This is a genomic window from Streptomyces sp. NPDC050549, from assembly GCF_040655035.1.
Taxonomy (GTDB): Bacteria; Actinomycetota; Actinomycetes; order Streptomycetales; family Streptomycetaceae; genus Streptomyces.
In genome coordinates this window covers 401,506-457,919 of record NZ_JBFAJD010000001.1, presented here as the reverse complement: position 1 = coordinate 457,919, position 56,414 = coordinate 401,506, and the positions used below count along the sequence as shown (strand labels likewise).

Annotated in this window: 54 protein-coding genes and 2 pseudogenes (2 of these 56 only partly in view); 18 read left to right on the top strand and 38 right to left on the bottom strand. The window is 70.0% G+C overall.

Annotation, left to right across the window (positions count from 1 at the left end; translation table 11 throughout):
- The 11 genes and pseudogenes from AB0I51_RS02065 to AB0I51_RS02015 form a co-directional block, all read right to left on the bottom strand.
- On the bottom strand, positions 1–192 hold the start of the coding sequence (locus tag AB0I51_RS02065; protein ID WP_362970422.1) for a YcxB family protein. 342 nt of this gene lie to the left of the window's left edge; only the first 192 of its 534 coding nucleotides appear in the window; the start codon lies at positions 190–192; its stop codon lies beyond the left edge, outside the window.
- A 24-nt stretch (positions 193–216) separates the two neighbouring features.
- Entirely contained in the window at positions 217–1,068 is an 852-nt protein-coding gene (locus AB0I51_RS02060) for an isoprenyl transferase (protein ID WP_362970421.1), read from the bottom strand.
- 42 nt (positions 1,069–1,110) lie between these two features.
- Complete coding sequence (recO, locus tag AB0I51_RS02055; protein ID WP_362970419.1) at positions 1,111–1,860, bottom strand: DNA repair protein RecO; 750 nt, start codon at positions 1,858–1,860, stop codon at positions 1,111–1,113.
- A gap of 57 nt (positions 1,861–1,917) precedes the next feature.
- Positions 1,918–2,133 (bottom strand): hypothetical protein, encoded by a 216-nt coding sequence (locus AB0I51_RS02050; protein WP_362970417.1) that lies wholly within the window; start codon positions 2,131–2,133, stop codon positions 1,918–1,920.
- Between the two features lie 368 nt (positions 2,134–2,501).
- Positions 2,502–2,849 (bottom strand): annotated as a pseudogene (locus AB0I51_RS02045) (VOC family protein); the annotation flags it as partial.
- 89 nt (positions 2,850–2,938) lie between these two features.
- Entirely contained in the window at positions 2,939–3,880 is a 942-nt protein-coding gene (locus AB0I51_RS02040; RefSeq protein WP_362970415.1) for a hypothetical protein, read from the bottom strand.
- Between the two features lie 130 nt (positions 3,881–4,010).
- The gene (locus AB0I51_RS02035) at positions 4,011–4,979 is read right to left on the bottom strand and encodes an SCO2521 family protein (protein WP_362970413.1); all 969 of its coding nucleotides are present in this window, start codon (positions 4,977–4,979) and stop codon (positions 4,011–4,013) included.
- Positions 4,976–5,965 carry an SCO2522 family protein gene (locus AB0I51_RS02030; protein WP_362970411.1) on the bottom strand — a complete coding sequence of 330 codons (990 nt, stop codon included), beginning with the start codon at positions 5,963–5,965 and terminating at the stop codon, positions 4,976–4,978. Before AB0I51_RS02030 ends, AB0I51_RS02035 begins: the two co-directional genes overlap by 4 nt.
- On the bottom strand, positions 5,962–6,879 hold the full coding sequence (locus AB0I51_RS02025; RefSeq protein WP_362970409.1) for an SCO2523 family variant P-loop protein: 918 nt from the start codon (positions 6,877–6,879) through the stop codon (positions 5,962–5,964). The genes AB0I51_RS02030 and AB0I51_RS02025 overlap by 4 nt, the downstream gene beginning before the upstream one ends.
- A 3-nt stretch (positions 6,880–6,882) precedes the next feature.
- A complete protein-coding gene (locus AB0I51_RS02020) occupies positions 6,883–8,724 on the bottom strand; it encodes an SCO2524 family protein (RefSeq protein ID WP_362970407.1) in 1,842 nt (613 codons plus the stop codon).
- A gap of 20 nt (positions 8,725–8,744) precedes the next feature.
- Complete coding sequence (locus AB0I51_RS02015; RefSeq protein WP_362970405.1) at positions 8,745–9,482, bottom strand: SCO2525 family SAM-dependent methyltransferase; 738 nt, start codon at positions 9,480–9,482, stop codon at positions 8,745–8,747.
- Positions 9,483–9,667: 185 nt separating this feature from the next.
- Here AB0I51_RS02015 and AB0I51_RS02010 point away from each other — a divergent pair, with 185 nt between their 5' ends.
- Positions 9,668–10,144 carry a GNAT family N-acetyltransferase gene (locus tag AB0I51_RS02010; RefSeq protein WP_362970403.1) on the top strand — a complete coding sequence of 159 codons (477 nt, stop codon included), beginning with the start codon at positions 9,668–9,670 and terminating at the stop codon, positions 10,142–10,144.
- Here AB0I51_RS02010 and AB0I51_RS02005 read toward each other — a convergent pair.
- Positions 10,090–11,256, bottom strand: coding sequence for an abortive phage infection protein (locus AB0I51_RS02005; RefSeq protein WP_362970401.1), 1,167 nt, complete (start codon positions 11,254–11,256; stop codon positions 10,090–10,092). The genes AB0I51_RS02010 and AB0I51_RS02005 overlap by 55 nt on opposite strands.
- A gap of 147 nt (positions 11,257–11,403) precedes the next feature.
- Here AB0I51_RS02005 and bla point away from each other — a divergent pair, with 147 nt between their 5' ends.
- Both bla and AB0I51_RS01995 read left to right on the top strand, forming a co-directional pair.
- On the top strand, positions 11,404–12,321 hold the full coding sequence (gene bla / locus AB0I51_RS02000) for a class A beta-lactamase (RefSeq protein ID WP_362970399.1): 918 nt from the start codon (positions 11,404–11,406) through the stop codon (positions 12,319–12,321).
- Entirely contained in the window at positions 12,302–12,622 is a 321-nt protein-coding gene (locus AB0I51_RS01995; RefSeq protein ID WP_362970397.1) for a methyltransferase domain-containing protein, read from the top strand. The genes bla and AB0I51_RS01995 overlap by 20 nt, the downstream gene beginning before the upstream one ends.
- Here the strand turns inward: AB0I51_RS01995 and AB0I51_RS01990 are convergent.
- The 3 genes from AB0I51_RS01990 to AB0I51_RS01980 all read right to left on the bottom strand — a co-directional run bounded on the left by AB0I51_RS01990 (position 12,541) and on the right by AB0I51_RS01980 (position 14,124).
- A complete protein-coding gene (locus AB0I51_RS01990; RefSeq protein ID WP_362970395.1) occupies positions 12,541–12,993 on the bottom strand; it encodes a protein-tyrosine phosphatase family protein in 453 nt (150 codons plus the stop codon). The genes AB0I51_RS01995 and AB0I51_RS01990 overlap by 82 nt on opposite strands.
- A 39-nt stretch (positions 12,994–13,032) precedes the next feature.
- Positions 13,033–13,155: a hypothetical protein gene (locus AB0I51_RS01985; RefSeq protein ID WP_362970393.1), complete on the bottom strand. Its 123-nt coding sequence runs from the start codon at positions 13,153–13,155 to the stop codon at positions 13,033–13,035.
- 255 nt (positions 13,156–13,410) lie between these two features.
- Positions 13,411–14,124, bottom strand: coding sequence for a FadR/GntR family transcriptional regulator (locus AB0I51_RS01980; protein WP_362970391.1), 714 nt, complete (start codon positions 14,122–14,124; stop codon positions 13,411–13,413).
- Between the two features lie 201 nt (positions 14,125–14,325).
- On the opposite strand from AB0I51_RS01980, the gene AB0I51_RS01975 reads away from it, so the two are divergent.
- Genes AB0I51_RS01975 through AB0I51_RS01955 form a run of 5 tightly spaced genes read left to right on the top strand, consistent with a single transcriptional unit; the run spans position 14,326 to position 20,886 of the window.
- Complete coding sequence (locus AB0I51_RS01975) at positions 14,326–15,960, top strand: ABC transporter substrate-binding protein (RefSeq protein ID WP_362970389.1); 1,635 nt, start codon at positions 14,326–14,328, stop codon at positions 15,958–15,960.
- 18 nt (positions 15,961–15,978) lie between these two features.
- Entirely contained in the window at positions 15,979–16,938 is a 960-nt protein-coding gene (locus tag AB0I51_RS01970; RefSeq protein ID WP_362970387.1) for an ABC transporter permease, read from the top strand.
- The gene (locus AB0I51_RS01965) at positions 16,938–18,935 is read left to right on the top strand and encodes a dipeptide/oligopeptide/nickel ABC transporter permease/ATP-binding protein (RefSeq protein WP_362970385.1); all 1,998 of its coding nucleotides are present in this window, start codon (positions 16,938–16,940) and stop codon (positions 18,933–18,935) included. Before AB0I51_RS01970 ends, AB0I51_RS01965 begins: the two co-directional genes overlap by 1 nt.
- Entirely contained in the window at positions 18,932–19,954 is a 1,023-nt protein-coding gene (locus tag AB0I51_RS01960; RefSeq protein ID WP_362970383.1) for an ABC transporter ATP-binding protein, read from the top strand. Before AB0I51_RS01965 ends, AB0I51_RS01960 begins: the two co-directional genes overlap by 4 nt.
- Positions 19,951–20,886 carry a dihydrodipicolinate synthase family protein gene (locus AB0I51_RS01955; protein ID WP_362970381.1) on the top strand — a complete coding sequence of 312 codons (936 nt, stop codon included), beginning with the start codon at positions 19,951–19,953 and terminating at the stop codon, positions 20,884–20,886. The genes AB0I51_RS01960 and AB0I51_RS01955 overlap by 4 nt, the downstream gene beginning before the upstream one ends.
- A gap of 39 nt (positions 20,887–20,925) precedes the next feature.
- Here the strand turns inward: AB0I51_RS01955 and AB0I51_RS01950 are convergent, their stop codons facing one another.
- From AB0I51_RS01950 to leuA, 6 genes are all read right to left on the bottom strand, one after another.
- Positions 20,926–22,122: a sialidase family protein gene (locus AB0I51_RS01950; protein WP_362970379.1), complete on the bottom strand. Its 1,197-nt coding sequence runs from the start codon at positions 22,120–22,122 to the stop codon at positions 20,926–20,928.
- A 54-nt stretch (positions 22,123–22,176) separates the two neighbouring features.
- Entirely contained in the window at positions 22,177–22,842 is a 666-nt protein-coding gene (locus AB0I51_RS01945; protein WP_362970377.1) for a response regulator transcription factor, read from the bottom strand.
- On the bottom strand, positions 22,839–23,987 hold the full coding sequence (locus AB0I51_RS01940) for a histidine kinase (protein WP_362970375.1): 1,149 nt from the start codon (positions 23,985–23,987) through the stop codon (positions 22,839–22,841). Before AB0I51_RS01940 ends, AB0I51_RS01945 begins: the two co-directional genes overlap by 4 nt.
- Positions 23,988–24,036: 49 nt before the next feature.
- Entirely contained in the window at positions 24,037–26,109 is a 2,073-nt protein-coding gene (locus AB0I51_RS01935; protein ID WP_362970373.1) for an MMPL family transporter, read from the bottom strand.
- A 161-nt stretch (positions 26,110–26,270) separates the two neighbouring features.
- On the bottom strand, positions 26,271–26,975 hold the full coding sequence (locus AB0I51_RS01930; RefSeq protein WP_362970371.1) for a TerB family tellurite resistance protein: 705 nt from the start codon (positions 26,973–26,975) through the stop codon (positions 26,271–26,273).
- 196 nt (positions 26,976–27,171) lie between these two features.
- Positions 27,172–28,902 (bottom strand): 2-isopropylmalate synthase, encoded by a 1,731-nt coding sequence (leuA, locus tag AB0I51_RS01925; RefSeq protein ID WP_362970369.1) that lies wholly within the window; start codon positions 28,900–28,902, stop codon positions 27,172–27,174.
- A 301-nt stretch (positions 28,903–29,203) separates the two neighbouring features.
- Here leuA and AB0I51_RS01920 point away from each other — a divergent pair, with 301 nt between their 5' ends.
- From AB0I51_RS01920 to AB0I51_RS01905, 4 genes are read left to right on the top strand one after another with little or no spacing between them, the layout of a single operon-like run.
- Positions 29,204–30,271 carry a M4 family metallopeptidase gene (locus AB0I51_RS01920; protein ID WP_362970367.1) on the top strand — a complete coding sequence of 356 codons (1,068 nt, stop codon included), beginning with the start codon at positions 29,204–29,206 and terminating at the stop codon, positions 30,269–30,271.
- Positions 30,272–30,306: 35 nt separating this feature from the next.
- Positions 30,307–30,573, top strand: coding sequence for a protealysin inhibitor emfourin (locus AB0I51_RS01915; protein ID WP_362970365.1), 267 nt, complete (start codon positions 30,307–30,309; stop codon positions 30,571–30,573).
- A 46-nt stretch (positions 30,574–30,619) separates the two neighbouring features.
- Entirely contained in the window at positions 30,620–31,960 is a 1,341-nt protein-coding gene (locus AB0I51_RS01910; protein WP_362970363.1) for a GH1 family beta-glucosidase, read from the top strand.
- Positions 31,957–33,228 carry an MFS transporter gene (locus AB0I51_RS01905; protein WP_362970361.1) on the top strand — a complete coding sequence of 424 codons (1,272 nt, stop codon included), beginning with the start codon at positions 31,957–31,959 and terminating at the stop codon, positions 33,226–33,228. Before AB0I51_RS01910 ends, AB0I51_RS01905 begins: the two co-directional genes overlap by 4 nt.
- Before the next feature lie 6 nt (positions 33,229–33,234).
- On the opposite strand, the gene AB0I51_RS01900 is transcribed toward AB0I51_RS01905, so the two are convergent.
- A complete protein-coding gene (locus AB0I51_RS01900) occupies positions 33,235–34,089 on the bottom strand; it encodes an NAD-dependent epimerase/dehydratase family protein (protein WP_362970359.1) in 855 nt (284 codons plus the stop codon).
- Between the two features lie 119 nt (positions 34,090–34,208).
- On the opposite strand from AB0I51_RS01900, the gene AB0I51_RS01895 reads away from it, so the two are divergent.
- Positions 34,209–35,063, top strand: a complete 855-nt coding sequence (locus AB0I51_RS01895; RefSeq protein WP_362970357.1) for a helix-turn-helix transcriptional regulator — start codon at positions 34,209–34,211, stop codon at positions 35,061–35,063.
- On the opposite strand, the gene era is transcribed toward AB0I51_RS01895, so the two are convergent.
- Positions 35,060–36,028 (bottom strand): GTPase Era, encoded by a 969-nt coding sequence (gene era, locus AB0I51_RS01890; RefSeq protein WP_200712884.1) that lies wholly within the window; start codon positions 36,026–36,028, stop codon positions 35,060–35,062. The genes AB0I51_RS01895 and era overlap by 4 nt on opposite strands.
- 165 nt (positions 36,029–36,193) lie before the next feature.
- Between era and AB0I51_RS01885 the strand changes: the two genes are divergently transcribed.
- Complete coding sequence (locus AB0I51_RS01885; protein WP_362970355.1) at positions 36,194–37,513, top strand: ammonium transporter; 1,320 nt, start codon at positions 36,194–36,196, stop codon at positions 37,511–37,513.
- Positions 37,510–37,848 carry a P-II family nitrogen regulator gene (locus tag AB0I51_RS01880; RefSeq protein ID WP_362970353.1) on the top strand — a complete coding sequence of 113 codons (339 nt, stop codon included), beginning with the start codon at positions 37,510–37,512 and terminating at the stop codon, positions 37,846–37,848. Before AB0I51_RS01885 ends, AB0I51_RS01880 begins: the two co-directional genes overlap by 4 nt.
- On the opposite strand, the gene AB0I51_RS01875 is transcribed toward AB0I51_RS01880, so the two are convergent.
- The 8 genes from AB0I51_RS01875 to AB0I51_RS01840 form a co-directional block, all read right to left on the bottom strand.
- Positions 37,742–38,755, bottom strand: coding sequence for a DUF916 domain-containing protein (locus tag AB0I51_RS01875; RefSeq protein WP_362970351.1), 1,014 nt, complete (start codon positions 38,753–38,755; stop codon positions 37,742–37,744). The two genes, AB0I51_RS01880 and AB0I51_RS01875, sit on opposite strands and share 107 nt — an antisense overlap.
- Before the next feature lie 79 nt (positions 38,756–38,834).
- Positions 38,835–40,151, bottom strand: a complete 1,317-nt coding sequence (locus tag AB0I51_RS01870) for a beta-xylosidase (protein ID WP_362970349.1) — start codon at positions 40,149–40,151, stop codon at positions 38,835–38,837.
- Between the two features lie 185 nt (positions 40,152–40,336).
- A complete protein-coding gene (locus tag AB0I51_RS01865) occupies positions 40,337–40,810 on the bottom strand; it encodes a hypothetical protein (protein WP_362970347.1) in 474 nt (157 codons plus the stop codon).
- 314 nt (positions 40,811–41,124) lie between these two features.
- Positions 41,125–41,478: a cytidine deaminase gene (locus tag AB0I51_RS01860; protein ID WP_362970345.1), complete on the bottom strand. Its 354-nt coding sequence runs from the start codon at positions 41,476–41,478 to the stop codon at positions 41,125–41,127.
- 36 nt (positions 41,479–41,514) lie between these two features.
- Complete coding sequence (locus tag AB0I51_RS01855; protein WP_362970343.1) at positions 41,515–41,874, bottom strand: MmcQ/YjbR family DNA-binding protein; 360 nt, start codon at positions 41,872–41,874, stop codon at positions 41,515–41,517.
- Positions 41,871–43,169 carry a hemolysin family protein gene (locus AB0I51_RS01850; protein WP_362970341.1) on the bottom strand — a complete coding sequence of 433 codons (1,299 nt, stop codon included), beginning with the start codon at positions 43,167–43,169 and terminating at the stop codon, positions 41,871–41,873. The genes AB0I51_RS01855 and AB0I51_RS01850 overlap by 4 nt, the downstream gene beginning before the upstream one ends.
- Before the next feature lie 21 nt (positions 43,170–43,190).
- The gene (gene ybeY / locus AB0I51_RS01845; protein WP_362970339.1) at positions 43,191–43,688 is read right to left on the bottom strand and encodes an rRNA maturation RNase YbeY; all 498 of its coding nucleotides are present in this window, start codon (positions 43,686–43,688) and stop codon (positions 43,191–43,193) included.
- 12 nt (positions 43,689–43,700) lie between these two features.
- Positions 43,701–45,827, bottom strand: a complete 2,127-nt coding sequence (locus AB0I51_RS01840; protein ID WP_362970337.1) for a PhoH family protein — start codon at positions 45,825–45,827, stop codon at positions 43,701–43,703.
- A gap of 284 nt (positions 45,828–46,111) precedes the next feature.
- On the opposite strand from AB0I51_RS01840, the gene AB0I51_RS01835 reads away from it, so the two are divergent.
- Positions 46,112–46,828, top strand: a complete 717-nt coding sequence (locus AB0I51_RS01835; protein WP_362970335.1) for an FAD binding domain-containing protein — start codon at positions 46,112–46,114, stop codon at positions 46,826–46,828.
- Positions 46,829–46,895: 67 nt separating this feature from the next.
- Here AB0I51_RS01835 and AB0I51_RS01830 read toward each other — a convergent pair whose 3' ends face one another.
- The 3 genes from AB0I51_RS01830 to AB0I51_RS01820 form a co-directional block, all read right to left on the bottom strand.
- Positions 46,896–48,050, bottom strand: a complete 1,155-nt coding sequence (locus tag AB0I51_RS01830; RefSeq protein ID WP_362970333.1) for a PfkB family carbohydrate kinase — start codon at positions 48,048–48,050, stop codon at positions 46,896–46,898.
- Positions 48,051–48,243: 193 nt separating this feature from the next.
- Positions 48,244–49,533, bottom strand: a complete 1,290-nt coding sequence (locus AB0I51_RS01825; protein WP_362970331.1) for a glucarate dehydratase family protein — start codon at positions 49,531–49,533, stop codon at positions 48,244–48,246.
- Positions 49,530–50,480, bottom strand: a complete 951-nt coding sequence (locus tag AB0I51_RS01820; RefSeq protein ID WP_362970329.1) for a 5-dehydro-4-deoxyglucarate dehydratase — start codon at positions 50,478–50,480, stop codon at positions 49,530–49,532. The genes AB0I51_RS01825 and AB0I51_RS01820 overlap by 4 nt, the downstream gene beginning before the upstream one ends.
- 105 nt (positions 50,481–50,585) lie before the next feature.
- On the opposite strand from AB0I51_RS01820, the gene AB0I51_RS01815 reads away from it, so the two are divergent.
- A complete protein-coding gene (locus tag AB0I51_RS01815; RefSeq protein WP_362970327.1) occupies positions 50,586–51,368 on the top strand; it encodes an IclR family transcriptional regulator in 783 nt (260 codons plus the stop codon).
- A gap of 208 nt (positions 51,369–51,576) precedes the next feature.
- Complete coding sequence (locus AB0I51_RS01810; protein ID WP_362970325.1) at positions 51,577–53,013, top strand: MFS transporter; 1,437 nt, start codon at positions 51,577–51,579, stop codon at positions 53,011–53,013.
- On the opposite strand, the pseudogene AB0I51_RS01805 reads toward AB0I51_RS01810, so the two are convergent.
- From AB0I51_RS01805 to AB0I51_RS01790, 4 genes and pseudogenes are all read right to left on the bottom strand, one after another.
- Positions 52,911–53,831: pseudogene (locus tag AB0I51_RS01805) on the bottom strand (adenosine deaminase); the annotation flags it as partial. The gene AB0I51_RS01810 and the pseudogene AB0I51_RS01805 overlap by 103 nt on opposite strands.
- A 20-nt stretch (positions 53,832–53,851) precedes the next feature.
- On the bottom strand, positions 53,852–54,757 hold the full coding sequence (locus tag AB0I51_RS01800; protein ID WP_362970323.1) for a ribonuclease Z: 906 nt from the start codon (positions 54,755–54,757) through the stop codon (positions 53,852–53,854).
- 6 nt (positions 54,758–54,763) lie between these two features.
- On the bottom strand, positions 54,764–55,117 hold the full coding sequence (locus AB0I51_RS01795; protein WP_362970321.1) for a histidine triad nucleotide-binding protein: 354 nt from the start codon (positions 55,115–55,117) through the stop codon (positions 54,764–54,766).
- 126 nt (positions 55,118–55,243) lie between these two features.
- Positions 55,244–56,414: the final stretch of a S41 family peptidase gene (locus tag AB0I51_RS01790; protein WP_362970319.1), read on the bottom strand. The gene runs 2,057 nt beyond the window's last position; only the last 1,171 of its 3,228 coding nucleotides appear in the window; its start codon lies beyond the right edge, outside the window; it ends in the stop codon at positions 55,244–55,246.

Sequence of the window (56,414 nt, the reverse complement as noted above, 5' to 3'; positions counted from 1 at the left end):
CCCGCCCTTGGCCAGCGAGGTCGCGATCGCCAGCACGGTGAAGAAGGCCGCGATCCCCAGCAGCCAGAGTTGTCTTCGTGTCGACGGGACAAGGCTCCTGCGCGCTCTCAGCGCCGCCGCGAAGTCCTCGACGACCGGCCGGTACTCCAGCTCGACCACTCGCCCCGCCACGTCGTCCCGCCCCATGTCCATGAGGCGGGATGGTAGCCGTAGCGACTAGCCCTCCTCGGGCCGCCCCCGCATCGCCGCCTCCATGGCGAGCAGCTTCTCGTTCGGTACCGCGCCGCCGAACCGCCGGTCCCGCTGGGCGAATTCGACGCAGGCGCGCCACAGGTCACGTCGGTCGAAGTCCGGCCACAGCACGTCCTGGAAGACCAGCTCGGCGTAAGCGCTCTGCCAGAGAAGGAAGTTGGAGGTGCGCTGCTCGCCGCTGGGGCGCAGGAACAGGTCCACGTCCGGCATGTCCGGGTAGTACAGGTACTTCGCGAGGGTCTTCTCGTTGACCTTGGCCGGGTCGAGCTTGCCGGCCTTCACGTCCTCCGCCAACGCCCGTGCCGCGTCGCCGATTTCGGCCTGGCCGCCGTAGTTCATGCAGAAGTACAGCGTGAGCGCGTCGTTGTTCTTGGTCTGCTCCTGGGCGATCTGGAGCTCCTTGGCGACCGACCGCCACAGTTTGGGCATCCGGCCCACCCACCGCACCCGGATGCCGAGTTCGTCGAGGGTGTCGCGGGTCTTGCGGATGAAGTCGCGGTTGAAGTTCATCAGGAAGCGCACCTCGTCGGGCGAGCGCTTCCAGTTCTCGGTGGAGAAGGCATACAGCGAGATCGCGCCGACACCCATCTCGACGCCGCCCTGCAGCACGTCCAACACCCGCTCGGCGCCGACCTTGTGGCCCTCGGTGCGCGGCAGCCCGCGCTCCTTCGCCCACCGCCCGTTCCCGTCCATGACGATCGCCACGTGCTTCGGGATCAGCTCACCCGGCAGCTTCGGCGCACGGGCCCCGGACGGGTGCGGCTCCGGCGCCTTGTACTCGCGCCGCTGGCGCCCCAGGATCCCGCGTACGGCCATGTGCTTCTCGTCTCCTCTGTACTTACCTGTACTCGTCCGTGCTTACGACTTCTCCACGTACCGCAGCGAGCGCAGTCCGCGTTCCAGATGCCAGTGCAGATAGGCGGACACCAGCCCGCTCCCCTCCCGCACATGGCGCGCCTCGCACGCGTCCGCCGTCTCCCAGTCTCCCGTGAGCAGCGCACCGAGCAGTTCGAGGGCCTGCGGTGAGGGTACGACGCTGCCGGCCACCCGGCAGTCGGCGCAGACGACCCCGCCGGACGCCACGGAGAAGAACCGGTTGGGTCCCGCCATCCCGCACTTCGCACAGTCCCCGAAGCTCGGGGCGTACCCGTTGACCGCGAGCGACCTCAGCAGAAACGCATCGAGAATCAGATGCGGCGCGTGCTCCCCGCCGGCCAGCGTCCGCAACCCGCCCACCAGCAGCAGATACTGCTGTACGGCGGGCTCGCCCTCGTGGTCGGTGAACCGCTCGGCGGTCTCCAGCATGGCCGTACCGGCGGTGTACCGCGCGTAATCGGCGACAATCCCGCCACCGTACGGAGCGATGGTCTCACTCTGTGTGCACAACGGCAGCCCGCGGCCGACGAGTTCACTCCCCCGCGCGAAGAACTGCACGTCCACATGCGAGAAGGGCTCCAGCCTGGCCCCGAACTTCGACTTGGTCCGCCGCACCCCGCGCGCCACCGCGCGTACCCGCCCGTGACCCCGCGTGAGCAGCGTGATGATCCGGTCCGCCTCACCCAGCTTCTGGGTGCGCAGCACGATGCCGTCGTCGCGGAACAGACTCATGGCGCCCATTGTCCCCTACGGCTCCGCGCCCCCACGACGCCTGGCGGCATCAGGGCGTCAAGGCACCTCGCCCCGGCTGCGGGCGTTCGCATACGCGGTCGCCGCCCTCAGCCGCTCGGCCGGGGTCGCGTCACGCACGGCGGCCGGTTCGACGTCCCACTCCCGCCCGCCGCCGTACGGCCGCAGCTGGACGTAGGGTCCCTCGTGTCCCATGACGATGCCCACTCTCCCGGTCCGGGTGTCCACCGCGACCGATCCGACAGTCGGCTTCATCGGCGGCTCCATCACTCTCCTCGCACCCGAATCCGCAATGCCATCAAGGTGTCCTTCGCCTCCGAGCAGTGTGCCCACACCTGGCTCCCCTCTCTTTTCGAGTTTCACGCTTCTCAACTCGAGGGAGCCCCCGCACCCCTACACTCGGCAGGAGTCTGTCGAGCACAAATGCCGTGCGGGACAAGGGGGTTGGCCATGGCCAACGGTTCACGGCAGACGGCTCGGAAGTTCGGCGGAGCCGAGCTCGGACGGCGACGGCACCTTTGTCGGCCAGTTCGAACAGGCCATTCGGAAAACATTCGGAGTGAGCAGAAACGAGTTGACCGGAGCGGGTCGATCAGAGCGAATTGACACGGGCTTCGAGCGAAGAACTCATTGCCTCCGGGGTCAGCGAGGACACGCCACTGCGCGTCCCCGATCTGGCGAAATGTCGGCGAAGCGCGCGCCCGATTTCAGCAGGCGTTCGAGTTCGGCGGCCCGATCGCGGTCCGTGGGGTTGACGTCGATGTGCCGCGGGACTTCCCCGGTTCCGGCTCGTCCCGGCGGCTGAAGAAGATCGTCGGATGCGGACCGCCGAATCCTTCGGGCGCCCCGATCTCCGTCTACTGCCCCTTCTCGCTCTCAAGCAGGACGAAGCCGAAAACCTCGCACCAGAACCGCGCCGGCGCCTGGGAGTCCCGGCAACCGAGCACGAGCGCACTGATACGACACGCCACAAGAGCCTCCTAGCCATGAAAAGAACCTGTGGCGTGTTGGAGGAGTTGGGCGTGGACGAACTGGTTTCAGGGTCGTCGGCGGGACAGGGTCACGCTGGTGGTCGCGGATCGGCCGGACGCACGGGTTCGGGGAGGTCCGGCAGGTCGCGCGAGGTGACCCCCCACAGTTGATCGAACTGTGCGATCTGCTCGGTTACCCGGGATCTCCGTGCGTTCAGCTCACTCCTGGACTCCTCTCTGGCCACGTCCGAGTTCATCTCGAAGTACAGCTCGCCGTCGAAGATCATGAAGTCCCGCCGCCCGCCGCGCCCCACACCGGGCGGCACCTGAGACAGAATCACGACGCGCGCCTCTATGCCCAGACCTCTTTGAAACTCGCAGATCTGCAGCAGTTTTTCGTTGACGTCATCGGGGCGGGGCACGATGAAGAGGCGCCGCACCCTCACCCCGCGTCGCTCGATCGCGCTCCGCTGCACCTGCAGATAGTCCTGCGCGTCCTTGGTGTCCCAATAGGCCACGTCCACGAATGTGCTGGTGGCGTCGATACTCACCGTCGTATGACCGGTGAGGCGGACGAGTTGTTCGTTCGGGTCGCCGCGCCAGCTCACTACCCTGGTGGCCAGGTCCTCCACGAACACGGCGAGGCGGTCCATCTCGCCCCGCGCGAAGGCTCTGGCGATCTCCGGACCCTGGTCCCCCAACCTGGTGGCACTCTCGACGAGCCGACGCACCTGCTCGGCACCCATGCCGGACCGCTCCAACTCGCTGAAGAGCTTGGTCACATCACCGACCAGTTGAAACTTCTCCTGGACCATGTCCTTCATCTCACGGTGATGCGCGGCCAACGCGTCACCGATGTCCCCGCTCTGCACACGCTGGCCGCCCTCGACCGACGCCAGCCGCCGCTCGAAGTCAATCATGTACTGGACGATGAGCGCGGCACCACCGATGACGATGGAGACCGCGAGCTGCCACATCTCGTCCTGCGACTGGTTGATCAGGTTGGTGATCACGTACGCGATGGTGGCCACGACAAAAGTGACCAGTGTCTTCAGCAGGACAGGAGGTATGCGCACGCCCCCCGACGCCGCCGGATCCGGTGTCCCGGACGCTCCATCCATGACTGTCCCCCCGACGGATCGTTCCCAGGACCTGTTCCGGTCAGCGCGATGCCAGAGCCTTGTGCAGCAACGGTATGGCCTGGAGGGCCAGTTGGTCACGGATGCGCTGAACCGACGTCTGCCACTGCCGGGTGAAGCCGGGTTCCCGTTCGAGTACGTCCCACAGATGTCCCAGTCCGCGATCCACGTGTGCGCGCGGCATCCACAGATGCAGCAGATGATCCACGGCCGGGCGCAGCGCCAGGACCGCCTCGGGCCCGTCCGCCGCAGCAAGCCGGCTGTTCTCCAGAATGTGCACCAGCGTCGTCAACAGCCAGTCGTGCAACGCCAGGTCTTCGCACAGCCCCGCCACCGCGACCGTCGAAACACTCTCCGGCACCCTCAACTCGACCGTCCTCAGCCCGTCCTCGGCCAGCGTGAAGCGGTCCAGCGACGGCCCCTCGCCCGCAGGGGTCCGTCGCGCGGCCCATCGCAGGTGGGTACGGCGTGACTTGAACGGCGCCTTCTGGTCGAGGATCGGATCCCGCACCAACTGCGCCAGCAGCCCCTCCGCGATCATCCCCAGGTCCAGCTCGCCGCGTCGGCCACCGCGCAACACGCCCTGCGCGACGGCCTGTTCAGGAAGTTTCCCGAACGGCTCGACCACTCCGGGCCGAACGAGATACTGGCCCCAGGGACGACGGTTGTCAGGGCCGTCGGCCGGGGCGCTGAAGTAGGCGGTGGACTGCAGTACGCGCCCCTCGGTGAGTGCCGCGTGGGCGGCCACCGTGCCGACGGCCCGGACCTTGGCACCGTTCGCGGCGGGCAGTCGGCAGTCCACTCCAGTCAGGACCTCGGGCGATCGGGCGTACAGATTGGGCCGCTCGGACACCCGTACGTGTTCGTCGGCCCGCAGCCTCAGCAGTTGCTCGGCGGCCCGGCGGTCCAGCGTCTGGAGGGACGGCAGCAGACAGGTGCGCACCTCGCCGCAGGCGAGCACCGGACGGGTACGGAGTCCAGGTGCCGTCATGTCAAGTCCCCTTTTTTGGTACAGGGGTTGGCGGGTTCCTCGTAGAAGACGTACGTGGCGCGCCGCGCGACCGCCTCCGGTACGGCGATGCCCTCGCCCGCGGACCGCTTGGCGACCTGGTCTAGCGCTTCTGAGTCGACGTCCACCTGGTCGAGGATCAGCCGTACGGCGTCCTCGACGGCGAGGAACCGGTTCGGCATCAGCGTGCAGGTGCGGTAGGCGCTGAACGAGACCCGGGTGTCGCTGAGTTTGAGCAGCGGCGGCAGTCGGTCCCAGTCGCGCGGGTAGTCGGGGTCGGACCAGATGCGCGGGACCAACACGGGCTCGCCCAAGTGCCGTAGCAGACCGAGGCGGGCCAACTGCCATACGGCGGCCAGGAACGGGCAGGACCACAGGCGTCCTCTGTCAGTCTCGGACCACAACTCGACGTCCATGAAGACCGAGTGGTTGCGCGCGGCGGTCTCCTGGGGCGGCTGCCAGGTGACGATCTCTGCGAGGGCGCTGCGGGTGGGGGTGGTGCGTTGCCCGTTGGCGAGCCAGCCGGTCTGGCCGACCGGGGGGCGGGAGCCGTAGCTGCCCGGCGGCGGGGATTCCACCAGGCGGTGCATGACGGATTCGGCCAGTTCGATCCGGTCGGCGACCGCGCAACCCGACTCGCGGGCCAGGTAGTCGATGACGAGCCCGGCTTTCCCGGCCTCTTCCAGGATCAGCGGGATCAGTTCGGCCGGGGTGGAGAAGCGGGTGAAGTAGTCGTCGATCAGGAAGCACGTACTGATACGGGGACGTTTGCCGCCGGTGCGACGGGCGGCGGACGCTCGGGCCGCGTCGACCCAGATCCGCACCTCTGCGAAATGTTCGCGCAGCCGCTCGGGGCCCGCTTGGAAGTCCTCCATGTAGAGGTGGCCCAGCTCCAGCGAGAGATGGGCCAGCGGCACGGACTGGGTGAGCGGGTACGCGGTTGTCTCCCGGAAGACGGCCTCCGTCATGCCTCCTCCCAGTACTTGTCGTCGGTGAGCCGCGCGGCCAAGTCGCTGAGCGCCTGCCAGGTCTCCATGGTGGCGATCTGGCTGTCCAGCACGTCCTCGTCGGTGATGAGCTGCTCACGCCACTGGAGGACCGGTTCGAGGGGCACCGAGCCGAGCACCTGGCTGTATCCGATGCCGTGGTGCGAGGCGAGCTGCTTCAGTTCGGCGTCGCACTGCTGCATCCACGCCGACTGGGTGGGCGTGGCCTGCGACCACAGCGCCGAGTCGGGGTCGGGTACGGCGGCCCGTACGAAGCGGATGGCGCCGCGCAGCGCGTCCTCGTCATGGCCGCGGGCGACACCGCCGGCCAGGATGCCGCGCTTGCCGTGGACGAGGCTCGCCGCGGCCTCCACGTGCTGGCGGGTCCAGCGGTGGAAGACCAGCCAGCGGGCCTGGACGCCGCTCATCGAGCGCTGCGAGGTGGCAGCCAGTGCCATGTCGACGGCGTAGCTGCGGCCGGCGCTGAGGTCGACGACGATCAGGTCGAACTCGCTGTTGAGGCGCAGCAGGAGGTCCACGCAGCGGCGCAGGTTGTCCCCGGAGGTGGCGAACTCGCCGCCGCTGAGGTCACCAGGCATCAGGATCAACCGCCCCGCTCCGGGCGGCCGGTTGCGCAGCACCCGGTGTTCGGTGTCCGCCCAGACGTCAATCCTGACCGGTTCCGCGATCTCGCCCATCAGGTAGGAGTGCAGTCCGCGGTCGTCGGCGGCCAGGCGGGCGTGCGGCACGTCGAAAACGGTCGCGGCGGTGGGCGAACCGAAGTCGAAGTCCAGGTAGCAGACGTCGTCCCCCATGAGCGCCCGTTGGTAGGTGAGGTTGACGCTGGTCACGGAACGGCCCGTACCTCCCTTGTCGGAGGCCGCGAAGATCAGCACGGTTCACGCTCCCTGGATCGTGGCGGCTTCGCGGGCCCGGGTGAGTTCGTCGAGCCGGACCAGCAGGTCGAGCGTCAACGCGTAGGCGGTGCCCGGCTGTTGGTCCACCAGGGCGCGGGCGCGGCGCAACGTGACCTCGATGCGCCTGAGTTGTGTTCCGCGCTGTCCGTCAGGGGTGGGTGCGGGTGTCATCAGTTCGATGCCGAAGAGGTGGGTGGCCTCGCTGATCAACGCCCTTGCCAGTCCGGTCAGTTCGGCGCTGCGGAGCGGCGGCTGCCAGTACATCTTGTGCGCTTTCACCACCGCTTCGGTGACCCGCTCGGTGATGGTCCAGGAAACCTGTCCACCGGTGAGGGCGGTCTCCGGGTAGACGGCATGCACGTTGTCCCACAGACCGACGCCCTCACCGTCCGAGATGCGGCGCCGCCACACATGGCCGAAGATGTCCTCGGCCAGCCTGAGCAGTCGGTCGTGCGCGGAGAGGTTGCGGGAGAGCGTGCACAACTGGACTGTGCGCTTGAGGAGTTGTGTCGAGAAGTCGTTCATCGTCCAGTCCATGGCCGGACCGATGGTGCCGCCGCCCTGCAGTGGCAGGGTGACGCCGGGGTTGTGCAACTGGACCATGGGGTCGTCGTGGGTCATACGACTGGTGATGCGGCCGCGTTCGGCGAGGCGCTCCATGACGCGTACCGTGCGGGTCAGGTCGTCGTCGGTGGCCCGGCGGCGCAGCAGGTCGTGCACGAGGATGGCCGCGACAGAGAGGGAGAAGTACTCGGACTCCAGCCGCTGTCCAGTCGTACGCCAGGGGATGTCCTCCAGCGGCCACCGGTCGCGGTCGAAGCGGGCGATGCCCGACCAGTACTGCTGGGTGATCTCCCAGCGCAGTCGCAACGCCTCGGCCAGCCTCTGCTGTTCGGCGTTGAGCAGCCCGAGGGTCAAGGTGCGGTCCGAGAACAGGTCCTCGATGCCGTCGAGCGCGACCACGGTGAAATAAAGGTACGGGACCGGGTTGGCGACGCCGGCGGGTTGCGGCCCGATGGCTTCGTTGGTATCCACCTCGGGGGCGTCCCGTACCAGGCTCCAGGCCCAGCCGCACTCGAAGAGTTGGTTCTCGTCATAGAGGGCCTCCTGAACGTCGACGCCGAGGACGAAGCTGTCGACGATGGTGGCGCGCAGCGGCCGGAACCGCCGCTGGAACCTCGCCAGCGTCTGACGCTGCGACAACTGCCCCTGGCCGAGGAGTTCACAGAGGGTCCGGCCCTGGGCGGAGTCGGGGTCGTAGACGGTGACCGTGAAGGAACGCAGCAGGCCCACCATGGCGGCGGTGAGCCGGTTACTGGTCGCGGTCCTCAGTTCTCTGATCGTCTCCTGCACCTCGCCACGACGGGTCTTGGACTCGTAGACCTTGAGGAAGCCGAGCAGGGCCAGACAGAGGGTGATGGACAGGGAGAACGAGTCCAGGACGTCAAGTCGGCGCTGCTCCTCGGTGAGGTCCCTCTCTTTGTCCCGGGGCCGGAAGGAGTGACCGCCCGCGAACGTGGGCCTCTTGCCGTCGGTATGCGTGCGCATGAACTCGGCGGCCGCCGTGACGAGGACGGCCGGAATCTCCAGCCGTCCACCCGCCCGCTTCAACACCTGCTGGACGTCGCTCTGCGTGGTGTCGGGGTCGTCCAGCCGGAACAAGGACAGCTCGGTCGCCGGATACAGCAGACAGAGCAGGCGCTCCGCGTCGGCGATACTGCTTTCTCCGCCCGGTGTGCCCCACACCCACTCCCCGTTGTCAAAGGAGTGCCGGGCGACCGCCTGCCAGATGTCCAGCAGATGCTGGCGTGGCTTGATCTCCATCCTTTGCCCCCTCAGGAAATCTATGTACGCCGGTATCCGCGGGCCACAATCATCGATTTGTAGCCGTCGCGCACCTTGGCCTGCTTCCCCACCGAGGTCGTCCGCAGCCCCCTGGCGTGCCTCCTGAGGACGCGGCGAATCTGCCTTCTCCGCACGTTGTACGCGGGGAAATGCAAGCCACCCACTTCATACCCCTCGGACGCCTCCATGAAAGCGGCGGCGAACGGCGCCCCGGGCTCAAGCTGGTGAAAGAAGCACGTGATCGCCTGCTCGAACTCGGTTTCGGAGGTGGAGATGGATTCGGCGACGAAGAACATGGTGCCGAGATTCCAGCGCCCCTCCTGTCCGGCCAGATGGAAGAGATCTCCCTGCTCGACCCGGACGATCCGCTTGAACATTTCTCGCGGATCATGTGGATAACCGGCATATCCGTCGTGCTGGCACAAACTCTGCCAGAAAGCATCCCAGTTCTTGTCATAGGAGTCCAACTGCTCGCGAAGGTAGCCCACATTCCGCTTCGACCAGTCGAGCAGGGTGATCTCCTCGCACCAGGGCAGCATCGCCAGGGCCGGATAGAGATTCGCTCCGGCACCCACATCGATGCCCCGGACCCGGCGCCCCGGAAACCGACGGAAATGATCACTGAAATGATCGCGGACGATGGCGATGATCTTCGCATCGGCAGGGAACACGCTGCGGTAGTTGTGACTGATGTAGTCCGCTGGGTTGAATTCGTCCCAGGGTACGTCCGCGTTCAACTGCGGAAGGTCTTCCAGTGATCCAGAAGGCATGCCCCACCGTATCAACATCATCGATCCACGGGACCCCCTTTCTCCCGCCATGCGACTGGCACCGATGCATAAAGAGCGCATGGTGGCAACACGCTCCCAGGCATTGCCCCAGACCCTTGAACAGCCCTGGCGCGACGGGAAATCCTGGTCGGATGCCGCTCAATCCCGACCGGAAGCCGCTGTGTATCCGGTCCGCCGTCGAGAACGACCTTCCCGCACTCGTCAGCCTCGACGCGGAGGCGTTCCCGAAGGAGCCGTACCCCGTCTTCGTGCTCCGCCAGCTCTACGACATCCACGGCGACCGCATCCTCGTCCTGGACGACGGCGAGGAGCTGCTCGGCTACATCCTGTTCGTGAACACCTCGGACGGGTACGTGAGTTGGATCATGAGCCTCGCCGTCACGCCCCATCAGCAGGGCCACGGGCTGGGTCGGCGCCTGCTGGTCGAGGCCCTGCGCCGACTGCGCGCGGAGCGTGTCCACCAGGTGCGTCTCACGGTGGATCCGACGAACGCCGCGGCGGTCATGCTGTACCGCTCGCTCGGGTTCTCCTCCGAGGAAGGCGTGCAGCGGGACTACTTCGGGCCGGACGAGCATCGCTTCCTCATGACCCTCACCCTGCGACCGTAGTGCCGCCCCACCGCCCGAAACGCCTCCTTCGGTTCCCAGTGCCACGGTGACGTCGGGTCGAACGGGCGGTCCTCAATGGTCCTGGTGAGGGCGTAGCTCGCCATGTCGAGGTCGTGGCGGGGATCGTGGGCGCGGTGCGGGGCGTCCGGGGTGACGAACTCGAAGGCCATCGCGCCGTAGAGGTCCATCGACTCGAAGACCTCCAACAGGGCGGCCGCATAGGCAGCTTGGGTGTGTTCGCTGCGGACCAGGTGGCCCTTGATCTCCTCCGGGTTCTTGGTGTGGTCCACGACGTTCCAGCCCATGCCTGCCGTCTTCTCGGCGCCCTTGTACGCGCAGGTGCCGAACTCGGTGATGGCGACGGGCTTCCCCCAGCGCTGGTAGCGGCGCAACTCCCTTATGTAGGAGGAGGGTTGGCGGAAGTACGAGTAGTAATCGATGCCCACGACGTCGAACAGGTTCCAGTCGACCTCGTCGTCCTGGGCGGCGGCGTAGCTGAGGTTGCCGTGGAAGACCGAACGGCCCAGCACCGCCGCCTTCTTGGTAAAGGCGTCGAGCTTGCGCTGCATCCTGACCGGGTCGAAGGCGCCGTTCAGGAGGTTCTCGACGCGGTCCAGGACCGTCGCGCCCGGCACTATCCCGGGTACGAACAGCCAGAACTCGCAGCCGACGCTGAAGTCGACGCTCGCGCCCTGCCGGCGCAGGTGTTCCGCGAACCGGCCGGTCTCCGCGAGGTGTTCGAGGATGTCCCGCTCCGGGACGTCGGCGAGGGTGGGCTGGAGCCAGATGTGCAGGCCGAGTTCGGCGGCCCGGGCGGCGGTGGCGGTGAGGCGCTCGACGCCGTCACCGGTGACCTCGACCGTGTCGGCGTGCAACTCGTCGCGGACGGCGCGGAGGTCGGCCCGCATCCGGCGCGGGCTCCAGGCGGTGGCGGGGGTACCGCCCTCGCCGACGGTGTAGACGACGCCGTGGCGACGCAGCCCGCGTCGGCCGCTCGCCGCCGTCTGCTCCTTCGCCGTCGCCTGCCCGGACGGCAGCAACGCGCCCGCCGTCCCGAGGGCCAGCGCCCCTGCCAGGAACTGCTTCCTGTTGATCCCCGTGGTGTTCGCCATGCACCCACTGTGCCGAGCCCGGCTCCGGCCCGGCATCGACCGATGGTCTACGGCGAGGCAACCAAGGTATGAGCCCTCGCGTCGGTCAATGGAGAGATCGTCGACGGAAACCGACCGACCGTCGACGCCGACCGAACAAAGGAGAGCGTGATCTCAGGCTCCGAACAGTCCTCCAGGCCCGCTACGACCAACCGCCGTACTCTCCTCACCGCCGGCGCCGTCACCACCGCGGCCCTCCTCACCGGCGCCACCCCCACGCAGGCGTCCACCGACACCGGCGTCTCCGCGCGTCTGACCGCCCTCGAAGAGCAACACACCGCCCGCGTAGGCGTGTTCGCTCACCACCTCGGTACGCGGAAGACCGTCGTGCACCGTGCCGACGAACTCTTCCCGATGTGCTCGGTGTTCAAGACCCTCGCCGCCGCGGCCGTCCTGCGCGATCTGGACCGGCACGGCGAGGTCCTCTACCGGGTCGTGCACTACACGGAGGCCGATCTCGTCGACGGTTCGGACCGGACGCGGGCGCACCTCGCCGACGGCATGACGGTCGAGCAGCTCGCCGACGTGGCGATCCGCTACAGCGACAACGGCGCCGGCAATCTCCTCCTGCGCGAACTCGGCGGCCCCACCGCGATCACCCGCTTCGCCCGCTCCCTCGGCGACCAGGTCACCCGCCTCGACCGCTGGGAGACCGAACTCAACTCGGCCGAGCCGGACCGGGTCACCGACACCACCAGCCCACGCGCGATCGCCGGCCTGTACGGCAGGCTCGTCCTCGGCGACGCCCTGCGCCGTCCCGACCGCGACCGGCTCACCGCCTGGCTGCTCAACAACACGACGAGCGCCGCCCGTTTCCGCGCCGGGCTCCCCGCGACCTGGACGATCGCCGACAAGACGGGCAGCGGCGACTACGGCACCGCCAACGACGTCGGCATCGCCTGGACGGAGGCCGGTGACCCGGTCGTCCTCGCGGTCCTGACGACGAAGCCGACGCTGCCCGACGCACCGTACGACAACCAACTGGTCGCCGAGACGGCCGAGTTGGTTGCAGCGGCCGTCGGCTGACGCGGGAAGGGGCGACCGGGCCACCGAGCTGCACGCGGACGGCGCCGAACTGCCGTTGGCCGACGGGGCGTTCGACTCCGTCGTCCGCTTCACGATGTTGCACCACGTGCCCACCGCCGCACACCAGGACCGGATCTTCGCCGAGGTGTTCCATGTGTCGCGCCCGGGCGGCACCTTCGCGGGCAGCGACGGTCGACCGAGCTTCCGTTTCGCGGCGGTCTACGCTTCCGGGCCCGCCGGCGCCCCGAACCGCAGTACGTACCGCCGCTGCCACGGGGTCTCCACCGCGTGCCGGTCGTAGTGGGCGCGGACGTAGGAGACCGCCTCCCCGGGCGGTACCCCGTCGAGGACCGCCAGGCAGGCGAGTGCGGTGCCGGTGCGGCCCCGGCCGCCGTGGCAGGCGAGTTCGACGCGCTCGGTGAGCGACCGGTGCCAGACCTCGGTGAGGACCGTGTGCGCCTCGGCGCGGTCGGCGGGCAGCCGGAAGTCCGGCCAGCGCAACCACCGCGCCTGCCAAGGGACTTCGGGCGGCGGCTTGCCGAGCAGATAGACGCCGTACGTCGGGACCGGGCCGTCGGCCGGGAGCGGCCGGCGCAGGCCGCGGCCCCGGACCAGGCGGCCGGACGGCAGCCGTAGGACTCCCGGGTCCCGCTCGCCCCACGCCTCTGTCATCCCACTCACCCTTCGCCCGCCTGCCACTCGTCTCGTCCCTCACGCGTCCGGTGCCTGGCGTACCGCCTTCTCCAGCAGTGCGCTCGCCGCCCATCGCATCACGTCCCGCGCCTCCTCGGGGTCGAGTCCGCAGGCGTCGCGGGTCGCGATCAGCGCCTCCACGCCGTGCACGGAGTCCGGGCGGGAGGGTGTCGGCTCGCCGCGTTCGTGCTCGTGCTCGTGCCGGGTGAACCAGCGTTCGGGCAGGTCGGCCGCCCGGGGGCCCGGCGGTCGGCATCTCCGCCGCGCAGGAGCGCTGCGAGCAGTTGGTGAAGGACACCCGCACCGAGAGTCCGAGCGCGCCCACACCTGCTACTCGCAGAACGCGGCGACCGTCGAGGACCTGATCATCTGCACAGTTCAGGGACCGACTGACCGTCAGCCCACTCCCCGCGACTCCTGCGCCGCGCGCGCCTCGATGCCGCGGAAGTGGTCCGCCATCGCGCGCTGCGCGCCCTCGACATCGCGGGCGCGCAGCGCGGTCACGATGTCGCTATGGCGGCGGACCGTGACGCCGGGGGTCGGATCGTCGGTCCAGCCGCGGGCTCCGGCGACCCGGTGGAACACCGTCCAGAAGGCGCCGAGGAGCTGCGGGACGAGTTCGTTGCCGAGCGAGGCGTAGAGCAATTCGTGGAACTCGCGGTCGAGTTCGGGGAAGGGCCGACCGGCACGGCCCGCCTCCTCCATCCGGTTCACCACCGCTTCCAGGCGGTCCAGCTCCGGTTCGGTGAGGATGGCGGAGACCCGATGAATCAGACCTTCCTCCAGCACCTCGCGCACCTGGAGGATCTCGGCCAGCGCGTCCGCGTCGTCCTCGTGCCGGGTGAGGGTGCGGAAGGTGAGGCCGTCGGCGAGCGGGGTCAGCGAGGCCCGGCCGACGTAGGTGCCGTAGCCGTGCCGGATCTCCACGATGTCGAGGGCCTGGAGCGCCTTGAGGGCCTCGCGGACGGAGTTTCTGCTGATCCCGAGGTCCTCCATCAGCTCGGCCTCGGTGGGCAGCGGAGCACCGGGCTGAAGCTTGCGGTCCAGGATCAGCTGGACGACCTCGCGCTGTATCCGAGTGTTCCTCGGCTCCCCGGACATGCGCCGCATGGTACGCGCATCGGAGGTCCCACGTCCCATGTCCCCGCTCGGCCGGACCTGAAAAGTCGTCAACTCACGCCATTTCAAACTGCCATTGGTCCGACCTCTGGCGGCTACGCCATTCGTGTGTGATGCCTTGACCGCCCCCACGGGCGCTCCTATGGTCGCGCTGACCGCAGGACGTAGGACGTCGTACCTCCTGGAGGAACCGTGCGCGAAGACGTGACCCAGAACGTGCCCGCGCTGCACCGCCGGGCGTTCCTGAAGTACTCCGGCGCGCTGGGCGCGGCGGCGGCGATCTCCTCGTCCCTGACGGCCTGTTCGTCGGGGCCGCAGTCGACGAACGACACCGGCGGCGGGGGCACCGGCAGGAACCGGACCCTGACCGCGGTGATCGGCTACGGCAACGACGGCAGCTGGGACCCGACGCAGACCGCGTCCGCGTTCGCGATGGCCGGCAACAACCACATCTACGAAGGGCTGATCGACACCGACCCGATCACCCGCGCGCCCTACCCGGCGCTGGCGACCGCCGTGCCGAAGGACACGAGCGGCACCTCGTGGACGTTCACGCTGCGCGCGGGTGCCACGTTCCACGACGGGCAGCCGGTCACCGCCGACGACGTCGTGTTCGTCTACGACCGCATCCTCGACCCGAAGACGACGACCCTCGCCCAGGGCTTCTTCGTCAGTTGGCTGAAAGAGGTACGGAAGATCGACGCGCGGAACGTCGAGCTGGTCCTCAAGTTCCCCTTCCCCGAAGGGATTTCACGCCTCACCCTCGCGAAGATCATGCCGAAGCACATCTTCTCGAAGCCGGGCGCCTTTGACGACGCGATCAAGGGCAAGGCGGTCGGCTCGGGACCGTACCGGCAGACCGCGCACCACCCGAAGTCCAACACCACCTTCGCCGCGTTCACCGGCTACAACGGCCCGCGCCCGCCCGCCTTCAAGACGATGAACTGGCTGACGATCGTCGACGCGGCACCCCGCGTCGCCAAGATCTCCGGGTCCAGCGCGGGCGCGCAGATCGCCGACAACATCCCCTACGCCAACATCCAGCGGCTGCGGAGCGGCGGGCTGACGGTCGCGGGCGGGGCCGGGATGAACAACCTGTTCCTGATGTTCAACACCCGGCACAGGCCCTTCGACGACGTACGGGTGCGCCAGGCGCTCCACTACGCCATCGACACCGGCAAGATGGTCCAACTCGCCCTGCGCGGACACGGAAAGCCGTCCTCGTCCTTCCTCAACGAGGGCAACCCGGCCTACCGGCGGGCGAAGACGGTCTACGACTACGACCCCGACAAGGCGAAAGCACTGCTGAAGGATGCCGGGGTCAGTGGACTGAGCGTCAACCTCATGTCGGTGAACGTGAGTTGGATCGTCGACTGCCTGCCCACCATCAAGGCGTCCTGGGACGCGATCGGCGTGCAGACCACCCTCTCCCCGCAGGAGACCACGGCCGTCTTCACCAAGATGGACCAGAAGCAGGACTACCAGATCGTGGCCGCCGCCTCGAACCCCAACCAGTTCGGCCTCGACGCCGACCTGATCATGCACTACAACTACGGCCCGCAGAACCTCTGGATGGGCTACGCCCGTTGGGCCGGGAACTCCGTCGCCAAACAGCTCTTCAAGGACATGGACCGGGCGACGCGGGAGCCGGACGCGGCGAAGAAGAAGACGATGATCCAGGACTACATCGACATCGTTGCCGAACAGGCCGTGCTCTACCCGGTCGTCCACAACGAACTGATGACCGCCTGGGACCCCAAGAAGCTGGCGGGGATAAGGGCACAGCCCTACCCCGGCATAAACGTCCTCCAGGCCAAGTGGGTCTAGCAGTCCAGGAGTTGGACCATGGTCACCGTCGTCAGGATTCTGTCCCGCCGTATCGTCCTGCTCGTGCCGCTGATGCTCGGCATCGTGCTGTTCGTGTTCGTGGTGATGCGCTTCTCGGACGTCGACCCGGCGTCCGCGTTCTTCCAGGGCGCCAACCCGACCCCGCGGCAACTGCACGACTTCCGCGAGCGGAACGGACTCCTGGACCCCCTCCCGCTCCGCTACGTCCATTTCGTGGGCGCCCTCCTCCACGGCGACCTGGGCACCAGCGCGCTGACCCGGGCGCCGGTCGTCCAGCAGGTCACCACCGCGCTGCCGCTCACCCTCCAACTCACCTTCCTGGGGCTGGCGATCGCGGTGGTGCTGGCGCTGCTCGGCGGGGTGACGGCGGCCATCTACCGGGACCGGCTGCCCGACCAGATCATCCGGATCGTGTCGCTCACCGGGGTCGCCGCGCCCGGCTTCTGGCTGGCGCTGCTGATGATCCAGTACCTGGCCGTGGACCGGGGCTGGTTCCCGACCGGCGGCTACATCAACCCGGCGGACTCCCTCACCGGCTGGCTGAAGACGATGGCCCTCCCGGCCCTCGCCCTCTCCCTGCCGGTGGCGGCCCAGCTCACGCGCATCGTGCGGACGTCGGTGGTCGAGGAGCTGGACAAGGACTACGTCAGGACCGCGATCGGCAGCGGACTGCCACCGAGGGTCGTGGTCGGCCGGAACGTGCTCCGCAACGCGCTCATGAACCCACTGACCGTGCTGGGCCTGCGCGTCGGATACCTGCTCGGCGGTGCGGTCGTCATCGAGACGATCTTCTCCCTCCCCGGGATGGGCAAGCTGATGATCGACGCCGTGCAGAACGGCGACCCGGCCGTCGTCCAGGGCGTGGTGCTCACGACGGCGACCGGGTTCGTCGTCGTGAATCTGGTCATCGACATCCTCTATCTGCTGGTCAACCCGCGCCTGAGGGATGCCTCCTGATGTTCACTCAGTTCCCCCGGTTCTCCCGCGAGGGCCTCGCCGAGACCCTGTCCCGGCCCGGCATCAGGCTGCGCGGCCGGCGCCGACTCCCCCTGCCGTCGAAGGTCGCGGTGTGCTTCCTGGCAGTCGTGGTGCTGGTGGCCCTGTTCGCGCCGCTCCTCGCGCCGGACGACCCGCTCGACCAGCAGCTTCCCGTCGACGGCACCGGGCACCCCTCCGCCGCGCACTGGATGGGCCAGGACAGCCTGGGCCGGGACATCCTCAGCAGGCTGATGTACGGCGCCCGATGGTCCCTCGCGATCGGGCTCGGGGCGACCGCGCTGGCCCTTGTCGTCGGCGCGCTGATCGGCGCGATCGCCGCGACCGCCCGCAAGGGCGTCGACGAGACGCTGATGCGCTGTCTGGACGTGGTGATGGCGTTCCCCGGCATCGCGCTCGCGGCCGTCCTGGTCGCGGTGTTCGGCGGCGGGATCACCGTACTGATCTGCGCGATCGCGTTCCTGTTCACCCCGCCGGTGGCAAGGGTCGTACGGGCCAACGTACTTGACCAGTACGGCGAGGACTACGTCACCGCCGAACGGGTGATCGGCGCCCGCACCCCGCACATCGTCGTCAAGCACGTGGCCGTCAACTGCGCCGCCCCGATCCTGGTGTTCTGCACCGTGCAGGTCGCCGAGGCGATCGTCTTCGAGGCGTCGCTGTCCTTCATCGGCGCGGGCGTACGGCCCCCGGACCCGTCGTGGGGCAGTGTCATCGCGGACGGCAAGAACATGGTGCTGACCGGGGGTTGGTGGGCGACGGTCTTCCCCGGCCTGTTGATGCTGATCACGGTTCTGTCGCTGAACATACTGTCCGAGGGCGTCTCCGACGCGTGGGCGGCCCCGGCCGCGCGGGAGGTGGACGTGCGACCCGACGAGGACCCGCTCGACGCCCCGCAGCCGGGTACCGGCGAGGTACTCCCGCTTCCCGGCCTGACGGAGGCGGCGCTACGACTCCGGTCCCGTGCACGGCCGTTGCCCGACCCCGACGGTCAACCGGTCCTGGCGGTGGAGAACCTGGCCATCGGCTTCGATGGCCGCCATCACGGTGTGGACATCGTCGACGGCATCAGCTTCGAGGTACGGGCGGGTGAAGTCCTGGGCCTGGTGGGCGAGTCGGGCTGCGGCAAGTCGCTGACGGCGCTCGCGGTGATGGGCCTGGAACCGAAGGGCGCGAGGGTGCGCGGCCATGTCCGGTTCAACCAGCGGCAGTTGGTGGGCGAGCCGATGCGGGTGCGCCGCAAACTGCTCGGCCACGAGATGGCGATGGTGTACCAGGACGCGCTGTCGTCGTTGAATCCCGCGATGACGATCCGCGCCCAACTCAAGCAAGTGATAAGGCGCGGAGGTCACCGCGGTGCGGGTGAGTTGCTGACGATGGTCGGCCTCGACCCGGACCGCACCCTGCGCAGCTATCCGCACGAACTCTCCGGCGGCCAGCGCCAACGCGTCCTGATCGCCGTGGCGTTGTCCCGCGACCCCAAGCTGATCGTCGCCGACGAACCCACCACCGCCCTCGACGTCACCGTGCAGGCGCAGGTCATAGAGCTACTGCTGCGCCTGCGCGAGGAGTTGGGCTTCGCCCTCGTCCTCGTCTCGCACGACCTCGCGCTGATCGCCGACGTCACCGACCGGGTGGTGGTGATGTACGGCGGACAGATCGTGGAGACGGGCGTGACCGCCGACCTGGTGGAGTCACCGGCCCACCACTACACGCGCGGCCTGCTCGGCAGCGTGCTGTCGTTGGAGTCGGCGGCCGAGCGGATGACCCAGATCAAAGGGGTCGTCCCCTCACCCGCCGGCTTCCCGGCCGGCTGCCGCTTCGCCGACCGCTGCCCGCTGGCGAGCGACATCTGCCGTACGACCGCGCCGGACCTGGTCGGCCCACGCACGCACACGGCGGCCTGCCACCACCCGGCGATCGACCTGGTGACGACGGAGAGCGAGACGGTGTCATGAGCGGCGCCCTGGTCGAACTGTCGGACGCCCATGTCGTCCACAAGGCGCGCAGCGGCGGCGTGTTCACCCGCGACCGGGTCTACGCCCTGACCGGCGCCGGTCTCACCATCGCGCCCGGCGAGACGGTCGGCGTGGTCGGCGAGTCCGGCTGCGGCAAGTCCACGCTGGCGAAGGTGCTGGTGGGCGTACAGCGGCCGACGTCCGGCACGGTGTCGTTCCGGGGCCGCGACCTGTGGTCGATGCCGGACGGCGAACGCCGGGCCGCCGTGGGCACCGGCATCGGCATGATCTTTCAGGACCCGTCGACAGCGCTGAACCGCCGTCTGACGATCCGCCGGACACTGCGGGACCCGCTGGATGTGCACGGCCGCGGCGACCGGAGCCAACGGGAGGAACGGGTAAGGGAGTTGATGTCGCTGGTCGGCCTCCCGCGCGCGCTCGCGGACGGCCTCCCCGGACAGCTCTCCGGCGGCCAGCGCCAACGAGTGGCGATCGCACGGGCGTTGGCGCTGGACCCCGACCTGGTGGTGGCGGACGAGCCGACGAGCGCACTGGACGTCTCGGTCCGCGCGCAGATCCTGAATCTCTTGTTGGACCTGAAGGAACGGCTGGGCCTGGCCCTGGTGTTCGTGTCCCACGACATCCAGACGGTACGGCGGATGAGCGACCGCGTGATCACCATGTACCTGGGCCGGATCGTCGAGGAGACCCCGGCCGACCAGGTCACCGACCGGGCGAGGCACCCGTACACCCGGGCGCTCTTCTCTGCGACGCCGGGCCTGTTGCACCCCATCGACCCCATCCCGCTGATCGGTCCGGTGCCGTCGGCGACGCGACCGCCGAGCGGGTGCCCGTTCCGTACCCGCTGCTGGAAGGCGGACGAGGTGTGCGCGTCCGCGATGCCGGACTTTTCAGCCGCGTCGACGCCGGGACATCGCTACCGCTGCCACCATCCTGTGGAGGAGGACCTGACCACCCGCGACCTCGTTCGCCAAAGCCGCCCCATGGAGCCTTCATGACCTTCCCCGCCCCGCTCACCGGTGTCGTACCGCCCGTCTGCACGCCCATGACACCGGACCGCGAGGTGGACGTCCGTTCACTGCTCAGGCTCGTCGACCATCTGGTCGGGGCCGGGGTGCACGGGCTGTTCCTGCTCGGCTCGACCTCGGAGGCGGCGTATCTGACGGACCGGCAGCGCAGGGACGTCGTCGAGGCGGTCGTGGCTCATGTGGGAGGCCAACTCCCGGTGCTGGCCGGGGCGATCGACATGACCACGCCGCGGGTTCTCGACCATGTGGCCGCGGTGGTGGACGCCGGCGCGGAGGCGGTGGTGGTGACCGCGCCGTTCTATACGCGCACCCACCCGGCGGAGATCGCCCGCCACTACCGCCTGATCGCCGCCGCGTCGCCGGTCCCCGTGGTGGCCTACGACCTTCCGGCCTCCGTCCACACCAAGCTGCCCGCCGACCTCGTCCTCGAACTCGCCGCCGAAGGTGTTCTGGCCGGCCTCAAGGACTCCAGCGGTGACCTCGGCGGCTTCCGTACGGTCGTGACCGGCGCGCGTGTCCATCCCGACATCTCGGGGTTCAGCGTGCTGACCGGTTCCGAGCTCTTCGTCGACTCGGCGCTGGCGTTGGGGGCGGACGGGGCGGTGCCGGGGCTCGCGAACGTCGACCCGCACGGGTATGTCCGTCTCGACGCGCTGTGCCGGGCCGGGGACTGGGAGCGGGCGCGGGCCGAACAGGAGCGGCTGTGCGGGTTGTTCGGGCTGGTGGGTGTGGGTGACCCGGCGCGGATGGGAGGCAGCTCGTCGGCCCTCGGGGCGTTCAAGGCGGCCCTGCAGCTGCGGGGTGTGGTCGAGTGCGCGGCGACCGCGGAGCCGCAAGTGGCACTGTCGGCGGACGAGGTGGGGCAGGTCGGGAAGTTCCTGGCGGCGGCGGGGTTGCTGTAACCACATTTCCCACCCACCCGTCTCGGTCGGCTGAAGGGTTCACCTTTCAGCCGGCAGCTCCCCCACCCCCACCCGCCGGAACTCGATCGTGTCGTACGTCCCCGTCACCCCGGTCTCGTACAGCACCCCCACCACGTCCGCCCCCACCCGCACCAGATCGGAGTACCCCGCCCGCCGCCCCGACAGCACGACCGCCTTCGTGAAGCTCCGTCCACCGTCCCCGCTCCGCCAAATCGCCATACCCTGGCGGACGTTGGGCACGGAAGGCGCCGAGAACAGCAACGCCCCACCGGCGCCGGGCAGTTGGAGCACGCTCCCCTCCACCACCGACACATCGTCCAGCGTGTGCTGTACGGCGTACGGCCGGTCGAGCGTCTCGCCCCCGTCACCGGAGTAGGTGTCGAGCCGATTGCCCGTGCTCGTGCCCAGCTGGTCCCGTGAGCTGAAGTACAGCCGCCCGTCTGGGAGTTCGGCCGCGGACGACTCGTTCGCGTTGTCGACGCCGTTGTAGGTGGAGTCGACGAATCCCAGCCGCCACGTCTCGCCCCCGTCGTCGCTGTACAGATCATGACCGCCGTAGTACTTCGCCTCCTGCCCGGTGTCACTCGACCCGGCGGGCGGTGCGGCGGAGTGGTTCGCGGGGATCACCAGGCGCCCCGCATGCGCACCCCGCGTCAGCGCGACCGCGTGCCCGGGCCCCGTCGCGTACCAGCGCCAGCCCGGCGGCTTCACCTCCCCCGTGATGTCCCGCGGAAGCGTAAAGGTGCGCCCGTCGTCCCAGCTCCGCTGCACGAACACCCGGCGGCTCTGCTCGGCCGTGACCTCGCCGCGCATGATCTGGCCCTCGGTCACGGTCCCGCTGTTGCAGGAGGTGACCAGCACGATCGCGCCGGTGCGGGGGTCGATCACGGGGGCCGGGTTGCCCCGGGTGTCCCCGTCGCCGGCGGCCACCACGGACAGCGGGCCCCAGGTGCAGCCGCCGTCCGTGGAGCGCCGTAGGACGACGTCGATGTTGCCGGTGTCGCCCGCGTCGTTGTGCCGCCCTTCGGCGAAGGCCAGGACGGTGCCCCGGCCGGTGGTGACGGTCGCGGGGATGCGGTAGGTGTCGTAGCCGCCGTCTCCGGAGACGTAGGGCACGGAGGACGTGCAGCCGGAGCGCGCGGACGCGTGGCCGGCGAGGGTGATGGGGGCGGCCAGTACTGCTGCGACGAGAAGCGTGCGGCTCAGGATGGTCATCGCTCTCCCTCACGGAGGTCGCCCCTCGCGGAACGACGCCGACCTGTCTGTCCGTCACAGCTTCCCCGGTGTCACCATCCCGGACTCGTACGCCACGATCACCAGCTGGGCCCGGTCCCGCGCCCCGAGCTTGCCCATGATGCGGCTGACGTGCGTCTTCGCGGTGAGCGGACTCAGGCCCAACGCTTCGGCCACCTCGGTGTTGTTGAGGCCGCGCGCGACCAGGGCGAGCACTCCGCGTTCCCGTGCGGAGAGGCATTCGGGGCCGCCGGTCGCGGGCGCGACGGGGCTGCGCAGGAAGCGGGCGATGAGCCGGGCCGTCGGACCCGGCGACAGAAGCGCCTCTCCGGCCGCCACCGTTCGGATCGCGTCGAGGAGTTCGGCCGGACGGGTGTCCTTGACCAGGAATCCGGAGGCGCCGGCGCGCAGCGCCTCGACCACGTTCTCGTCGGTGTCGTAGGTGGTGAGGACGAGGACCTTGACCCCGGCGAGGTCCTCGTCGGCGGCGATGAGGCGGGTGGCCTCGATGCCGTCGAGGTCGGGCATGCGGATGTCCATCAGGACGAGGTCGGCGCGTTCGGTGCGGGCCAGCGCGACGGCTTCGCGGCCGGTGGCGGCCTGTCCGACGACCTCCATGTCCTTGGCCGACTCGACGAGCATGGCGAACGCGGCCCGTACGAGGGTCTGGTCGTCGGCGAGGAGTACGCGGATGGCGGTCACCGTGCTCCCTCGCCGGGCGCGGGCAGCGGAAGTACCGCACTCACTTGGAAACCCCTTGTGCCGAGTGGTCCGGCGGTCAGCGTGCCGCCGACGCTGCGGACGCGTTCGCGCATGCCGACCAGACCGAAGCCGGGCGGGGCCGCGCCGCTGCCGAGTCCGTCGTCGGTGACGTCGACGTGCAGGGCGCCGTCGCGCTCGTGGACGCCGACCCGGACGGTGAGGCCGTCCCGCCCGCCGTGTCGTACCGCGTTGGTGAGCGCCTCCTGGACTATCCGGTAGGCGGCGGCGCCCACGGCGGCCGGGACGGCGTCGGCCGGCACCGCGAGTTCGACGTTCGCGCCCGCGTCCCGGGCCGTGGCGGCGAGGTCGGGCAGTCCGCCGAGGCCGGGCAGCGGGCCGCGCTCGTCGGGCGGGCCGTCGTCCCGGAGGACCTCCAGGGTGGTGCGCAGTTCGCCGCGTGCCGACCGGCAGGTCTCCGCGATGTCGTCGAGGGCCTTGGCGACGGCGGCCCGGTCGAGGCGGTCGGGGTCCTCGGCGAGCACATGCGCGGCCACCGACGTCCGCACGCCGATGAGGGTGATGCTGTGCGCGAGCAGGTCGTGCAGGTCGCGGGCGATGCGCAGGCGTTCCTCCGCGACGCGGCGGCGGGCCTCCTCCTCGCGGGTGCGTTCGGCGCGCTCGGCGCGTTCGAGGGCGGTCGCGGTGAGCTGGCGGTGGACGCGGAGGTAGCCGCCGAGGACCAGCATGGAGACGACCCAGCCGGCGATCTGGAAGCTCTCGGCGACCCCGGACATGCCGTCGCCGATCTTCAGCGCCAGCATCAGGCCGATGACCGAACAGCCGACGACCACCGTGCGCCGGACGCTGCCGGTGACCGCCACCGTGTAGAGGAGCACCATGGAGGCGCCGGTCGGCGCGGAGTGGTTGTAGTCGTGTTCGTGGAAGGTCGCGATCAGCGGGATCATCACGCACAGCACCACCAGCGGGGCGCGGCGCCGCCAGGCCAGCGGGACGTGCAGGGCCAGCAGCAGCGTCCAGCCGAGCGCGTCCGGTCGCCGTCCGGTGCCGAAGCTGACGGCGACGACCGACGCGAGAACGGCGAGTCCGGCGGCGAGGAGCACGTCCTGCCGCCGGACGCTTGTCATGATTGCCCGCTTCACGAGGGTCATCCTCCGCCGGCCGCATGCGAGGGCCTCACACCGGCTCCGGCTGGCGCTGCGGCCGTACGGCCTCGGGCGCCCGGGACAGCCGCCCCGGCCACCACACCTTCCGCCCCAGCAGCACACTCGCGCTGGTCACCAGGTACGTCCGCACGAGGAAGGTGTCCAGCAGCACACCCACCGAGATCACGAAGCCCAGCTCCACGAGTTGCACGAGCCCCATGTTGGTCAGCACCGCGAAGGTCGCCGCCAGGACCAGTCCGGCGGAGGCGATGACCCCGCCCGTCGTCCGCAGTGCGGTCAGCGCGGCGGCGACCGGTTCGGCGCCCCCGATCGACTCCTCGCGCATCCGGTGCATGAGGAAGATGCCGTAGTCGACGCCGAGGGCGACCAGGAAGACGAAGGACAGCAGCCCCAGCCCCGGGTCGGTCCCCTGGAAGCCGAACAGCGGCCCGAACACCAGCCCGCCGATACCCAGCGCCGCGCCCCACACCGCGATCACGGCGGCCACCAGCATCAGCGGCGCGACCAGCGACCGCAGCAGGACGACCAGGATCAGCAGCACGGACGCGAGGACGATCGGCACGACGACCAGCCGGTCCCGCGCGTTGGTGTCCCGCAGGTCGATCTGCTGGGCGCTGGGCCCTCCGACGTAGGAGCCCTTGAGCGTGTGCCGGAGGTCCTCGATGGTGCGGGTCTCAGCCGCCGACTGGGGCGCGCCGACAGCCGTGACGGAGATCTCCGTCCAGCCGTGTCCGCTACGGCCCGCTCGGGCGTCGGCGACGCCCCGGGTGCCCCGGATCGTGGTGAGGGTGGCGTCGGCGCGCGCGGCCGGGGTGACGACGTCGATGGGCTGCGCGGAGCGTTCGGGGTAGGCCTCGGCGAGGGTGCGCATCGCGGTGACGGAGTCGGGGCGGTCGACGAAGGTCTCGTCCTGCTTGAGGGAGCCGGGCAGGTTCAGGACGCCCAGGGCCAGTGCGCCGAGCAGGACGGCGCCGCCCGTGAGGACGAGGAGGGGCCGGCGTCCGGCGGAGCTGCCCATCGCCGTGAACAGCGAGCGGCGAGCCTTGGGCGTGGAGCCGTGGGCGGGGACGAGCGGCCAGAACACGCGGCGGCCCAGGAGGACGAGGAGCGCGGGCAGCAGGGTCAGCATCGCGACGAGTGCGGACAGCACCCCTACGGTCCCCAACGGGCCCATTCCGCGGCTGGAGTTGAGGTCGGCGGCGAGCAGGCAGAGCAGTCCGGCGGCGACCGTGCCGGAGGAGGCGAGCACGGCGGGCCCGCAGCCGCGCAGGGCGGCGCGCATCGCGTCGTAGGGGCGCTCCACGCGCCGTAGTTCCTCGCGGTAGCGGGAGACGAGCAGCAGGGCGTAGTCGGTGCCCGCGCCGAAGGCGAGGATCGTCATGATGCCTGTGCTCTGGCCCGAAATGGTCGTCCCGAAGGCCTGGTTGAGACCGTAGGCGATGCCCGTGGACAGGAAGTCGCCGGCTCCGGCGACCACCAGCGGGACCAGCCACAGGACCGGGCTGCGGTAGATCAGGATCAGGAGTAGGGCGACCACCGCGACGGTCGTGTAGAGCAGGGGTCCGCCGAGCGAGTCGAAGACCTTGCCCGCGTCGGTGGCCAGCGCGCCGGGGCCGCCGACCTGGACCTCCAATCCGCCCTTTTCCTGGGCGACTTGGCGGATGTCGTCGACGAGGGTGGTGCGTTTCTTCTCGTCGGTGCCGGGCCAGTTGCTGGTGACCGGGTACATGAGGGTGGTGCCGTCGGCGGACGGGACGCCGTGCGGGGTCGCGGCGAGCGGGTGCAACGTGCCGATCTTCGCGAGCTGTTGGGCCGCCGTGGTCCTGTCGGCGGCGGTGAGTCCCCCGTCCCGGTGATAGACGAGGACCAGTTCGGTGGACTGGCCGCCGGGCAACTGCTCCTGGGTCTTGGCCACTTGGGTGGAGTCGGCGCTCGCGGGCAGATAGTCGGTCACCCGGTCGTGCTGCACGTCGCCGAGCTTCGACGCGAACGGCGAGGCCAGCGCGAGTACTCCGATCCAGAGCGCGAGCACCACCCAGGGGATGGCTCGTCGCCTTGTGCTGTTCCTCTGTTCGGCCACCATGGATCGGGTCCCCTCCCGGCGCGGCGCGGATGTCTGGTTGCAATCTCCAGACTTCCGGCGCGGGAGGCACGGGTCGTCGCGCGGGAGGGCGAGTTCGGGCGTACCGCCGGGGGTGGCCGGGGCGGCCGTATTACTCCCCGGGGAGTAGTGGAGGGTCGGGATTACGACGGCGTCCGCGCCGCCGCCAGCAGCCGTGTCACGTCGTCCGCGCAGATGGTGAGGGCCGCGCCCACAGTGGCGAGGGCGTCGCGTTCGGCGGGGGTGTAGGGGCCGTCGGCGAGGGCGATGCGGGCGCCCTGGAGCAGGATCGATTCGCGGCCCGCGGGGGCGAGGTGGGGGGCGAGCGGGTCGAGGGCCTCGTGCAGCTCTATGGCGAGGCCGGCGCCGCTGGGTTCGCCATAGACGCGGCCGGTGTCGGCGGCCAGGGCCTCGACGAGCGCGCCGAGCTGGTCCTCCGTGCAGTCCTGGAAGCCGGCGGCGCGCACGGTGCCCGCGGCGGCCTCCAGGGACGTACGGGCGCAGGTGCCGCCCGCCGCGAGGACCGCGAGGGCGACCGTGTGGACGGCGTCGCGGAGCATCGCGGAGAAGCGGCTCGTGGTGGGGTGGTCGAGGACGTCGGTGCCGTAGTGGCCCTGGCAGGCGGCGCACTCGACGACCGGCCCGGTGTCGCCGCGCGGCAGTACCGGCATGCCGAGCAGGGTGAAGCGGCGGCGTCCGGTGAGCCGCTGGTAGTTGCGGTCGCCCCCGCAGCCGGGGCAGAAGAACTCGCCGTCCCCGACGCTGGTCCACGCGGTACGGATGCCCAGCACGCGCGCTGCACGGCCCTCATGGACAACTCGGCCGTTCCGTCCCCGTTCTGGCAGCACGTCGCACCTCCGTAACGCCGCGGCAACATCGCCGCGCTGGCGTGATGTTAGCCACATTGTTGAGCTGGAGTCAGTACCCAGGACGAGACCTGCCCGTGACCTGCACATCGAATGGCCGGGAAACGACGGGGCCCCGCCCGCCGGAGAGCGGCGTGCGGGGCGCTTGAGCGACGGGTAAACCGCCGGTCAGGATGGTTCAGCGGGTAGCGCGGTTGACGGCCGAGACGACCGCCTTCAGCGAGGCACGTGTCGTATTCGCGTCGATCCCGATTCCCCACAGAACCTTGTCGTCGATCGCGCATTCGATGTACGAGGCGGCCTGCGCGGAGGCGCCCTCGCTCATCGTGTGCTCCTGGTAGTCCAGGAGCCGTACGTCGATGCCGACGGACTGCAGGGCGTCGAAGAACGCGGAGATCGGGCCGTTGCCGGAGCCGGTCAGGACGGTGTCGACGCCGTCGACGGTGGCCTCCACCTTGAGCGTGTCCACGCCGTCGGTGTCGGTGGTCGACTGGCCGGTCCTGACCTGGATACGGCCCCAGGGGTTGTCCGGGTTCGGCAGGTACTCGTCCTCGAAGGTCGCCCAGATCTGCTTGGGGGTGACCTCGCCGCCCTCGGCGTCCGTCTTGGCCTGGATCAGCCTGGAGAACTCGATCTGCATCCGGCGCGGCAGGTCCAGCTTGTGGTCGTTCTTCAGGACGTACGCGATTCCGCCCTTGCCGGACTGCGAGTTGACGCGGATGACGGCCTCGTAGGAGCGGCCGACGTCCTTCGGGTCGATGGGCAGATACGGGACCGCCCACTCGATGTCGTCGACCGTGACGCCCTTGGCCTTCGCGTCGGCCTCCATGGCGTCGAAGCCCTTCTTGATGGCGTCCTGGTGGGAGCCTGAGAAGGACGTGTAGACCAGGTCGCCCACGTACGGGTGGCGCGGGTGGACCTCCATCTGGTTGCAGTACTCCCACGTACGACGGATCTCGTCGATGTCGGAGAAGTCGATCTGCGGGTCGACGCCCTGCGAGAACAGGTTCATGCCCAGGGTGACCAGGTCGACGTTGCCGGTGCGCTCGCCCTGGCCGAACAGGCAGCCCTCGACGCGGTCGGCGCCGGCCATCAGCGCCAGCTCGGCGGCGGCGACGGCCGTACCGCGGTCGTTGTGCGGGTGGATGGAGAGGACGACGTGCTCGCGGCGGGACAGGTTGCGGTGCATCCACTCGAAGCGGTCCGCGTGCGTGGACGGGGTCGAACGCTCCACCGTGGCGGGCAGGTTGAGGATGATCTCGCGGCCCGGGCCGGGCTGCCAGACGTCCATGACCGCCTCGCAGACCTCCAGCGCGAAGTCCAGCTCGGTGTCCGTGAAGATCTCGGGGCTGTACTGGTAGCCGAACTCGGTCTCGGGGCCCAGCAGCTTCTCGGCGTACTCCATCACCAGGCGGGTGCCGTCGACGGCGATCTGCTTGATGTCGTCCTTGGAGCCGCGGAAGACGACGCGGCGGAAGACGGGCGCGGTCGCGTTGTAGAGGTGCAGGGTGGCCCGCTTGGCGCCCTTCAGGGACTCCACGGTCCGCTCGATCAGGTCCTCGCGGGCCTGGGTCAGTACGGAGATCGTGACGTCGTCCGGGATCGCGCCCTCTTCCTCGACGATCGAGCGCACGAAGTCGAAGTCGGTCTGGCCGGAGGCCGGGAAACCGACCTCGATCTCCTTGTAGCCCAACTTGACCAGCAGGTCGAACATCGCGCGCTTGCGCGCCGGCGACATGGGGTCGATCAGGGCCTGGTTGCCGTCCCGCAGGTCGGTGGAGAGCCAGCGGGGGGCGACGGTGATCCGCCGGTCGGGCCAGGTGCGGTCGGGGATGTCGACCTGCTCGTACTGGCCGTACTTGTGGATCGGCATGGAACTGGGCTGCTGGCGATTGGCGCTCTGGGCCATGATGCGTGGGCTCCTCGTGGTGTCCTGAAGGACGGCCGACGACGCAACGCGAAGCTCCGCGGGGAGGGAGTCGACCTGGACTACAGGCCCTCGCCGCGGCAGCTAAGGAGAAGCAGCCCGTAACGCATGATGTCCAGCAGACTAGCCGAGTCGTACGCCGCGCGGGGGGCCGTATCACTATGCGGGACATCCACGACCGTATACCACTCTCTGCTACGAGACTGTGATGATTGTCCCCGTATTTCACCAATCATGGTTGCCGGTAGTGACAGCGGCATAACTCAGTGCCAAGGTGCCGGGCATGACGACACACGGGGGCTTCGAGCCCGTCTTCTGCACGATCGTCCCACCGCATGTCCTCGACAAGCTCGCCCAGCACGAGGACCCCGCGCTCGCCGGTCCCGCCCGCGAGACCCTGCAGCGCGACGCCTACGAGCGCACACACCGCCGGCTCACCACCGTGCTCGGCGCACCGACCGTCGCCGCGCCCACCGAGACCGACAAGCCGCGGCGCACGATCTACGACGCCAAGCACAAGCAGGACCTGCCCGGCAAGAAGGTCCGCGCCGAGGGCTCCGACCCCGGCAAGGACGCGACCGTCAACCGCGCCTACGCCGGACTCGGCGCCACCTTCGAGCTCTACCTCAACGCCTTCAACCGGCACTCCATCGACGGCGAGGGCCTGCCGCTCAACGCCTCCGTCCACTACGACGTGAAGTACGACAACGCGTTCTGGAACGGCGAACAGATGGTGTTCGGCGACGGCGACGGCGAGCTGTTCCTCGACTTCACCATCCCGGTCGACGTCATCGGCCACGAACTCACCCACGGCGTCACGCAGTACACCGCGAACCTGACCTACTTCGGTCAGTCCGGCGCCCTGAACGAGTCGATCTCCGACGTCTTCGGCTCGCTCATCAAGCAGTACTCGCTCGGCCAGACCGCCGCCGAGGCCGACTGGCTGATCGGCGCCGGCCTGCTCGCCCCGCGCGTCTCCGGCGTCGCCCTGCGCTCCATGAAGGCCCCGGGCACGGCCTACGACGACGACGCGCTCGGCAAGGACCCGCAGCCCGCGACGATGGACGGCTTCGTCAAGACCGGGCGCGACAACGGCGGTGTGCACCTCAACTCCGGCATCCCCAACCACGCCTTCTACCTGGTCGCCGACGCGCTCGGCGGGCACGCCTGGGAGAAGGCCGGACAGATCTGGTACGACGTGCTGACCGGCGGCGAACTCAAGAAGGACGCCCTGTTCGCCGACTTCGCCACCCTCACCGTGGCCGCGGCGAAGACCCGGTTCGGGGACGGCGGCGAGGAGCTGCAGGCCGTGCAGAAGGCGTGGGAACAGGTCGGGGTGCCCACGTCGTAGTCGCGCCGGGCCCGCATCCGTACTAGACAGGACCCATGCGTATTCAGGTACGGCGCACGGGCGGGTTCGGTGGCATCGAGCGCCGCGGCGAGGTCGACACCTCGGCGCGGCCCGACGCCCATGAGTGGCACGCGCTGGCCGAGCGGGTGGTCGCCGACGGCCAGCGCACGCCGAAGTCCGGTGTCCCGGACGGCTTCCACTACGAGATCACGGTGGACGGGAAGACCGTGTACACGGCCGACCCCAGGCTTACGGAGGAGCAACGGACGCTGATCCAGAGAGTGTTGAAGGAAGGTGCGTAACTGCTTGTTCACGCCCGCCCGTTGACACCCGTTACCGCCGGTACGGATGATCCGGCGCATGGCGACTGATGCAGGCAACCCGATACCTCGATTCCCGGCCGATTTCCTCTGGGGCGTCTCGACCTCGGCCCACCAGATCGAGGGTGCGGCGGACGAGCGCGAGCCCTCCGTCTGGGACGTGTTCGAGGCCGAGCCGGGCCGGATCAAGGACGGTTCGACGGCGGCGGTGGCCTGCGACCACTTCCACCGCCACCGCGAGGACGTGGCCCTCCTGGCCGACCTCGGCGTGGACGCGTACCGCTTCTCCATCTCCTGGCCGCGGGTGAACTCCCCCGGCGGCCTCGACTTCTACGACCGACTCGTCGACGACCTGATCGCGGCGGGCGTACGTCCGGTCCCGACCCTGTTCCACTGGGACCTCCCGGCCGGACTGGACTGGCTGGAGCGGGACACGGCGTCGCGTTTCGCCGAGTACGTGTCGGTGGTCGCCGACCGCCTGGGCGACCGGGTGAAGAAGTGGATCACCCTCAACGAGCCCGCGGAACACACGCTGTTGGGACACGCGCTGGGCGCCCACGCACCGGGCAAGGAGTTGCTGTTCGACGCGCTCCCCGTCGCCCACCACCAACTCCTGGCCCACGGCCTGGCGGTACGGGCGCTGCGCGCGGCCGGCGCCGGCGACATCGGGATCGCCAACTCCCACGGCCCGACCTGGCCGGCCTCGCAGGAGCCGGAGGACATCGAGGCGGCGAACTTCTACGACCTGCTGCTGAACCGCCTGTTCGCGGAGCCGCTGATCCTCGGCGAATACCCGTCCGGTCTCGGCGAGTTGATGCCGGGCGACGTGGAGTCCGACCTGAAGGTGATCGCCGAACCGATCGACTGGTACGGCATCAACTACTACGCGCCGAGCCGGGTCGGGGCACCGCAGGGCGCGGAGATCGAGTTCGGCGGACTGACACTCCCGGCCGAACTCCCCTTCTCGGTAAGGGACATCGAGGGCGTGCCGGTCACGGACTTCGGCTGGCCGGTGGTCCCCGAGGGCCTCACCGAGCTCCTCACCACCTTCCGCGACCGCTACGGCGACCGCCTCCCGCCCGTCGTCATCACCGAGAACGGCTGCTCCTACGACGGCCTCGACGACCAGGACCGGATCGCCTACCTCGACGGCCATGTCCGGGCGCTGCACAGGGCGTTGGAGGCGGGCGTGGACGTCCGCGGCTACTTCGTGTGGTCGCTCCTCGACAACTTCGAGTGGGCGGAGGGCTACGAGCGGCGCTTCGGCCTCGTCCACGTCGACTACGAGACGCAGGCGCGCACCCCGAAGGCGTCGTACGGCTGGTTCCAGGGCCTGCTGCGGGCGCAGAGAGAGCGGGTACAGGGATGACGACGGCCGACGCGGCGGACGCGGTCTCCGCGCCCGGCGCCCTCGCCGAGCCGGTCGACCGCGTCGGCCGGGGCTGGACCTCCGCGCTGTCGCTCGCCAACGGGGCGATCTGGGTGGGCTGGTACGGCCCGCTGCAGATCCTGCTGGCCTCCCAGGCGAAGGACTTCGCGCCGGGCACCGGCATGTCCAAGGAGACGATGCTCGCGTGGGTGACCGGCGCGGGCGCGCTGGTGTCCCTGGTCGCCAATCCGCTCTTCGGCGCGCTGTCCGACCGTACGACGTCCCGGTGGGGCCGCCGTACGCCGTGGATCGTGGCCGGGTCGGCGGGCGGGGCCCTGTCGTTGCTGCTGCTCGCGGGTGCGGGCGGGGTGTGGACGATGGCGGCCGGCTGGTGCCTGGTCCAGCTCACCCTGAACGCGGCCTTCGCGGCGATCACCGCGGCCGTCCCCGACCGCGTCCCGCGCCTCCAACGGGGCTCTGTGGGAGGTTGGTTGGGCGCCGCACAGATCCTGGGCGTGGTCGGCGGCACGGGCCTCGCGACGGCGGCCGGGGGCGTCGGGGCGGGCTACGTGGCGTGCGCGGTGTTCACGGCGGTGGGCGTGCTCCCGTACGTCCTGCGCTACAAGGACCTGCAACTCCGGCCCGCGGACAGGCCGTTGTGGTCCTGGCAGGGCTTCTTCAAGGGTTTCTGGCTGAGCCCGCGCCGCTACCCCGACCTCGGCTGGGCATGGCTGACCCGCTTCCTGATCAACCTGAGCAACGCGCTGGTGCTGCTGTACCTCCTCTACTACCTGCGGGACCGCCTGCACTACCACGACCCCGACCAGGGCGTCCTGATCCTCACGGCGGTGAACGGCCTGACGCTCCTGGCCACGGTCGTGGTCGGCGGGGTGTGGTCCGACCGGGTCGGCCGCCGCAAGCCGTTCGTGATCTGGTCCGGCGTCCTGATGGCGCTGGCGACGGCGGCACTGGCGGGCTGGCAGACCTGGCCGGGCGCTGTCACCGCGGCGGCGCTCCTCGGCATCGGCTTCGGCGTCTTCACCTCGGTCGACTTCGCCCTGATGACGGACGTCCTCCCGAAGGCCCTGGACCGCGGCAAGGACCTCGGCGTCATCAACGTCGCCAACGCCCTCCCCCAGGTCGCGGCCCCCGCCCTCGCCGCGCCGATCGTCACCTATCTGGGCGGGTACCGGGTGCTGTATCTGGTGTCGGCGGTGATCGGGATGGCGGGGGCGTTGCTGGTGCGGCGGATTCGGGGGGTGGAGTGAGGCGGGTCAGAGCACGCCCGCGTCCCGTGCGGACCATGCCGTCGGGAACATCGGGCGGTAGCCCAGCTCGCGGCGGATGCGTTCCGTGGACATGATGCCGAACCAGGGGTCGGGGTCGGTGTTCTGGGCGAGTTCGGCGGGGATCTCCACGCCGTTGAGCAGGTGCAGGTCGACCGCGGTGACCGGCGCGTCGTCGGCGATGTTGTAGACGCGGCCGGCGATTCCCGGGGCGTGCAGGATGCGCAGGAGGCCCTGGGCGACGTCCGCGTGGTGGCCCATGTGAAGGCGCTGGTTCGAGGCCCAATGTGCCGCCCACTGGAGGGAGTTGACGAGGTGGGGGTCGCCCTCGCCGTAGACGAACGGGAGCCTGGCGACGCGGACGTCCATGTCGGTGAGGGCGAGGAGTTCACGCTCCGCCGCCACCTTCGACTCGTTGTACGCGCCCCATATCTTGCCGCCGGGGCGGCTCTCGTCCTCCTCGGTCAGCGGCCGGCCGCGCCCCACGCCGTAGATCATCCCGCTGCTCACCTGGACGAAGCGCCGCACACCGGAGGTCAGTGCCGCTCGGCCGAGGGCGACCGCCGCCGCGTGGTTGACGGCCCAGGCCTCCTCGTCCGGTACGCCGCGGAAGGACGCGGCGACGTTCACGACCGCGTCCACGCCGGCGACCGCCTTGCCGAGGGCGTCCTCGTCCCGCAGATCGCCGAGTACGACCTCCGCGCCCAGGTCGGCGAATCGCTCGGCGCGGGCGGCGTCCCGCACCAGCACGCGCACCCGCCCCCCGGGCCTTGTCCGTGCCAGCAGCCTCGGTACAAAGCGCCGTCCGACCTGTCCCGTCGAGCCTGTCACCAGTGTCAGCATGTCGTGCTCCTCTCGTCTCCGACCAGCCTTGGGCAGGCGGGCCGGTACCGGGAGAGACCTTCCGATCAGGGGATCGGCAGTCCCTGGATAAGCCGGGCGGACTGCCGCACGCTGGAAGCGTGAACCGAGCCGAACTCGCCGACTTCCTGCGCCGGGGCCGGGCCCGCCTGGACCCCTCCGACGTGGGCCTCACGGCCGGCGCCCGCCGCCGTACACCAGGACTGCGCCGCGAGGAGGTGGCGCAGCTCGCCGGGATGTCCGTGGACTACTACACACGCCTCGAACAGTCCCGGGGCCCGCGCCCGTCCCGCCAGATGCTCACGGCACTGGCCCGCGCGCTGCGGCTCACGGACGACGAACGCGACCACCTCTTCCACCTGACGGGAGAGGAACCACCGCACAGGGGAGGCGGGAGCGCGCACCTGCGGCCGGCCCTCCTCCTCGTGCTGGACCGGCTGCACGACACCCCGGCGCACGTGTCCAGCGACTGCGGTGAGGTGATCGCGCAGAACGCGATGGCGCGGGCGCTGTCGGGCGACGCGTTCGCCCGCCCGCCCCGGGAACGCAACATGCTCCGCCGCTTCTTCCTGGACCCCGCCTCGCGGGAGCTGTTCCCGCCGGAGGACGTCCCGGAGCACGCGCGCGCCCATGTGGCGAACCTCCGGGCGGTGGCGGCGGCCCGCCCCGACGACCCGGAACCGGCCGCGCTGGTGGCCGAACTACGGGCGGGGAGCGAGGAGTTCGCGCGACTGTGGGAGGACCACGAGGTCGCCGTACGACGGCAGTCCACGAAGCGCTTCCGCCACCCGCTGGTCGGCCTCCTGGAACTGGACTGCGAGGTCCTCCTGAACCAGGACGCCCACCACCTGCTGATCATCCACACGGCGCGCCCGGGCACGGAGTCGTACGAGCGGCTCCAACTCCTGCGCGTGGTGGGCCTCCAGGACATGACCCCGCAGGGAGCAGGCTCCTAGAACCCCAGCTTCCGCAACTGCCGAGGATCCCGCTGCCAGTCCTTGGCGACCTTCACATGCAGGTCCAGGAAGACCGGCGTGCCGAGCAACGCCTCGATCTGCTTGCGCGACTTGATCCCGACCTGCTTCAGACGGGCGCCCTTCGGGCCGATGATGATGCCCTTCTGGCTGGGGCGCTCGATGTAGACGAAGGCGTGGATGTCGAGAAGGGGCTTGTCGGCGGGGCGGTCCTCGCGCGGGAGCATCTCCTCGACGACGACGGCGATGGAGTGCGGCAGCTCGTCACGGACGCCTTCCAGGGCCGCCTCGCGGATCAGCTCCGCGATCATGACCTGCTCGGGCTCGTCGGTGAGGTCGCCCTCGGGGTAGAGGGCGGGGCCCTCCGGCAACAAAGGAATGAGGAGGTCGGCGAGCAGGTCCACCTGCTGGTCCGCGACCGCCGACACCGGCACGATCTCCGCCCACTCGAAGCCCAGCTCCTTGCCGAGCTGGTCGATGGCGATGAGCTGCTCGGCGAGGGTCTTGGAGTCGACCAGGTCGGTCTTCGTGACGATCGCGATCTTCGGCGTCTTCTTGATCGACGCCAGTTCCTTCGCGATGAAACGGTCACCCGGGCCCAGCTTCTCGTTCGCCGGCAGACAGAAGCCGATGACGTCGACCTCGGCCCACGTCGTACGCACGATGTCGTTGAGCCGCTGGCCGAGCAGCGTGCGCGGCTTGTGCAGGCCAGGGGTGTCGACCAGGATCAGCTGGGCGTCCGGCCGGTGGACGATGCCGCGGACCGTGTGCCGCGTGGTCTGCGGCTGGTTGGCGGTGATCGCCACCTTCTGGCCGACCAGAGCATTCGTAAGGGTGGACTTGCCCGCGTTGGGGCGGCCCACGAAGCAGGCGAAGCCGGCGCGGTGGGGAGCCTCCGACGAGTCAGACGGCTTGGATGACGGGGTACGAACGCTCATGGCGCCCATTGTCCCTGATCCACAGGCCCCCGCCGCACAACAGTCCACCGGAGCCTCACACGGTGAGCTTTCGGTAACCCCGACGCAATGAAACGTAACGGAAACACAGCCGTACACAACCGGAAACCCGGGCCGGTGACCCTCTGACGAGCCCCCACACCGTTGGAGACGACCGTGACCCTCGCCGCCGCACTTGCCGACGGACGTATCGACACCGGCGACACCGCCTGGCTGCTCGCCGCCACCGCTCTGGTCCTGCTGATGACCCCGGGCCTGGCCCTCTTCTACGGCGGCATGGTCCGCGCGAAGAGCGTCCTCAACATGCTGATGATGAGTTTCGTGTCGATCGCCCTGGTCACGGTGGTGTGGCTGGCCGCCGGTTACTCGCTCGCCTTCGGCGACGACATCGGCGGCGGGCTCGTCGGCGGCGTGAAGCACCTCGGCATGGCGGGCCTCGGCCCCAACGCCGTCCACGGCACCGTCCCCACCCTCCTCTTCGCCACCTTCCAGCTCACCTTCGCGATCATCACTGCCGCGCTGATCAGCGGCGCGGTGGCCGACCGGGTGCGCTTCGGCGCGTGGCTGGTCTTCGTACCCGTCTGGGCGCTGCTCGTATACGTTCCCGTCGCGCACTGGGTGTGGGGCCCGGGCGGTTGGATCGCGGCGCACCTCGGCGCCCTCGACTTCGCGGGCGGCCTCCCCGTCGAGATCACCTCGGGCGCCTCGGGGCTGGCGCTGTGCCTGGTGGTCGGCCCGCGGCTCGGCTTCAAGAAGGACGCCATGCGGCCGCACAACCTCCCCATGGTCATGCTGGGCGCAGGCCTGCTCTGGTTCGGCTGGTTCGGCTTCAACGCGGGCTCCGCGCTCGGCGCCAACGGCCTCGCCGCCGCGGCCTTCCTCAACACTCTCGCCGCCGGCTGCACCGGCCTGCTCGGCTGGCTCTTCGTCGAGCAGAAGCGCGACGGACATCCGACAACCCTGGGCGCGGCCTCCGGCGCGGTCGCGGGCCTGGTCGCCATCACCCCGTCCTGCGGCTCGGTCTCGCTGCTCGGCGCGCTGGTCGTCGGCCTCGCCGCCGGTGCCGTCTGCTCGTACGCGGTCGGCTGGAAGTTCAGGCTCAGCTACGACGACTCGCTCGACGTCGTCGGCGTCCACCTGGTCGGCGGAGTCATCGGCACCCTCCTGATCGGCGTCTTCGCGGTCACCTCGATGACCGGCGGCCCCGAGGGTCTCCTCTACGGCGGTGGGCTCGCCCAGCTCGGCAAGCAGCTGGTGGCCGTGGTCGCCGTAGGGGCGTACGCGTTCCTCGTGACGTACGGGATCGGGAAGCTGCTCGACCGGGTGATGGGGCTGCGGGCGAGTGAAGAGGAGGAGCGGACGGGTCTGGACCTTACGGTGCACGCCGAGACCGCATACGATCACGGCGTCCTGGGGCACGGAGCCCCGGTCAGTCCGTCCGTCCCCTCCCTCCAGAAGGTCAAGTCCCAGGCATGAAGCTCATCACCGCGATCGTCAAGCCGTACCGCCTCGACGAGGTCAAGACGGCGCTCCAGGAGCTCGGCGTGCACGGCCTGACCGTCACCGAGGCCAGCGGCTACGGCCGGCAGCGCGGCCACACCGAGGTGTACCGGGGCGCCGAGTACCGTGTCGACCTCGTGCCGAAGGTGCGGATCGAGGTCGTCGTCGACGACACGGACTCGGACGCAGTGATCGACGCGATCGTCAAGGCCGCACAGACGGGGAAGATCGGGGACGGGAAGGTGTGGTCGATTCCGGTCGAGACGGTCGTACGGGTACGGACGGGCGAGCGCGGCCCCGACGCGCTCTGACCGCCAGCACTCCCCCGACGAACCCGACCGCGAGCAGCAGCGCCGCCGCCAGCCAGGGCAGCGCGAAGTACGACGCGCTCGCCGACTGCTTGGTGCCCGGCGCGCTCGCGGTCAACGTGATGTCGCCCCAGTCGAGTTGGGGCGCGCTCTTCCACGACTCGGTCAGCTTCACGCTCTGCCCGGGCAGCAACTCGGCCGGGATTCGGGTCAGTCCGCGCGAGAGCAGCGTCCGGCCGAACAGTCCCTGTGCCTTCAGGGTCACCTTCGGGTCGAGGGTGATGTTGCCGGTGTTGTGCAGCGTGTAGGAGATCGTCGCGTCGCTGCTCCCCAACCCCGGTACCAGCGGCTGGTGATGGGAGATGTGGACGTGCTCGACGGCGAGCGCGGGCAGCGTGGGGCCGCTGACCCGGAGGTAGACCCGGGCGCCGACGGCCCGCTGGACTCCGAGGGCGAGTGATCCGTCGCCCTTGTCGACGCGTTCGTCGAGGGCGACCAACGCGCCCGGGTGGTCGCCCGGTTCGGCCCCTTCGGGCACATGCAGGGTGAACGGCACGGTGACCGACTTGTGGGCGGGGACGGTGACTCGGGACTTCGCGGGCTTCGCCCACGCGCCGACCCCGCGCATCTTCTCCTTCACCGTCCGCACGGCGAACCCGCCGTCGCGCGCGGTGTTGTAGGCGTCGGCCGCGTACAGCCGGAAGGTGAGCGGCTTCGCCGTCTTGTTGGCGACGACCACCTTGTCCCGGATGGTCTGGCCGGGGTCGGCGGAGAGATAGAAGTACGGCCGCGCGGCGATCTGCGAGGCGGCCGGGTACACGGACCAACTGCCGTTGTCGGCGGCGTGGGAAGACGGCGCGGCGAGCACGCCGAAACAGAGGCTCAGGAGGAGGACGTACAGCTTGCGCATGGGTGCGGACCCCCACGGACGTGGTGTGCGGCGGTCGGGCGGGTGCGGGCGCCCGGCCACCGGAGGTGAGTTCGGACGGTCAGGTGAGCGTGAGCGTCAGAACGCCGGAGTACGAGCCCGGAGGCGTGAACGCCGGTACGTTCAGGGAGAGTCCGGCGTCGACGGTGAACTGGCCGCCGGTGACCGTACCGTCGGGCGTGGACGCGAGCGTCGCTCCCGAACTGCCCACCGTGCCCGCCGAACCGGCGACACAGGTGCTCGGGCTGCCCGCCTTGGTGGCGCAGGCGGGTGTCCAACTCAGCGCCCCGGCATCGATCTTGGCGCCGGGACCGGTGAAGTCGGTGACCTTGCCGGTCAGGGACCAGCCCGCGGGTCCGCCGCGGAAGTCCTGGACCGTCACCGTGTTGAGGGCGCCCGTGGAGGCACCGCCCTTGCCGAAGTCGACGGCGGAGAGGCCCACGGCGTCCCCGGCCTGCGACATCGACAGACTGCCCGCCTTGACGGTGGTCGTCAGTTTCTGACTCCCCGGCGGAACGGGTGTGGTGTCGTTGACGACATAGGCGGCCGGACCGGCCCCCAGATCGGCACTCCACGCACTGCCCTCGTACGCCACGATCCCGGTCGTCGTCTTGTCGTTGACGGTGAGCGAGCCGCTGATGGTGCCGGCGCTGGTGGCCGTGACGGTCGCCTTGTCCGCGGTCTGGGCGCTGCCGGACCGTCCGGCCAGGGTCACGGTGGCACCCGGTGTGAAGTTGCTGCCGGTGACGGTGACGCTGTCACCGGCGTTGCCGGAGGCCGAACTCAGGCTGATTGCACGAGTGTTGACCGGAGTGGTGGCGGTCGCGGTGACCGTCTCCGAGACCGGTGCCGGCGGGTTCGTCACCGTGCAGGGGGTGTCCAGCTCCAGGATGTAGCTGGTGTGGATGTTGTAGTCGCCGGGCGCGAGAGTGATCGCGCCCGGGGTGGTGACCGTGAAGGTGCCGGTCATGGAGAACGACGGGAAGGCGCCGTTGCCCGGCACCGGGTCGTTCTTCTTGGGCCCGGCGACCGTGAAGCTGCCGGTCTGGGCACCGCCGAGGGTGACCTTCCCGGTGGGCGTCATGATGTCGGCCGGCAGGGCGATCGCGGTCGGGTTGCTGGCGGCCGGCTTGACCACCGTGTACGTCACGGTGACCGTGTCGCCGACCTTGGGCGCGGTGTTGTCCACCGTGATCGCGGCGGTCGTGGTGCCGTCGATCGGCGGGATGCCCGCGACCGCCGGCGGGATGCAGTGCGTGGCGAAGTCCACGTTCGTCGACGCGCCGGCCGGACAGGCCAGCGCACCGCCCGTGGCGACCGCGAGCGCGGTCACCCCGAGCAACGACGCCCAACGGCGTCTTCGGGATGTCGTAGCCATGGCTGTGCCCCCTCCTGAGGACGGTGGGCACAGCGGCTCGTCCGCGCCCACAGGGGGCATTGATGTGGGGATCGCGTGAGAAGTCAATGGAGACGGACAAATAAACTGATGGGCCGTCAGCTCCCGCCCAACAGCGGGAGTTGACGGCCCAGTTGAGCCCGTGGGGGGAATTGTCGGGCGACTTCTCAGTCGAACACGAACGGACCCGGCGACTGCGGTGCGGTGGCCGTACAGGTCACCGCGATGCCGAAGATGGTCATCTTCAGCGAGCCGCCGTACGCCTCCAGGCTGTCACCGGAGGCGACGGTGCCACTGAGCGGACCGACGGTGACGGCGTCGCCGGTCGCCATGGCCGGGTTCACCGTCCCGCTGAAGACGGTCGTGCCGCCGCTCGCGTTCACGAACGTGAAGGTGGAGGCGATCGAGTCCTGCGCCAGGGCCAGCGGAGCGGTGATGGACGAGTTGACGGTGACCGTGGCCGCCGTACCGTCCTGCGTGGCCGTGATGGTGGCCTCGCCGCCGCCGAAGATGCCGCAGCTCGCGGTGATCGTCGCCGTCTGGGGAGTGACGGCGAGCGCGCTGGGCGCGAACGCCAGCGAGGTGGCCGCGAGGACCCCCGTCACCAGTGCCGCACCCGTTCCGATTCGCTTGCTTCTCAACTTGCCTTTCATGGGTCTGGTTCCCTTCCCGAGTCTGGGAATGCCATGTGGGGATGGACGGGAGAAACACCTCAGTCCCCCTCACGGACGCGGTGCGGTGCGCCACGCGAGCGAGAATCTGACGGTCCGTCGGAACTTACGGTTCCATTGATGCGCGGGAGGCGGGGAGAGAGCAAGGGCGAAATCCGGACGGGTTACTTCCGGACACGGGGGCCTCTCAACACAAGCCCGCATATTTCAGCCCGTCCGGCGTTTGAGGACGAGGCCCCCTCAGGGCCGATCGGGGGTCTGGGGGCAGAACCCCCAGCACCACCTCAGCCCGCGGCGACCGTCAGCCGGACATTCCCGTCCGGCGAAGCCACGTGCACAGGAGTCTCCGGCCCACCCAGATCCCGTACCGCCGCACGGTCCTCCGCGGACGCGGATTCCGCCTCCGTCACCACCGCCGCCGCCTCCAAGGACTTCGCCCCGGACGCCACCGCCATCGCCACCGCCGTCTGCAGCGCACTCAGCCTCAGCGACTCAAGGGCGACCGTCCCGGCGACATACGTCCGCCCCGTCTCGTCCCGCACGGCCGCCCCCTCGGGCACGCCGTTGCGGGCCCGGGCCGAACGGGCCAGGGTGACGATCTTGCGGTCCTCGGGGTCGAGCGCGTTGCTGTCGGTCATGAACAGAGCATACGAAGGACCGGTCCCGCACGTCCCTCAGGGCCGGTCGAGCCGCAGCCGCTCCGCCCGCGGCAACCCCGCCACGACCAGGTCGTACGAGTCCTCGATCAGCTCCTTGAGGAGCCGGTCCGGAAGGTCCCCGTCCACCGTCACCGTGTTCCAGTGCCGCTTGTTCATGTGGTACCCGGGGATGATCAGCCCCTCGTACTCCTCCCGGAGCCGGATCGCGTCCTCCGGGTCGCACTTGAGGTTGACGGTGAGGGGGCGGGCGTCCAGCCGGGTCAGGGCGAAGAGCTTGCCCAGGACCTTGAAGACGGAGGTGTCCGGGTTGAAGGGGAATTCCTCCACCGTCGCGTTGAACGACAGGCAGAACGCGCGCAGTTGCTCGGGGCTCACTCCGGCTTCGCCTCCTCCTCGGCCGGGCCCACCGGCTCGACCAGAACCGTCACGATCTTGTTCCGGCGGCCGGCCGAGGCCTCCGCCGTCAGCCGCAGCTCGCGGCCGTCGGGCAGCTCGACCACGGAGGAGGCACCGGCGATCGGGACCCGGCCCAGCGCCTTCGCGAGCAGCCCGCCGACCGTCTCCACGTCCTCGTCGTCGTAGGCCTCGAAGCCGTACAGCTCGCCCAGGTCGCCGATGTCCAGGCGGGCGGTGACCCGGTAGCGGTCGTCACCCAGCTCCTCCACCGGCGGAAGCTCCCGATCGTACTCGTCGGTGATCTCGCCGACGATCTCCTCCAGGATGTCCTCGATGGTGACGATGCCGGCCGTGCCGCCGTACTCGTCGATGACGACCGCGACATGATTGCGCTCCTGCTGCATCTCGCGCAGCAGATCACCGGCGTTCTTGGTGTCCGGCACGAAGCTCGCGGGCCGCATGGCCGTGGAGACCAGCTCGGACTCGGCATCCCGGCTGATGTGCGTCTTGCGGACCAGGTCCTTCAGATACACGATCCCGACGATGTCGTCCTCGCTCTCCCCGGTCACCGGAATACGCGAGAAGCCCGACCGGAGCGCGAGGGTGAGGGCCTGACGGATCGTCTTGTACCGCTCGATGACGACGAGATCGGTCCTCGGCACCATCACCTCGCGGACGAGGGTGTCACCGAGTTCGAAGACCGAGTGCACCATCCGGCGCTCCTCGTCCTCGATCAGCGACTCCTTCTCGGCGAGATCCACCAGCGCCCGCAACTCGGCCTCGGACGCGAACGGACCGCGCCGGAAACCCTTGCCGGGCGTGAGCGCGTTGCCGATGAGGATCAGGAGGTACGGGATCGGTCCCATGATCCGCGCGAGCGGGAGCAGCACATAGGCCGCCGCCGTGGCCGTGTTCAGCGGATGCTGCCGCCCGATGGTGCGCGGGGAGACCCCCACCGCGACGTACGACACCAGGACCATGACGCCGATCGCGGCGAGCAGCGCGGGCGCGGTCCCGTGGATCACCTGGAGGCACTCGTAGGTGACCAGCGCGGCGGCGGCCATCTCGCAGGCCACCCTGACCAGCAGCGCGACATTGAGATAGCGGGTCGGGTCGGCGGCGACCTGCGCGAGCTTGGCACTGCCGCGCCGGCCGGACCGTACGGCCTCCTCGGCGCGGAAGCTGGAGACGCGCGCGAGGCCCGCCTCCGCGCAGGCGGCGAGCCAGGCGACCACGACAAGGGCGATGGCGCCGACGACGATCTGAGGACTCATGAGACGTGGTGCCCCGGTGCCCTAGGAGACCGTCGGCGCCGGGGAGGGGCCGTCGTGGCCCTTCTCCGCCCGCCAGCCGTCCACGATCGCCGCCTGCAGACCGAACATCTCGGCCTTCTCGTCGGGCTCCTCGTGGTCGTACCCAAGCAGGTGCAACACACCGTGGACGGTGAGGAGTTGGAGCTCCTCGTCCATGGTGTGCTGCGTCTCGGCCTCGGCCCCCTGCTTCGCGGCGACCTCCGGGCACAGCACGATGTCACCGAGGAGCCCCTGCGGAGGCTCCTCGTCGTCCTTGCTCGGCGGACGCAGCTCGTCCATCGGGAAGGACATGACATCGGTCGGCCCGGGCAGGTCCATCCACTGGATGTGGAGCTGCTCCATGGCGTCCTCGTCCACGACGATCACCGAGAGCTCGGAGAGCGGGTGGATGCGCATCCGCGCGAGCGCGTAGCGGGCGATGTCGAGGATCGCCTGCTCGTCGACCTCGGTTCCGGACTCGTTGTTGACGTCGATCGACATGGTCGTGCTGGTCTACTTCCGCTTGTCACGGGCACCCTTGTGGGTGCCGTTCTCCGTACCGTGCTCGGTGTCGTACTTCTCGTACGCGTCGACGATACGGCCGACCAGCTTGTGCCGTACGACGTCCGCCGACGACAGGCGGGAGAAGTGCACGTCGTCGACCCCCTCCAGGATGTCCTGCACCTGCCGCAGCCCCGACTTCGTGCCGCTCGGCAGGTCGACCTGCGTCACGTCACCGGTGATCACGATCTTCGACTCGAACCCGAGCCGGGTGAGGAACATCTTCATCTGCTCGGGGCTCGTGTTCTGGGCCTCGTCCAGGATGATGAAGGCGTCGTTCAGGGTGTTGTGCGTCAGCAGGTAGTCCTGCGTCACGTAAAGCGAGTCCTCGGCCGCCACCTGGATGCAGACCGTCTCCTCCGTGCCCGCGGGCTCGATGCTGTCGATGAACCGCATCGGGCGTCCGCCGCCACCGGCCGCACGATACTTGTCGCGCTTGCGGGCGAGGCGGAAGGGCTCGATGCCTTCAGGCAGGCGGATGTCCACGACGTGGCTGTCATGGCGGTGCGCCGCCAGAGCGGTGCCCTGCCTCCGGCCTTCGGCAGGACGACGGCGTGTGTAGGCGACGCCGCCCAGCGACTGCACCAAGGCGATGATGTCGTCGCGCAGAAGGATCGATGTGGTCGAGAACTGGATCCGGCAGGTGCGGTCGGACTGCGTGACCGGACCGCCGTCGGAGTCGAGCAGGCCTTGGAGAACGGCCAGCCTCACATCGGCAGTGTTGTACAGGTAGTCGTCCGGGACGAACTTCGTGTTCGAACGAGTACGCAGCAGGTCCAGCTCGCGCAGAACCCGGGTGACGGGATTCTCCGACGTGACCACATCACCGGGGGACTTGAACCGGTTGAGGACGTAGTCGGGGCCGCCCCTGTGCCGCAGGACGACACCCGGCAGCGCGCCTTCCAGTGCCTCGGCCAGTTCCGGATCCTCCGTTGCGAAAGACGGAGTCGTGGAGCCCGTGAGGCATCCGTCTCCGAGCAGCAGTCCCAGCGCGTACGGGTCCATGGGGACCTCACGTCCAGGGAACTCCACGGGCGCCGTGAGCATCGGCAGCTCGTACCGGCGAGCGTGTGCGGCGCGCAGGTTGCCGATCATCTCCTGCGTCTCCAGGACCCGCCACGGCTTGTCACGGCCCTTGTCCGAAGCCGTGCGGACCGTCCACAGGTGTTCACCGCAGCACAGGGTCCAGGAACCGTCCTGGGCGCTGATGCGGTAGATGTCCTTCTCGCCCTGGGGATAGACGCCGAGGACCGGGGTCGGCTCACCGTTCGAGCCAATGACCAGGTCACCGACCTCAAGGTCGCCGATAGGACGCCAGCCGTCCGGCGTGAGGACGTTCGTGAAGACAGGTTGGGCACGACCGCGCATGTAAGCCAGCGGCGCCACCTCGATCGTCCCCGCCGCCATCAGCTTCGGGATCGACTCCGGGTCGAGCATGTCGTGGAGGGCGTCGTAGAGCGGGCGCAGGTACGGGTCGATCTTCTCGTACAGGGTGCCGGGGAGGAATCCCAGCCGTTCGCCCGCCTCCACCGCCGGGCGGGTCAGGATGATGCGGCTGACCTGCTTGGCCTGGAGGGCCTGGACGGCCTTGGCCATGGCGAGGTAGGTCTTGCCGGTGCCGGCGGGGCCGATGCCGAAGACGATCGTGTTCTTGTCGATCGCGTCGACGTAGCGCTTCTGGTTGAGGGTCTTGGGGCGGATCGTGCGGCCTCGCGAGGACAGGATGTTCTGGGTGAGCACCTCGGCCGGCGTCTCCTCAGGACCATCCCCGTTCTCGCTCGCCCTGAGCATGGCGATCGAGCGTTCCACTGCGTCCTCCGTCATCGGCTGCCCGGTGCGGAGCACCAGCATCATCTCGTCGAACAGGCGCTGGATGAGGGCGACTTCACGGGCATCGCCGACCGCGCTGATCTCATTGCCCCGGACGTGGATGTCGGCCGCCGGGAAGGCCTTCTCGATCACCCGCAGGAGAGCGTCGCCGGATCCCAGGAGGGTCACCATGGCGTGCTGGGCGGGGACGGTGAACTCTGCTCTCGCCTGTCCCTGCGCGGGGGTGTGAGCTGTGGGTGTCTGAGTCATGGGCCGGCTCTATAGGCCTTGCTCGTCCTCCTCGAAACGACTCGCCCGCCACAAGGGCGGCCTGGTGATTCCCAGGGTACGCCGGGCCACTGACAACGCCGTAGGGCTTTTCGGTGACCGTCGGGCCACGAAATACCGGGTGGACGGGCCTGTTCCCGGGGGCGTGCCCGGCGCAGGGAGAGTACACAGGGTGACGCCGTGAGCCCTGTTCGCGCCCCCTCGCATGTACGGACAATGCGCCATGTCCGTCAGGTAAGCCATGCAGGGAAAGCAGGTCGGCCGCTGTGTTCGTGCGTCTGCCCACGTCCGTGTCCGAAGCGCAGGAGTGTCTGGCCGAGGGGGCGGTGCCCGTCGGCGGGGCGACCCTTGTGTGGGCGTCCTGGCAACGGGACGGGTTCCCGGAGCAGGCGGTGTCGCTGCGGGAGGTGCCCGAGGCCAAGGTGATCGGGGACGGGGCGCTGGGCGCGGCCGTACTGCTGCACGAGATCGACGCGCGGGTGCCGGAGGTGCTGCGGCGGGCGGCGGCCGGGGTGGGGACCGGTGCGGTGCGCCGGGCCGCGACGGTCGGCGGGAACATAGTGGGCAGCACCCTGCGCTGTCTGCTGCCGCCCGCGCTGGTGCTGGACGCCCGCGCGGTGGTGCTGGAGCCGGACGGTCCCGTCGAGACCGACCTCGCCGAGCTGCTGGCGAAGCGCCCGCTGCTGCTGAGTCTGCGCTGGCGGGAGCCGGTGGCCACGGGTTATCGCAAGCTGACCGGTGTGCTGCGGGGGGAGGTTCCGTTTGTGGTCGCGGTCGCCGTGACGGGGGCGGAGCGGCCCACTCTGCGGGTCGCGGTCCGTGACGGCTACGACGTGCTCAGCGAGGCCGTTCCCTACGACAGCGATGTCCGCCGGATTCTCGGTGCCCTGGCCCTCACACCGCTCGGCATGCTGCCGGAGGCGGTCTTCGAGGCCGTACGGGAAGAGGTCGTCGGGGTGGTGGAGCGGGCGGCGGCCTGCTGATCCGCACAGAGCAGGAACGGTTCGCCCGGCCCGGGACGGGCGCACGGCCACCCGCCCCCCGCCTCCCCTACGACGACCTGCCGAACCCGATCGTCGGCACCGCCCGCCGCAGCGGCCAGGGGCTCCGCTCCTCGGGGACGAGTCCGGCCAGGAACGCGTAGCGGTTCAGAGCCGTCGGGTCCTGGCCCTCGACCGACTGGACCTTGCGCCACCAGGCGCCGATCTCGGACCAGCCCGGTGCGGAGAGGGAGCCGCCGAACTCCTGGACGGAGAGGGCGGCGGTGAGGCCGGCGAAGGCGAGGCGGTCGGCGAGCGGCCAGCCGGCCAGGGTGCCGGCGACGAAGCCGGCCACGAAGACGTCGCCCGCGCCGGTGGGGTCGAGGGCCTCGACCGCGATGGCGGGGACCTCGGCGGATTCTCCGGTACGGCGGTCCACGGCGTAGGCGCCGTCCGCGCCGAGGGTGACGACCGCAAGGGGTACGTGTTCGGTGAGGGCGTGGGCGGCGGTGCGGGGGCAGTCGGTGCCGGTGTAGCGCATGGCTTCCTCGGCGTTCGGCAGGAAGGCCTCGCAGTGCGCGAGGTCGGCGAGTCCGGCGAGGTCCCAGGCTCCGGTCTCGTCCCAGCCGACGTCGGCGAAGATCCGGGTGCCCTCGCTCGCGGCCTGGGCGACCCAGGGGGCCTGTTTGCCGGGGGTGAGGGAGGCGATGGCGGCACGCGCGCGTGGCGGGCGGTCGGGGGCGCCGCCTTCGCTGAACTCGGTCTCCGGGGGCGGCTCGTGGCCGTGGGAGACCATCGTGCGTTCGCCCTCGTAGGCCATCGACACGGTGACCGGGGAGTGCCAGCCGGGTACCGAGCGGGAGGCGGAGAGGTCGATGCCCTCGCCCTGTTCCAGCGCGTCCCAGCAGTACTCGCCGTAGTGGTCGTCGCCGAAGGCCGCGGCGAGGGAGGTGCGCAGGCCGAGGCGGGCCAGCGCGGTCGCCATGTTGGCGACGCCGCCGGGGCTGGAGCCCATCCCGCGTGCCCAGGACTCGGTGCCGCGCACGGGGGCGGATTCGAGCCCGGTGAAGATGATGTCGAGGAAGACGGTGCCGGTGAGGTACACGTCCCAGGGCGGGTCGTCCGGCGTGCGCAGCCCGGCCAGGGGGTCGACCTGGGCCGGACAGGATCTCCTCTCCCGGTCGGCCGACGATCCCTTTCCGGTGGACGCGGTGGACGCGGTCACGGTGCGCTCCCTGACGTGATGCGGGTCAGGCCAGTGTGCACCACCACGCACGTGTGAGTGCGACTCCCGCTCCGGGACCACCCGTCGCGCCGGTTTCGGGCAACCGCAGGTCCTGGCCGTACGGTGCACGCGGGTGCCCCTCGGCTGCCCGTGACGGGCGCGTCCTGATCCGGTCACCGGGTTCCGGACAGTCCTACCAGCGCGGCATGGAGGGCGTCACCCACTCCGGGTCGGTGATCCGCATCGCCGCCGCGTCGTCGCGCTCGCGCAGCGCGCCGTCGTCGTCGAGCCACCGCTGGTGCAGCAACTCCAGCTTGGCGCGGTCGAGTTCGACGCCGAGGCCGGGCGCGTCGGAGACGGTGACCTTGGCGTCGGTGAAGGTGAGGCGTTCGGTGAGGACGTCCTCGGACTGCCAGGGGTAGTGGGAGTCGCAGGCGTGGTGGAGGCCCGGGACGGTCGAGGCTACGTGGGTCATCGCGGCGAGGCTGATGCCGAGGTGAGTGTTGGAGTGCATGGAGATGCCGACGCCGAACGTGCGGCAGATGGCGGCCAGTTGCTGGGTGTTGCGCAGTCCGCCCCAGTAGTGGTGGTCGGAGAGCACCACCTGTACGGCGTCGCGCGTGAACGCCTCCTTGATCTCGGCGAAGGTCGTCACGCACATGTTGGTGGCGAGCGGCACGTCGGTCCCGGCGGACACCTCGGCCATGGCAGCGGTGCCGAGGGCGGGGTCCTCCAGGTATTCGAGGACGTCCCCGAGTTCCTTCGCGACCTTCAGTGAAGTCTCCACGGACCAGGCGCCGTTGGGGTCGAGGCGCAGAGGGTGGTCGGGGAATGCCTCGGCCAGCGCCCGCACGGCGGCGATCTCCTCGCCGGGCGGGAAGACCCCGCCCTTGAGCTTGAAGGAGGTGAAGCCGTAGCGCTCCTTGAACCTCCGTGCCTGCTCGACGACTCCGGCCGGGTCGATCGCGGCGCCCCAGTCGTCCTTCTCGCTCGCCACGCCCTCGGGGTGGTCGGCCCACTTGTAGAACAGGTAGGCGCTGTACTCCACGGCGTCCCGCACCTTGCCGCCGAGCAGCGCGTGCACGGGCAGTCCGAGTGCCTTGCCGAGGGCGTCGAGGCAGGCGACCTCGAAGGCGGAGACGACGGACAGCCGCAGTTTGTCGGCGGTCTGGACGCCGCGCAGTCCACCGACGTCGACCTGTGCGGAGGTCCGGGAACTGTCGACCGTGACCTCGTCGGCGATGGTGAACAGGCCGTTGAGGTCGCTGACTTGACGGCCGATCAGTTTCCGGGCGTACGGCCGGGCGAGTTCCAGGTACTTGGTGTCGCCGTAGGTCTCGCCGAGTCCGGTGATCCCGTCGGCGGTCTCGATCTCGACGATCAGGCGTGGGGTGTACGGCTGGTGGACGCCCTGGGTGTTCAGCAGCGGCGGGTCGGCGACCAGGATCGGGGTGAGCCGGACGTCGGCGATGGTGAGGTTCACAGCACGGCTCCTACGAGGTCGAGTCCGGTGGTGAGCAGGGCGGTGAGGTCGGCCAGGTCGGCGGCCGTGGGGTCGGTGAGCGGGGCGCGCACGGGGCCCACCGGGCGACCGCGCAGCCGGGCCGCCGCCTTGACGAGGGAGACGGCGTATCCCGGTACCCGGTCGCGGAGTTCGACGAAGGGGACGTAGAACTCGCGCAGCAGCCTCTCGACGGTCTTCTCGTCCCCGTCCCGCAGTGCGGCGAAGAAGGCGTTCGCGATCTCGGGGGCGAAGGCGTGCACGGCGGAGGAGTAGGCGGGGACGCCGACGGTGGCGTAGGCGCGGGCCTGGATCTCGGCGGTGGAGGCGCCGTTGAAGAAGAGGAAGCCCTCGGGGGCGGCGAGGGTGAGGCGTTGCAGCCGGTCGAGGTCGCTGTGGCCGTCCTTGAGTCCGACGACGCCGGGGATCTGCGCGATCCGCTTCAACGAGCTTGCCGTATAGGCGACTTGGCCGCGCTGGTAGGCGATGAGCGGGAGCCGGGTGCGGGCGGCGAGCTGCTCCAGCTGGGCCACCAGGCCGTCCTGCGGGGCGGCGACGAGGTAGTGCGGGAGGACCAGGAGTGCGTCGGCGCCGGCCTCCTCGGCGATGCGGGCGAAGCGGGCGGCCTGCGCCCAGCCGTAGCCGACGCCGGCGACGACGGGTACGCGGCCGGCCGCCTCCTCGACGGCGATGGTGACGACCTGCCGGTACTCGTCCTCGTCGAGCGAGAAGAACTCGCCGGTGCCGCAGGCCGGGAAGAGCGCGCCGGGGTTGGTGGCGGTCTGGGCGGCGACATGGGTGCGGAAGCCGTCGGGGTCGAGGGAGCCGTCGTCGTGGAAGGAGGTGAGCGGGAAGGAGAGCACTCCGCCCGCCATCCCGTCCCGCAGCCTGCGTACCACGGTCTCCGTTTCGCCGTTCACCTGGGCCATCTCCTGGCCATCTCCCTATGTAGACGTCATCCACGTATGAAGACAAAGGTTAGGTACGCGAACCACAGCCGTCAATGGGGCGCACCTGCTCGCTACCATCACCCCATGTCAGAGCCCGGTGGCGTCCGCGAGGTGAAGTCCGCAGCCCGCACGGTCGAGCTCCTCGAACTGCTCGCCGCGCGCGGCGACCGCCCCGCGCGCCTCCAGGAACTCGCCGACGAGCTGGGCGTGCCGCGCAGCTCGATGTACGCCCTCCTCCAAACGCTGATCGCGCACGGCTGGGTCCGCACCGACAGCACCGGCTCGCTCTACGGCATCGGCATCCACGCCCTGCTCACCGGCACCAGCTATCTGGACTCCGACCCGCGGGTGCGGACCGTACGGCCGTATCTCGACGAGGCGTCCCAGGCGCTCGGCGAGACGATCCATCTGGGGCGGCTGGACGGGCGGGACGTCGCCTATCTCGCGACACGGGAGTCCCACGAATACCTGCGGACCATCAGCCGGGTGGGGCGGCGGCTGCCCGCGCATGTCGGCGCCCTCGGCAAGGCGCTGCTCGCCGAACGGGACGATGCCGAGCTGCCGCCCGGGCCGTACGAGGCGGCGACCCCCAACACCCGCACCACCCGGGAGTCCCTGGCCGCCGACCTCGCGGCGGTCCGCGCCCGCGGCTACTCGGTCGACCGCGAGGAGGGCGTCCTCGGGATCGTCGGCTTCGGCTTCGCGCTGCGCTACGACAACCCGCCGCTGGACGCGATCAGTTGCTCGGTCCCGGTGGCCCGGCTGACGCCGGAGCACGAGGGGCGGATCGTGACGGTGATGTGCGAGGTCAGGGCGAAGATCGAGGCGACGGCGCGGGCGGCCGGCGGCGCGGTTCACTGGCGTTAGCGCCCGAAATCCGCCGGGCAACTCCGCGATGCGGGCGCTCTTCTACCCGGCGCTCCCCACCCCAAACAGAACGTGCCCCACATCACACCCCCCGCCCTTCTTCCCGAACCGCGTGCTTGATACAAATTGCCCGCGCGTTCCTGTCCGTCGACGGTCGTCGCCCAATCCCCTGTTTGAGCCGCTTCTTTCGCATGCCCTGGGAACGCCCGTGTCCGCCCGCAGCACCACCACGCCCTGGCCCCTCGTCGCCCTTTTCACGGCCGGGTACCTCGCCCCCTACCTCCTGCCCACCACCGTCGGCCGCCTCGACGCCGGACTCCCGCTGTCCGCCACGCAGGCCGGTGCCGTCGGCAGCGCGCTGCTGCTGAGTTCGGCCGCGGCGGGCTTCCTGCTCGTCTCGCGAGTCGACCGGGTCGGCCCGCGCACCCTCGCCCGGATCGGCCTGACCCTCGCCGTCCTCGGCTACGGCTCGGCCGCCCTCACGCACGCCGTCCCCGCAGTCGTCGCGGGCGCGGTCGTCGGCGGCTTCGGATCGGGTACGGCCACCACGGTCGCCGCGTCCGGAATCGCCGCCGAACGCGACCCCCACCGCGCCTCCACGCTGGGCCTGTTGTGCGTGTCCGCGCTCGCGGGCGCCGTCTATCTCACGGTCCCGCACCTCGGCGCGGGCCACGGCCAGCCGCTCGCCGCGATCGCGCTGACCGCACTTGCCGTATGGCCGCTGACCGGCCGCCTCCCGGTCCGTACGGCGACGGGGCACGCGCGCGTGGAGACCGCCGGGCTCCCCCACCGCCGCGCCGGACTGGTCCTCGCCGGCACCCTGCTGTGCTGGTCCCTCGCGCAGAACTCCCTCTGGGGCGTCAGCGGACGCATCGGCCTCACCCAGGCGCATCTGTCCGAGGTCACCGTCGGCGCGGTCTTCGCGATCGCGCTGGGCACCGGCCTGGTCGGTGTCATCGGCGCCGGCGCGCTCGGCTCCCGACTGGGGCGCGCGGTGCCGATCGGCGCCGGCACGGCGCTCATCGCGGGCTGCATCGTGCTCAGCGCCTCCGCGCACGACCTGAGGACGTTCGCGACCGGCGAGATCGCGTGGAACACCCTCTACCCGATCGTCCTGTCCTACGTCCTGGGTCTCGCCGCCTCCCTTGATCCGCGCGGGCGTTGGGCCGTCCTGGTCGGCTCGGCCTCGTCCCTGGGAACGGCGGCCGGTCCGCTGGCGGGCAGCGTGCTGTCGGCGGGGGCCGGGTTCCCGGCGATGGGGGCGATCCTCGCGGCGGGGCTGGTGGTGATCGCGGTTCCGATGACGGCGGTCGCTGTCCGCTCGGGCCGACGACGGCTACTGCAACCGGTCGAGCTCGTCATCGAGGCTCCGGCATCGCGCCCAGTCGGGGGCGCGGGGCCGTATCGACATGCGGCTCCGCCGCGGGGCGCGACCAGCCCCCACCGGCCCGCAGCCGCAACACCACCCGCCTACGAGAACTCGTACGCCTCCACCTCGGCCAGACAACGAGCCCGCAGCTCCTCGTCGTCCTCCAGGAACGACGCCACGAAGGAGTTCCGGGCCAACTCCCGCAACCGGTCCTCGCTCAGGCCCAGCGCCGAGCGAACCGCGTCGAAGTTGTCGCCGACGTATCCGCCGAAGTAGGCCGGGTCGTCGGAGTTGACCGTGCACAGCAGGCCCGCGTCCAGCATGGCGGGGAGCGGATGCTCGGCCAGGACGTCCACCGCGCGCAGCCGGACGTTGGAGAGCGGGCAGAGGGTGAGCGGGATGCGGTCCCGGACCAGCCGGGCCACCAGGTCCGCGTCCTCCATGCAGCGCAGGCCGTGGTCGACGCGCTCGACGCCGAGGACGTCCAGCGCCTCGGTGATGTAGGCCGGCGGGCCCTCCTCACCGGCGTGCGCGACCCGTCGCAGCCCCAGCGCGGCGGCAGCCTCGTAGACCTCGCGGAACTTCACCGGCGGGTGGCCGACCTCGGCCGAGTCGAGGCCGATGCCGGTGATCCGGTGGAGGTACGGCTTCGCCGCCTCCAGGGTCTCCATGGCCGACTCGGCGGACTCGTCGCGCAGGAAGCACATGATCAGCCGGGTCGAGATGCCGTGGTTGGTCCCGCTGTCGCCGAGCGCCCGCCACAGGCCCTCCACCACCGTGCCCATGTCCACGCCCCGCGCGAGGTGCGCCTGCGGGTCGAAGAAGATCTCCGCGTGCCGTACGCCCTGCGCGGCGGCGCGGGCCAGATAGGCGCCTGCGAGGTCCTCGAAGTCCCGTTCGGTGCGCAGGACGGCCATCAGCTCGTAGTAGAGGTTCAGGAAGGACTGCAGGTCCTCGAAGAGGTACGCCTTGCGGAGCGCCTCGGTGTCCGCGTACGGCAGCTCGACGCCGTTGCGCGCGGCGAGGGCGAAGGCCAGCTCGGGTTCGAGGGTGCCTTCGATGTGGAGGTGCAGTTCGGCTTTGGGAATGGGCATCGAAGTATCGTACGGGTGTTTTACAACCGTTTCGGAACCGGCACCCTGAGTAGATCGTGCGCCACGGTCAGCTCCCCCTCGAACCCGGCCGCCCGCGCCTGCCGCTCGAACTCCTCCGGCTCGGAGTAGCGCTGGCTGAAGTGGGTGAGGACCAGATGGCGGACGCCGGCCTCCTGTGCCACCCGGGCCGCCCGTCCTGCGGTCAAGTGGCCATGATCCACGGCCAGTTGCTCGTCCTCGTCCAGGAACGTCGACTCGATCGCCAGCAGGTCGCAGCCCTCCGCGAGGGCGTGCACTCCGTCGCAGAGGCGGGTGTCCATGACGAACGCGAACCGCTGCCCGCGCCGCACCTCGGCGACCTCGTCCAGGGAAACGCCGTTCACGACTCCCTCGCGCTGGATACGGCCCACGTCCGGGCCCTTGATGCCGTGCGCGGCGAGGCGGTCGGGGAGCATGCGGCGGCCGTCGGGTTCGGTGAGGCGGTAGCCGTAGGACTCGACGGGGTGGGAGAGCTTGCGGGTCTCCAGGGTGTAGGAGGGGGTGGTGGCGAGTACGCCGTCCTCGGACACCGGGGCCTCGGTGATGCCCACCGTCTCGCGGTACGCGGTGGCGTAGCGCAGGCGGTCGAAGAAGTGCTGGCCCGAGCGCGGGTAGTGCGCGGTGATGTCGTGCGGGACGCGGTCCAGGTTGATGCGCTGGATGACGCCCGCGAGGCCGAGAGAGTGGTCGCCGTGGAAGTGGGTGACACAGATCCGGTTGAGGTCGTGCGCGGCGACTCCGGCGCGGAGCATCTGGCGCTGGGTGCCCTCGCCGGGGTCGAAGAGGATGCCCTCGCCGTCCCAGCGGAGGAAGTAGCCGTTGTGGTTGCGGTGGCGGGTGGGGACCTGGCTGGCGGTGCCGAGGATCACCAATTCACGTACGGACACGGTGAGTTACCCGGGGGGCCACTGCATGCCGCGGCCGCCCATGACATGGGCGTGGGCGTGGAACACGGTCTGGCCCACGCCGGTGCCCGTGTTGAACACCACCCGGTAGCTGTCGAGCTTCTCGTCCGCCGCGACCTCGCCGGACTCGCGCAGTACGTCGGCGGCGATGGCCGGTTCGGCGGCGGCGAGGGAGGCGGCGTCGGAGTAGTGGACCCGGGGGATCACCAGGACGTGGGTCGGAGCCTGGGGGCTGATGTCCCGGAACGCGACGGTGGTGTCTGTTTCGCGGACGATCGTCGCCGGGATGTGGCCCTCTACGATCTTGCAGAACAGGCAGTCGTCCTGCGGTTCCCCTGACATGTGGGATCCCCTCCGGGAGGTGAGCGGCGCTTTACGCGAGGCATCGTATCGTCGTCAGCTGCGGGTACGTGGGGGCTGGGCGCGCCCACGCGGCGGAGCCGCAAACCGATACAGCCCCGCGCCCCTTTAGGTGGGCAGAGTGGGCGGAGTTTTCGCCGGACTGGTCTCCAGTGCTTCCAACGCCAGGCGGATTGCTTCGTCCAGCTGGGCGTCCCGCCCCGCCGCGTAATCCTGTGGCCGCTGCACCACCTCCACGTCGGGATCCACCCCGTGGTTCTCCACCCCCCACCCGTAACCCTCAAGCCAGAACGCGTACTTGGGCTGGGTGACCAGCGTGCCGTCGACCAGACGGTAGCGGCTGTCGATGCCGATGACACCACCCCACGTACGCGTGCCGACCACCGGGCCGATGCCCAGTGCCTTGATCGCCGCGTTGACGATGTCTCCGTCGGAGCCGGAGAACTCGTTGGCGACGGCCACCACGGGGCCGCGGGGGGCGTCCTCGGGGTAGCTGTACGGGCGCATGCCTCGCGGCAGGTCCCAGCCGACGATTCGTCGCGCCAGCTTCTCCACGACCAACTGCGAAGTGTGGCCACCGCGGTTGTAGCGGACGTCGACCACCAGGCCTTCTCGGGCCACCTCCACGCGCAGGTCGCGGTGGATCTGGGCCCAGCCGGGGGCCTGCATGTCGGGGACGTGGAGGTAGCCGAGGCGACCGCCGGACTTCTCGTGGACGTAGGCGCGGCGGTCGGCGACCCAGGCGTGGTAGTAGAGCGGTTCCTCGTCGGCGAGGGGGACGACGACCGCGTGGCGGGGGTCGCCGCCGCCGGCCGGGGAGATGGTCAGTTCGATGGGCTTGCCCGCCGTACCGACCAGGAGGGGGGCGGGTCCGGTGACCGGGTCCACGGGCCGGCCGGCGACCGCGAGGATCGCGTCGCCCGCGCGGACGGCGACGCCGGGTGCGGCGAGCGGGGCACGGGCGGCCGGGTCGGAGGTCTCGGAGGGCAGGACCCGGTCGATCCGCCAACTGCCGTCCTCGTGACGGGAGATGTCGGCGCCGAGCAGGCCCTGCCGTTCGCCGTGGCCGTAGCCGCCGCGCGGGGTGACGTAGGCGTGCGAGGTGCCGAGTTCGCCGTGCACCTCCCAGAGGAGGTCGACGAGGTCGTCGTGGGTGGCTACGCGGTCGAGGACCGGGCGGTAGCGGTCGAGGACGCCGTCCCAGTCGACGCCGCTCATGTCGGCCCGCCAGAAGTTGTCGCGCATGACGCGGCCGGTCTCGTCGAACATCTGGCGCCAT

Coding starts and splice junctions, on each gene's coding strand:
- AB0I51_RS02060 (WP_362970421.1), bottom strand. CDS start 1,068: ATGGCCGTACGCGGGATCCTGGGGCGCCAGCGGCGCGAGTACAAGGCG.
- recO (WP_362970419.1), bottom strand. CDS start 1,860: ATGAGTCTGTTCCGCGACGACGGCATCGTGCTGCGCACCCAGAAGCTG.
- AB0I51_RS02050 (WP_362970417.1), bottom strand. CDS start 2,133: ATGAAGCCGACTGTCGGATCGGTCGCGGTGGACACCCGGACCGGGAGA.
- AB0I51_RS02035 (WP_362970413.1), bottom strand. CDS start 4,979: ATGACGGCACCTGGACTCCGTACCCGTCCGGTGCTCGCCTGCGGCGAG.
- AB0I51_RS02030 (WP_362970411.1), bottom strand. CDS start 5,965: ATGACGGAGGCCGTCTTCCGGGAGACAACCGCGTACCCGCTCACCCAG.
- AB0I51_RS02020 (WP_362970407.1), bottom strand. CDS start 8,724: ATGGAGATCAAGCCACGCCAGCATCTGCTGGACATCTGGCAGGCGGTC.
- AB0I51_RS02010 (WP_362970403.1), top strand. CDS start 9,668: ATGCCGCTCAATCCCGACCGGAAGCCGCTGTGTATCCGGTCCGCCGTC.
- AB0I51_RS02005 (WP_362970401.1), bottom strand. CDS start 11,256: ATGGCGAACACCACGGGGATCAACAGGAAGCAGTTCCTGGCAGGGGCG.
- AB0I51_RS01990 (WP_362970395.1), bottom strand. CDS start 12,993: ATGACAGAGGCGTGGGGCGAGCGGGACCCGGGAGTCCTACGGCTGCCG.
- AB0I51_RS01980 (WP_362970391.1), bottom strand. CDS start 14,124: ATGCGGCGCATGTCCGGGGAGCCGAGGAACACTCGGATACAGCGCGAG.
- AB0I51_RS01970 (WP_362970387.1), top strand. CDS start 15,979: ATGGTCACCGTCGTCAGGATTCTGTCCCGCCGTATCGTCCTGCTCGTG.
- AB0I51_RS01965 (WP_362970385.1), top strand. CDS start 16,938: ATGTTCACTCAGTTCCCCCGGTTCTCCCGCGAGGGCCTCGCCGAGACC.
- AB0I51_RS01960 (WP_362970383.1), top strand. CDS start 18,932: ATGAGCGGCGCCCTGGTCGAACTGTCGGACGCCCATGTCGTCCACAAG.
- AB0I51_RS01955 (WP_362970381.1), top strand. CDS start 19,951: ATGACCTTCCCCGCCCCGCTCACCGGTGTCGTACCGCCCGTCTGCACG.
- AB0I51_RS01950 (WP_362970379.1), bottom strand. CDS start 22,122: ATGACCATCCTGAGCCGCACGCTTCTCGTCGCAGCAGTACTGGCCGCC.
- AB0I51_RS01940 (WP_362970375.1), bottom strand. CDS start 23,987: ATGACAAGCGTCCGGCGGCAGGACGTGCTCCTCGCCGCCGGACTCGCC.
- AB0I51_RS01935 (WP_362970373.1), bottom strand. CDS start 26,109: ATGGTGGCCGAACAGAGGAACAGCACAAGGCGACGAGCCATCCCCTGG.
- leuA (WP_362970369.1), bottom strand. CDS start 28,902: ATGGCCCAGAGCGCCAATCGCCAGCAGCCCAGTTCCATGCCGATCCAC.
- AB0I51_RS01920 (WP_362970367.1), top strand. CDS start 29,204: ATGACGACACACGGGGGCTTCGAGCCCGTCTTCTGCACGATCGTCCCA.
- AB0I51_RS01915 (WP_362970365.1), top strand. CDS start 30,307: ATGCGTATTCAGGTACGGCGCACGGGCGGGTTCGGTGGCATCGAGCGC.
- AB0I51_RS01910 (WP_362970363.1), top strand. CDS start 30,620: ATGATCCGGCGCATGGCGACTGATGCAGGCAACCCGATACCTCGATTC.
- AB0I51_RS01905 (WP_362970361.1), top strand. CDS start 31,957: ATGACGACGGCCGACGCGGCGGACGCGGTCTCCGCGCCCGGCGCCCTC.
- AB0I51_RS01900 (WP_362970359.1), bottom strand. CDS start 34,089: ATGCTGACACTGGTGACAGGCTCGACGGGACAGGTCGGACGGCGCTTT.
- era (WP_200712884.1), bottom strand. CDS start 36,028: ATGGGCGCCATGAGCGTTCGTACCCCGTCATCCAAGCCGTCTGACTCG.
- AB0I51_RS01880 (WP_362970353.1), top strand. CDS start 37,510: ATGAAGCTCATCACCGCGATCGTCAAGCCGTACCGCCTCGACGAGGTC.
- AB0I51_RS01875 (WP_362970351.1), bottom strand. CDS start 38,755: ATGCGCAAGCTGTACGTCCTCCTCCTGAGCCTCTGTTTCGGCGTGCTC.
- AB0I51_RS01870 (WP_362970349.1), bottom strand. CDS start 40,151: ATGGCTACGACATCCCGAAGACGCCGTTGGGCGTCGTTGCTCGGGGTG.
- AB0I51_RS01860 (WP_362970345.1), bottom strand. CDS start 41,478: ATGACCGACAGCAACGCGCTCGACCCCGAGGACCGCAAGATCGTCACC.
- AB0I51_RS01850 (WP_362970341.1), bottom strand. CDS start 43,169: ATGAGTCCTCAGATCGTCGTCGGCGCCATCGCCCTTGTCGTGGTCGCC.
- ybeY (WP_362970339.1), bottom strand. CDS start 43,688: ATGTCGATCGACGTCAACAACGAGTCCGGAACCGAGGTCGACGAGCAG.
- AB0I51_RS01840 (WP_362970337.1), bottom strand. CDS start 45,827: ATGACTCAGACACCCACAGCTCACACCCCCGCGCAGGGACAGGCGAGA.
- AB0I51_RS01820 (WP_362970329.1), bottom strand. CDS start 50,480: ATGGCCCAGGTGAACGGCGAAACGGAGACCGTGGTACGCAGGCTGCGG.
- AB0I51_RS01815 (WP_362970327.1), top strand. CDS start 50,586: ATGTCAGAGCCCGGTGGCGTCCGCGAGGTGAAGTCCGCAGCCCGCACG.
- AB0I51_RS01795 (WP_362970321.1), bottom strand. CDS start 55,117: ATGTCAGGGGAACCGCAGGACGACTGCCTGTTCTGCAAGATCGTAGAG.